Annotated in this window: 39 protein-coding genes; 14 read left to right on the plus strand and 25 right to left on the minus strand. The window is 70.9% G+C overall.

Translation table 11 applies throughout. The annotated features are described in order from the left end of the window. Window positions 1-96 precede the first annotated feature (96 nt). From ACE3Q3_RS02515 to ACE3Q3_RS02590, 16 genes are all read right to left on the minus strand, one after another. Window positions 97-1,704, minus strand: a complete 1,608-nt coding sequence (locus ACE3Q3_RS02515) for a gamma-glutamyltransferase family protein (RefSeq protein WP_374441323.1) — start codon at window positions 1,702-1,704, stop codon at window positions 97-99. Between the two features lie 121 nt (window positions 1,705-1,825). Then, entirely contained in the window at window positions 1,826-2,863 is a 1,038-nt protein-coding gene (locus tag ACE3Q3_RS02520) for a substrate-binding domain-containing protein (RefSeq protein WP_374441326.1), read from the minus strand. A gap of 133 nt (window positions 2,864-2,996) precedes the next feature. Beyond that, window positions 2,997-3,977: an ABC transporter ATP-binding protein gene (locus tag ACE3Q3_RS02525; protein WP_374441329.1), complete on the minus strand. Its 981-nt coding sequence runs from the start codon at window positions 3,975-3,977 to the stop codon at window positions 2,997-2,999. Then, complete coding sequence (locus ACE3Q3_RS02530) at window positions 3,964-4,983, minus strand: ABC transporter ATP-binding protein (RefSeq protein WP_374441332.1); 1,020 nt, start codon at window positions 4,981-4,983, stop codon at window positions 3,964-3,966. Before ACE3Q3_RS02530 ends, ACE3Q3_RS02525 begins: the two co-directional genes overlap by 14 nt. Before the next feature lie 4 nt (window positions 4,984-4,987). Next, a complete protein-coding gene (locus ACE3Q3_RS02535; RefSeq protein WP_374441335.1) occupies window positions 4,988-5,875 on the minus strand; it encodes an ABC transporter permease in 888 nt (295 codons plus the stop codon). 15 nt (window positions 5,876-5,890) lie between these two features. Further along, window positions 5,891-6,832, minus strand: coding sequence for an ABC transporter permease (locus ACE3Q3_RS02540; RefSeq protein WP_374441338.1), 942 nt, complete (start codon window positions 6,830-6,832; stop codon window positions 5,891-5,893). 109 nt (window positions 6,833-6,941) lie between these two features. Further along, on the minus strand, window positions 6,942-8,537 hold the full coding sequence (locus tag ACE3Q3_RS02545) for an ABC transporter substrate-binding protein (RefSeq protein WP_374441341.1): 1,596 nt from the start codon (window positions 8,535-8,537) through the stop codon (window positions 6,942-6,944). A gap of 38 nt (window positions 8,538-8,575) precedes the next feature. Continuing rightward, window positions 8,576-8,980, minus strand: coding sequence for a Zn-ribbon domain-containing OB-fold protein (locus ACE3Q3_RS02550; RefSeq protein WP_374441343.1), 405 nt, complete (start codon window positions 8,978-8,980; stop codon window positions 8,576-8,578). A gap of 14 nt (window positions 8,981-8,994) precedes the next feature. Beyond that, on the minus strand, window positions 8,995-10,125 hold the full coding sequence (locus tag ACE3Q3_RS02555; protein WP_374441346.1) for a thiolase family protein: 1,131 nt from the start codon (window positions 10,123-10,125) through the stop codon (window positions 8,995-8,997). Between the two features lie 56 nt (window positions 10,126-10,181). Beyond that, a complete protein-coding gene (locus ACE3Q3_RS02560) occupies window positions 10,182-12,785 on the minus strand; it encodes a CoA transferase (RefSeq protein WP_374441349.1) in 2,604 nt (867 codons plus the stop codon). Window positions 12,786-12,944: 159 nt separating this feature from the next. Then, the gene (msrA, locus tag ACE3Q3_RS02565; protein WP_374441352.1) at window positions 12,945-13,460 is read right to left on the minus strand and encodes a peptide-methionine (S)-S-oxide reductase MsrA; all 516 of its coding nucleotides are present in this window, start codon (window positions 13,458-13,460) and stop codon (window positions 12,945-12,947) included. An 87-nt stretch (window positions 13,461-13,547) separates the two neighbouring features. Next, entirely contained in the window at window positions 13,548-15,308 is a 1,761-nt protein-coding gene (locus ACE3Q3_RS02570) for a hydantoinase B/oxoprolinase family protein (protein ID WP_374441355.1), read from the minus strand. After that, window positions 15,305-17,404 carry a hydantoinase/oxoprolinase family protein gene (locus ACE3Q3_RS02575; RefSeq protein ID WP_374441358.1) on the minus strand — a complete coding sequence of 700 codons (2,100 nt, stop codon included), beginning with the start codon at window positions 17,402-17,404 and terminating at the stop codon, window positions 15,305-15,307. The genes ACE3Q3_RS02570 and ACE3Q3_RS02575 overlap by 4 nt, the downstream gene beginning before the upstream one ends. A 5-nt stretch (window positions 17,405-17,409) precedes the next feature. Beyond that, the gene (locus tag ACE3Q3_RS02580; protein WP_374441361.1) at window positions 17,410-18,078 is read right to left on the minus strand and encodes an amino acid ABC transporter permease; all 669 of its coding nucleotides are present in this window, start codon (window positions 18,076-18,078) and stop codon (window positions 17,410-17,412) included. A 5-nt stretch (window positions 18,079-18,083) separates the two neighbouring features. Further along, window positions 18,084-18,788, minus strand: a complete 705-nt coding sequence (locus ACE3Q3_RS02585; protein ID WP_374441363.1) for an amino acid ABC transporter permease — start codon at window positions 18,786-18,788, stop codon at window positions 18,084-18,086. After that, window positions 18,788-19,561 carry an ABC transporter ATP-binding protein gene (locus ACE3Q3_RS02590; protein ID WP_374441366.1) on the minus strand — a complete coding sequence of 258 codons (774 nt, stop codon included), beginning with the start codon at window positions 19,559-19,561 and terminating at the stop codon, window positions 18,788-18,790. The genes ACE3Q3_RS02585 and ACE3Q3_RS02590 overlap by 1 nt, the downstream gene beginning before the upstream one ends. A 139-nt stretch (window positions 19,562-19,700) precedes the next feature. Here ACE3Q3_RS02590 and ACE3Q3_RS02595 point away from each other — a divergent pair, with 139 nt between their 5' ends. The 12 genes from ACE3Q3_RS02595 to ACE3Q3_RS02650 all read left to right on the plus strand — a co-directional run bounded on the left by ACE3Q3_RS02595 (window position 19,701) and on the right by ACE3Q3_RS02650 (window position 31,524). Next, entirely contained in the window at window positions 19,701-20,795 is a 1,095-nt protein-coding gene (locus ACE3Q3_RS02595) for a DSD1 family PLP-dependent enzyme (protein WP_374441369.1), read from the plus strand. Window positions 20,796-20,844: 49 nt separating this feature from the next. After that, the gene (locus ACE3Q3_RS02600) at window positions 20,845-21,711 is read left to right on the plus strand and encodes a substrate-binding periplasmic protein (RefSeq protein ID WP_374441372.1); all 867 of its coding nucleotides are present in this window, start codon (window positions 20,845-20,847) and stop codon (window positions 21,709-21,711) included. Window positions 21,712-21,783: 72 nt separating this feature from the next. After that, the gene (locus tag ACE3Q3_RS02605; RefSeq protein ID WP_374441375.1) at window positions 21,784-22,872 is read left to right on the plus strand and encodes an amidohydrolase family protein; all 1,089 of its coding nucleotides are present in this window, start codon (window positions 21,784-21,786) and stop codon (window positions 22,870-22,872) included. 60 nt (window positions 22,873-22,932) lie between these two features. Then, entirely contained in the window at window positions 22,933-23,598 is a 666-nt protein-coding gene (locus ACE3Q3_RS02610) for an aspartate/glutamate racemase family protein (protein WP_374441378.1), read from the plus strand. Window positions 23,599-23,608: 10 nt separating this feature from the next. Continuing rightward, window positions 23,609-24,523 carry a DMT family transporter gene (locus ACE3Q3_RS02615; protein WP_374441380.1) on the plus strand — a complete coding sequence of 305 codons (915 nt, stop codon included), beginning with the start codon at window positions 23,609-23,611 and terminating at the stop codon, window positions 24,521-24,523. A gap of 102 nt (window positions 24,524-24,625) precedes the next feature. Continuing rightward, entirely contained in the window at window positions 24,626-25,501 is an 876-nt protein-coding gene (locus tag ACE3Q3_RS02620; RefSeq protein ID WP_374441383.1) for a phytanoyl-CoA dioxygenase family protein, read from the plus strand. Between the two features lie 40 nt (window positions 25,502-25,541). Continuing rightward, the gene (locus ACE3Q3_RS02625; protein WP_374441385.1) at window positions 25,542-26,393 is read left to right on the plus strand and encodes a phytanoyl-CoA dioxygenase family protein; all 852 of its coding nucleotides are present in this window, start codon (window positions 25,542-25,544) and stop codon (window positions 26,391-26,393) included. Window positions 26,394-26,442: 49 nt separating this feature from the next. Beyond that, window positions 26,443-27,474 (plus strand): TRAP transporter substrate-binding protein, encoded by a 1,032-nt coding sequence (locus tag ACE3Q3_RS02630; protein WP_374441388.1) that lies wholly within the window; start codon window positions 26,443-26,445, stop codon window positions 27,472-27,474. Window positions 27,475-27,547: 73 nt separating this feature from the next. After that, window positions 27,548-28,060, plus strand: a complete 513-nt coding sequence (locus ACE3Q3_RS02635; RefSeq protein ID WP_374441391.1) for a TRAP transporter small permease subunit — start codon at window positions 27,548-27,550, stop codon at window positions 28,058-28,060. Between the two features lie 4 nt (window positions 28,061-28,064). Beyond that, on the plus strand, window positions 28,065-29,375 hold the full coding sequence (locus ACE3Q3_RS02640; RefSeq protein ID WP_374441393.1) for a TRAP transporter large permease subunit: 1,311 nt from the start codon (window positions 28,065-28,067) through the stop codon (window positions 29,373-29,375). 8 nt (window positions 29,376-29,383) lie between these two features. After that, the gene (locus ACE3Q3_RS02645; RefSeq protein WP_374441396.1) at window positions 29,384-30,490 is read left to right on the plus strand and encodes a Zn-dependent alcohol dehydrogenase; all 1,107 of its coding nucleotides are present in this window, start codon (window positions 29,384-29,386) and stop codon (window positions 30,488-30,490) included. After that, on the plus strand, window positions 30,487-31,524 hold the full coding sequence (locus ACE3Q3_RS02650; RefSeq protein ID WP_374441399.1) for an alpha/beta fold hydrolase: 1,038 nt from the start codon (window positions 30,487-30,489) through the stop codon (window positions 31,522-31,524). Before ACE3Q3_RS02645 ends, ACE3Q3_RS02650 begins: the two co-directional genes overlap by 4 nt. Here the strand turns inward: ACE3Q3_RS02650 and ACE3Q3_RS02655 are convergent. From ACE3Q3_RS02655 to ACE3Q3_RS02675, 5 genes are all read right to left on the minus strand, one after another. After that, window positions 31,440-32,399, minus strand: coding sequence for a homoserine O-succinyltransferase (locus tag ACE3Q3_RS02655; protein WP_374441402.1), 960 nt, complete (start codon window positions 32,397-32,399; stop codon window positions 31,440-31,442). The genes ACE3Q3_RS02650 and ACE3Q3_RS02655 overlap by 85 nt on opposite strands. Before the next feature lie 61 nt (window positions 32,400-32,460). Then, the gene (locus ACE3Q3_RS02660; RefSeq protein WP_374441405.1) at window positions 32,461-33,774 is read right to left on the minus strand and encodes an O-acetylhomoserine aminocarboxypropyltransferase/cysteine synthase family protein; all 1,314 of its coding nucleotides are present in this window, start codon (window positions 33,772-33,774) and stop codon (window positions 32,461-32,463) included. 39 nt (window positions 33,775-33,813) lie between these two features. Continuing rightward, on the minus strand, window positions 33,814-34,674 hold the full coding sequence (locus ACE3Q3_RS02665) for an alpha/beta fold hydrolase (protein WP_374441407.1): 861 nt from the start codon (window positions 34,672-34,674) through the stop codon (window positions 33,814-33,816). A 100-nt stretch (window positions 34,675-34,774) separates the two neighbouring features. Beyond that, window positions 34,775-35,557, minus strand: a complete 783-nt coding sequence (locus ACE3Q3_RS02670; RefSeq protein ID WP_374441410.1) for a response regulator — start codon at window positions 35,555-35,557, stop codon at window positions 34,775-34,777. Beyond that, window positions 35,554-38,220 carry a PAS domain S-box protein gene (locus tag ACE3Q3_RS02675; RefSeq protein WP_374441412.1) on the minus strand — a complete coding sequence of 889 codons (2,667 nt, stop codon included), beginning with the start codon at window positions 38,218-38,220 and terminating at the stop codon, window positions 35,554-35,556. The genes ACE3Q3_RS02670 and ACE3Q3_RS02675 overlap by 4 nt, the downstream gene beginning before the upstream one ends. Window positions 38,221-38,322: 102 nt before the next feature. On the opposite strand from ACE3Q3_RS02675, the gene ACE3Q3_RS02680 reads away from it, so the two are divergent. Both ACE3Q3_RS02680 and ACE3Q3_RS02685 read left to right on the plus strand, forming a co-directional pair. After that, entirely contained in the window at window positions 38,323-39,531 is a 1,209-nt protein-coding gene (locus ACE3Q3_RS02680) for a CoA transferase (protein WP_374441414.1), read from the plus strand. Window positions 39,532-39,712: 181 nt separating this feature from the next. Beyond that, window positions 39,713-40,543 carry a response regulator gene (locus ACE3Q3_RS02685; RefSeq protein ID WP_374441417.1) on the plus strand — a complete coding sequence of 277 codons (831 nt, stop codon included), beginning with the start codon at window positions 39,713-39,715 and terminating at the stop codon, window positions 40,541-40,543. Between the two features lie 157 nt (window positions 40,544-40,700). On the opposite strand, the gene ACE3Q3_RS02690 is transcribed toward ACE3Q3_RS02685, so the two are convergent. The 4 genes from ACE3Q3_RS02690 to ACE3Q3_RS02705 all read right to left on the minus strand — a co-directional run. After that, window positions 40,701-43,151 carry an FAD-dependent oxidoreductase gene (locus tag ACE3Q3_RS02690; protein WP_374441420.1) on the minus strand — a complete coding sequence of 817 codons (2,451 nt, stop codon included), beginning with the start codon at window positions 43,149-43,151 and terminating at the stop codon, window positions 40,701-40,703. 8 nt (window positions 43,152-43,159) lie between these two features. Next, window positions 43,160-43,975: an ABC transporter permease gene (locus tag ACE3Q3_RS02695; RefSeq protein ID WP_374441424.1), complete on the minus strand. Its 816-nt coding sequence runs from the start codon at window positions 43,973-43,975 to the stop codon at window positions 43,160-43,162. Continuing rightward, a complete protein-coding gene (locus ACE3Q3_RS02700; protein ID WP_374441427.1) occupies window positions 43,975-44,850 on the minus strand; it encodes an ABC transporter permease in 876 nt (291 codons plus the stop codon). Before ACE3Q3_RS02700 ends, ACE3Q3_RS02695 begins: the two co-directional genes overlap by 1 nt. Then, window positions 44,847-45,492: ABC transporter ATP-binding protein (locus tag ACE3Q3_RS02705; RefSeq protein ID WP_374441430.1), on the minus strand; the 646-nt coding region annotated here is incomplete at its 5' end. The genes ACE3Q3_RS02700 and ACE3Q3_RS02705, both read right to left, overlap by 4 nt.

A 45,492-nucleotide genomic window follows, 5' to 3' on the forward strand; every position in this document is an offset into this window, starting at 1 on the left:
CGGCGGTGTCGGCGACCCGCGCCCCCCGGTGTTCCGCGACCGCCCCCACCGGGCCGCCGGGCGGGGCCCCGCCCCCCGCCCCCCCCCCGTCCGCGCCTACGGGAACACCGCGTAGCCGTCGCGACGGGGATCGGCGCCGCCGGTCAGGACGCCATGGTCGGGATCGATGGCGATGCCCTGCATCCCGCCGCAGGCGAGTGCGAAGCTGTCGAGCATGGTGATCTGGTGGCCGCGGCGTCGCAGGCCCGTCACCACCTCCTCGTCGATGCGCGCCTCGAGATGGACGGCGGCGCCGTCCTGGAGGCGGGCCCGGGGCGCGGCGATCGCCTCCTGGATCGGCAGGCCGAAATCGAGATGCTGGACCAGCGCCTGCGACTGCGTCTGGCAGATGCCGTAGCTGCCGGGGGTACCGAGCGCCAGCACCGGGCGCCCGTCGGTGCGCAGCCCGATCGAGGGCGCCGTCGGCAGCGCCAGCGGCCCGCCGGGTCGCATGAAGTTGCGGCCACGCGGATCGAGCTCGCCCCAGTAGAGGAAGTTGTTCATGCAGACGCCGTAGCCCGGGATGACCACGCCCGAGCCGAACTTGGCGCCGAGGCTCATGGTGACGCAGACCACGTTGCCGGCGGCGTCGGCGACCGAGAACGAGGTCGTATGGTCGCGATCGACCCCCTCGACCTCCGGCTGCGGCTCGACCCATTGCTCGGTCGGCCCGATCACCGGCCGACCGTCGGCGACGCGCTGGCGCAGCCGGTCGACATTGGCGTCGCCGAGGATCTCGGCCAGCGCCTCGGGCGACGGGTTGTTCTTGTAGATGCGCTCGCCCGCCGCGAGCCGGATCGCCCGGAACACCGTGTCGAGATGGCGCAGCCCGTTGCGCTCCATCGCCGCGAGGTCGAAGCCCTCGAGGATGCGGAGCGTCAGTAGATACTGGAAACCCTCGCAGGGCGGCGGCAGCGTGTGGATGGCGACGCCGCGATAGGGGACGGCGATGGGATCGAGCCAGACCGGCTTCACCGCCTCGAGGTCGGCCATCGAGAGGACGCCGCCCAGCGCCTGGAGATGGGCGACCATGTCGCGGCCGAGCGCCCCGCCATAGAGGTATCCGGGACCCTCGGCCGCGATCGCCTCGTAGGTGCGGGCGAGGTCGGGCTGCTTCAGGACCGCGCCGTAGGGCAGGACGCCGGTGCCGCCGGTGTAGTTCTTCGACCAGCCGGCGAAGATGTCGGGGAAGGCCTTCAGCTCGGCGATCGACTGGCCGATGTTCTCGGCATTGTTCTCCGACACCGGAATGCCGTCGCGCGCGAGTTCGATGGCCGGCGCCAGGATTTCCGACAGCGGGCGGGTGCCGTAGGCACGGACCAGTTCGCACCAGCCGGCGAGGTTGCCCGGCGCCCCGCTCGCCATCGGCCCGCGGGCGACGTCCTTGCGCGTCAGCTTGGTGGCGTCGAACCGGGACGGCACCGGGGTGATGAAGTCGAGCGTGCGGACGCGCTTTTCGGCCGCGACATAGCAGGTCGCCATGCCCATGCCGGCGAGGCCCGACATGTAGGGCTCGGCGACGTTGAGCGTCGCCGCCGTCGCCGCGATCGCGTCGAAGGCATTGCCGCCGGCGCGCAGGATCCGCGCCCCCGCCATGGCCGCGTGCGGATTGGCGGCGGCCACCATTCCCTTGACCGAGCTGATCGTCGGACGTCTTCCGAACATCGGCAGCGTCTCCCCTCGCCGTGTTGTGCGTGAGCCCCGGTCTCCGGGAGTCCGGGCGGGGCGATGGACGAAGGCCGATGTTAGCGCGATCTCCGCCGCAGGGCAGCGAATTCGACGCCCGTCAGACGGCGATCCTGCGGCGCCGGACAGGCGTGCGCGGCACCGGCGCCGGGCCGGTGCTGCCGCGGATCACCAGCCGGACCGGAAGCTCCGGCGGCAGCTCGATCTCGCGCCCGTCGAGACGCGCCAGCAGGTAGTCGGCGGCCCAGGTGCCGATCTCGACCTTGGGCGTGAGCACGGTGGTGAGCGGCGGCACGGTGTGGGAGGTGATGTCGAGATCGCCGTTGCCGATGATCGAGAGCTGTCCGGGAACGTCGATGCCCTGGGCCCGGGCCTCGAACAGCACGCCCGAAGCCAGGATGTCGTTGCCGCAGACGATGGCGGTCGGCAGCGGACCGGCGGCGGCCAGCTGGCGGAACGCGTCGCGTCCGGCGTCAATCGAATAGTGGCGGTGGATCATCCGCCCGGGCGGCAGCGACAGGCCGTGGCGCCGCATGGCATCGGCGACGCCGAGGAGCCGGCCGGCGACCCGGTCGTTGTGGCTGGTCGAGCCGGTCACCACGGCGAAGTCGCGGTGCCCGAGACCGACCAGATAGTCGAAGACCATGTTGGACAGGGCGCGGTTGTCGTAGCCGATCGACGGATGCTCCGACCCGCGATTGGCATACCAGGCGTTGATGAAGGGCTTGCCCGTCGTCTCCAGCAGATGGACGAGGCGCCGGTCGTGCTGGCCACCGACCAGCATCAGCCCGTCCACCCCGCGCTCGACCAGCGCACGGCCGCGCTCCCATTCGCGCTGCTCGTCATATTCCGAGGTCGTGAGCAGCAGGATGTAGCCGTGTTCCTCGGCACGGCGCTGGAAGGCGTCGATGCCGCGGGCGAAGATGGTGTTGGTGAGGGTCGGGACGATCGCGCCCAGCGTGCGCGACCGGCGCGAGGCGAGCGTCCGCGCGGCGCCGTGGGCGACGTATCCGAGGTCGTCGGCGGTCGCCAGGATCCGCGCCCGGACGTCGTCGCGGACCAGCGCCGGCAGGTTGAAGGCGCGCGACACCGTCGCCGACGACACGCCGGCGGCCGCCGCGACATCGGCCAGGCGCACCTGCCCCTGCCCACAGCCGCCCGCACCCGGTTTCGGCCTCGGCGCCCTCATGCCGCGACTCGTCGCTCCCCCACCATGGCCTCGTCATAGCAGCCGCGATGCCGCGGCGCAGCATCGGCAGGCCGACCGCCGATCACCGCAGATGGCAGGCGACCGAGTGCCCTTCTCCGACGGCGTGCAACAGGGGCTCCTCCTGCCGGCAGCGCTGGACCGCATAGGGGCAGCGGGTGTGGAAGCGGCAGCCCGGCGGCGGCGCGATCGGGCTCGGCACGTCGCCCTTCAGCGTCTGGCGCTCGCGCCGCCGGCCCGGCTTCGGCAGCGGCACCGAAGCGAGTAGCGCCTCGGTGTAGGGATGCTGCGGCTGGCCGAACAGTGCCCGGCGCGGCGCCACCTCGACGATCTTGCCGAGATACATGACCGCGACCCGATGGCTGATGTGCTCGACCACCGCCAGATCGTGGGCGATGAAGAGGTAGCTCAGGCCGAACTCGGCCTGCAGGTCCATCAGCAGGTTGATGACCTGCGCCTGGACCGAGACGTCCAGCGCCGACACCGGCTCGTCGCCGATGATGAGCTTCGGCCCCAGCGCGAGCGCACGGGCGATGCCGAGGCGCTGGCGCTGCCCGCCCGAGAACTCGTGCGGATAGCGCGCCATCTGTTCCGGCCGCAGCCCGACCCGGCGGAAGAGCGCGGCGACGCGGTCGCTGCGCTCGCCGGCATTGCCGATGCCGTAGTTGACGAAGGGCTCGCCGACGATCTCGCCTGCCGGCATGCGCGGGTTGAGCGAGGAGTACGGGTCCTGGAAGACGACCTGCATCTCCCGCCGCACCGCCAGCATCTCGCCGGGGCCGAGGGTGGTGATGTCGCGCCCCTCGAGGCGGATCGACCCCGAGGTCGGCTCGATCAGCCGCAGGATGACCTTGCCGGCGGTCGACTTGCCGCACCCGCTCTCGCCGACGAGGCCGAGCGTCTCGCCGGGCCGGATCGCGAGGCTGATGCCGTCGACCGCATGGACCTTGGCCGCCGCCCTGCCGAAGAGCCCCTTGCGGATGGGGAAGTGCTTGACGAGGTCGCGGACCTCGAGGAGCGGTACGGTCGCCTCAGGCGTGGGCATGGATGGCCTCCCCGGCCCGCTCCCAGTGCCAGCAGGCGCTCCAGTGGCCCGGCCGGTTTTCGGTCAGTGGCGGGGACTGGGCGTGACAGCGTTCGTCGGCGAGCGGGCAGCGCGGCGCGAAGCGGCAGCCGGCCGGCATCGCCCGCAGCGACGGCACGATCCCCGGGATCTCGGCCAGCCGATGCGGCCGACCGGACTCCCGCAGGGACGATCCCAGCTCCGGGATCGAGCCCATCAGGCCGACCGTGTAGGGGTGGCACGGGCGCGTGAAGAGGTCGTCGACCGCGGCCTCCTCGACCTTGCGGCCGGCATACATCACCACCACCCGATGGGCCATCTCGGCGACCACGCCGAGGTCGTGGGTGATGAGGACGATCGCCGTCCCCGTCTCCTCCTGCAGGTCGCGCATCAGTTCCAGGATCTGCGCCTGGATGGTGACGTCGAGGGCCGTCGTCGGCTCGTCGGCGAGCAGCACCCGGGGGCGGCAGGCGAGCGCCATGGCGATCATCACCCGCTGCCGCATCCCGCCCGAAAGCTGGTGCGGATACTCCCGGACCCGCCGCTCCGGCTCGGGGATGCGCACCAGGCGCAGCATCTCCGTCGCCCGCTCGTAGCCCTCGGCCCAGCTCTTGCCCTCGTGCTGCCGCACCGCCTCGGCGATCTGGTAGCCGACCGTGACCACCGGATTGAGCGAGGTCATCGGCTCCTGGAAGATCATCGAGATGGCGTTGCCGCGGATGCGCCGCATCTCCGGCTCGCTCAGCCCGCCGAGGTCCCGGCCCTCGAGCAGGATGTGGCCGGCGACCCGCGAGGTCGGCGGCAGCAGCCGCATGATCGAGAGTGCCGAGACGCTCTTGCCGCAGCCGGATTCGCCGACGATGCACAGCGTCTCGCCGCGGCCGACGTCGAAGGACAGGCCGTCGACCGCCTTCAGCGCGACGCCGTCGTCGACGAACCGCGTCTCCAGTCCGCGCACGGAAAGCAATGGCGGGTTGGTGTCCGTCATGCGCTCAGCTCCGGCGCGACATCTTGGGGTCGAGCATGTCGCGCAGCCCGTCGCCCATCACGTTGATCGACAGCACCATCAGGGCGAGCGCGATGCCGGGAAACAGCACCTGCCAGAAGGCGATCTGCACATAGAGCCGGCCCTCGGCGATGATGTTGCCCCAGCTCGGGATCTCGGGCGGGGTGCCGACGCCGAGGAAGCTGAGATAGGCCTCGACCAGCACCGCGTGGGCGAAGATGTAGGTCGCCTGGACGACGAGCGGGGCCACCGTGTTGGGCAGGATGTGCCGGCGCATCAGGCGCGGGAAGCGCGTGCCGATGGCGATCGCCGCCTGGACATAGGTCTGCTCGCGGATCGACAGGACGACCGCCCGCACCAGCCGCACCACCCGCGGCACCTCGGGGATGGTGATGGCAAGGATGACGACCTCGATGCTGGCCTTGGTCAGCGCCATCAGCGCGATCGCGAGCAGGATGCCCGGGATCGCCATCAGCCCGTCCATGATCCGCATCAGGATGGCGTCGGCCAGCCGGTAGTAGCCGGCGACGACGCCGATGAGGAGGCCGAGCACGGTCGACAGCGCGGCCACCGAGAGGCCGACGATCAGCGACACGCGGGCGCCGTAGAGCATCCGGCTCAGCATGTCGCGGCCGTAGGCGTCGGTGCCCAGCAGGTAGTCCTCGTCGGGCGGCCGGAGCCGGTCGACGACGTTGAGCTCGATCGGGTCGTAGGGCGCGAGCAGCGGCGCCATCGCCGCCACCACGGCCATGCCGACGAGGATGACCCCGCCGGCGACCATCATCGGATGACGGCGGGCGATCCGCCCGAGCCGCGAGCGCGTCGCCGGAACCGCGTCCGGCCGGCCGGCGTCCTGTGCCGCGATGTCGGTCATGGGTTCTCCCGCCGGTCAGTAGCGGATGCGCGGATCGAGGACCGTGTAGGCCAGGTCGATCGCGAGGTTGATGAGGACGTAGAAGCCGGAGACCGTGAGGATCACGCCCTGGATCACCGGGTAGTCGCGGTGCAGCACGGCGTCGATGGTGAGCCGCCCGATGCCGGGGATGGCGAAGACGCTCTCCGTCACGACGACGCCGCCGATGAGCAGCGCGATGCCGACGCCGATCGTGGTGACGATCGGCACCGCCGCGTTCTTCAGCGCGTGGATGATGAGCACGCGGCCGTTGGCCAGCCCCTTGGCGCGGGCCGTGCGGATATAGTCCTCGTTCAGGATCTCGAGCACGGTCGAGCGCGTCATGCGCGCCAGCAATGCCGTGTAGACGAGCCCGAGCGCGATCGTCGGCAGGACGAGATGGGCCAGGAAGGCGCCCGGGTCCTCGCCGATGCTGACGAAGCCCTGCACCGGCAGCAGTTCCATCTCCAGCGCCAGGCCCTGGACGAGGCCGTAGCCGATGAGGAAGACCGGGAAGGAGAAGGCGAGCACGGCCACCGCCATGATCGTCTGGTCGATCCACGTACCGGCCTTCCATGCCGCGACGACGCCGAGCGGCAGGGCCAGCACCACCGAGAAGACCGTCGTGCTGATGGCGAGCGCCAGCGTCGGCTCGACGCGTTCCAGGATGAGATGCAGGACCGGCCGGTCGAGGAAGATCGACGACCCGAGGTCGCCGCCGATCAGGCGGCCGACCCACTCGAAGAACTGGATGTAGACCGGCCGGTCGAGGCCGAGCTGGCGGCGGATGTTCTCGATGTCGGTCGCCGTGGCGTTGTCGCCGGCGATGATCGCCGCCGGGTCGTCGGGGTTGAGGTGAAGGATCAGGAACACGACGACCGCGACCGTCGCCATGACCGGCACGACGGCGAGGATGCGGCGGATCACGTAGGCCCACATCGGCATTTCTCCGGGAACGGACCGGGGCGGGCACCGGCGACCGTCGGTCGCGATGCCCGGCCGGTGCCACCGCTTCCGGGCGGCGCCGGCGGCGCCGCCCGGTCGGAGCTCACTTCTTCTCGATGTTCCAGTAGACGGGAACGTTCGCCACCAGCATGCCCGTGATGTTCGAGCGGACCGCGATCGGCTGCGAATACTGCCCGATCGGCACGTACGGCACCGTCTCGTAGGCGCGGGTCTGGATCTTGTCGAGGATCGCCTTGCGCTTCGCCCGGTCCTGTTCGCGCGACCAGTCCTCGACCAGCTTGTCGAGCTCCATGTCGCAGGCCCAGCCGGGATTCGCCCGGTCGCAGCGGCTGTTGAACCAGGTGTTGGAGACCGGGTTGGCGGTGCTCGGCCCGCCGTGCGTCGTATGGAACAGGTGGTAGCCGGTCTCGTAGGGATTGCCGCGGTTGGCGCGGCGGGACAGCAGCGTCCCCCAGTCCATCGCCTGCACCTCGACGTTGAGGCCCGCCTTGCGCAGCGTCTGGATGGTGACCATCGTCATCGCATTGTACTGCGCCCGGTCGGTCGGCTGCAGGACGACGATCTTCTCGCCGTTGTAGCCGGCCTCCTTCATCAGCTGCTTGGCCTTGGCGAAATCCTGCTTGGCCAGGGGCTCCGAGCCGACCGACGTCTCGTTGTCCGAGCCGCAGAGGAAGAAGGCGCCGCAGAACTTCTTGTAGAGCTTGGGGTTACCCACCACCGCTCGCATGTAGTCTTCCTGCTTCACCATGTAGAGCAGGGCCTGGCGCGCCTTGGGATGGTTGAACGGCGGATAGAGGAAGTTCGGACGCAGGATGCCCTGCAGGCCGAGCGGCTCGATGTCGACGACCTTGATCTTCGGGTTCTTCTCGAGGATCGGGATGAAGTCGAGCGGCGGCGCCTCGAAATAGTCGACCTCGCCGGCCTGCAATGCCGACAGGCTGGTGTTGTGGTCGGGGATGTAGAGCCACTCGACGCGGTCCACCTTGGCGATCTTGGCGCCGGCGAGCGCGTCCGTCTTGTCGCTGCGCGGGACGTAGTCGGGGTTCTTGCGATAGACGACCTTGGAGCCCGGCCGCCACTCGCTCTGCTCGAAGATGAACGGCCCGGAGCCGATATATTCCTTGATCTGCTGCTGCGGGTCGGTCTTGGCGATCCGCTCCGGCATGATGAAGAGACCGGTGGTCGACTTGCCGAGCGTGTCGAGCACCAGGCCGTACTTCTCCTTCAGCGTCAGGCGGAAGGTCTTGTCGTCGACCGCTTCCAGCGTCGAGGTGAAGCTGGCGAGGCGCTGGCCCATCGCGTCGCGCTTGGCCCAGCGGGTCCAGGACGCGACGACGTCGGCCGCGGTCACCGGCTGGCCGTCGTGGAACTTCAGGCCGGGGCGCAGGGTGAAGGTGTAGACCAGCCCGTCGTCGCTGATCGTGTGCTTGTCGACCATCTGCGGCTTCGGCTCCAGCTTGGAGTCGAGGCCGTAGAGCATGTCGTAGATCAGCAGGCCGTGGCGGTTGGTGATGAAGGCCGTCGTCCACACCGGATCGAGGATCTTGAGATCGGCGTGCACCACCACCTTGAGGGTCTTCTGGGCCAGGGCCGGGGCGGCCGGGGCCAGGGCCAGCACGCCCGCCGCGACCAGCGCGCTGCGGATCGCGACGCTCCAAGTTCTGCCGGATGCCGTCATGTTCGTTCCTCCCTTCTCGTCGTTGTCACGGATGGCCCTCACGATGCCGGCCGGAACTTCGGCAGCGTGATCTCGTCGGTGATCTCCTCGAACACGACCTCGACGCGGTCGCCGACGGCGACCTCGGCACCGCCGACGAGGTTGCTGACGAAGAGCGGCCCCTCGTCGAGTTCGACGAGGCAGACGTCGTAGGGCAGGTCCCGGGCGAAGCCGTTCCAGTAGGCGCGATGGAAGGTGACCCACGAGAACAGCGTGCCGCGGCCCGACACCACCTCCCAGCCCTGGTCCTTGGACAGGCAGCTCGGGCAGACCGGGCTGGCGGGGAAGTGGCGATGCCCGCATTCGTGGCAGACCTGCACCGCCAGCTTGTGGTCCTTCGCGAGGTCCCAGAAGGGGCGGGTCAGCGGGTCGATGCGGGGCAGCGGCTTGTCGTAGGCGGTCATGGCATCCCCTCCCCTCAGCCGCGGGTGTAGATGATCGAGCGCGAGCAGGGCGTGGCGGCGACGAACTGCACGACCTCGCAGTCGGGCACCTGCCGGGCGCCGCATTCGCCGCGGAGCTGGCGCACCGCCTCGACGTTGAGCGCCCAGCCCTGCATGTAGGAGTTGGAGAGGTGGCCGCCGTCGGTGTTGGTCGGCAGCCTGCCGCCGACCTGCAGCGTGCCGCCCTCGACGAACCGGCCGGACTCGCCCTTGGGGCAGAAGCCCAGCCCCTCCAGGCTGAAGAGCACGGTCGGCGCGAAATTGTCGTAGCACATGAAGGCGTCGACGTCGGACGGGCCGACCCCGGCCATGCCGTAGACCTCGCCCGCGATCTCCTGGAGCTGCGGATACCAGAAGTCGCGCTCGAAGTTGGAGAGCGAGCCCTCGGCATAGGCCTCGCGGGCGCCGATGCCGGAGATCAGCACCGGCGGCTTCTTCAGGTCCTTCGCGCGGTCCGCCGTGGTCAGGATCATGCAGACCGCGCCGTCGTTGATGAGGCAGTAGTCGAGGAGGCGCAGCGGCAGCACGATCGGCCGCGCGTTCTCGTGGTCCTCGATGGTGATCGGCTGCTTCATCACGGCATCGGGATTGAGGCAGGCATGGCGCCGGAAGGCGACCGACACCTCGGCCAGTTGCCGCGTCGTCGTGCCGTAGAGCGCCATGTGTCGGCGGAACATCATCGCGTGGGCGGCGCCGGGCGATGTGTACCCCCAGGGGTCCCAGATGTTCGGGCTCTCGTCGCCGCCATAGTTGACGCGGCGCGAGCGGCCGATGTTGGCGTAGATCAGGGCGACATACTTGCAGAGCCCGGCATTGAGCGCCGCCACCGCCTCGATGATGCCCATCGACGACATGCGGCCGTGCGGCGGCAGCGGGATCGTCCAGCGCGGCGAGATGCCGAGGATCTCGCCCATCCGCGCGTAGTACGGGATCCGGCAGACGAGCAGCCCGTCGATCTCGTTCTTGTCGATGCCGCAGTCGGCGACGGCATTGCGGAACGCGTCCGCCCCCAGCCCGTAATCGTCGGTCTCCGGGAAGTTGCCGTAGCGGGTGTTGCCGACCCCGACGACCGCGACCTTGTCCTTCAGCGCGCGGAAATCCGACATGCGGTTCCTCTCCTGGCGGGGCGACGCCGAGCGCCGCCCTTCTCGTTGGCGTTCGCTCAGATGATGCCGTCCTCGGCCAGCCGCCGGACCTCGTCCGCCGACATGCCGAGCATCTCCATCAGGATGCGTTCGTTGTCCTCGCCGTAGCCGGGCGCGCCGCGGTCGATCGGGCCGCCGGCATAGGGCGGCGTGCGGCTCATCTTGGTCGGCACCTCGATCACCGGCCAGCGCCCGATCTTGGTGCCGGTGACCTCGGTCAGCCAGTCGAGGGCGGCAAGCTGCGGGTCGCGGTCGTAGCGGTCGGCCGCGGTCTGGCTGACCCCCGCCGGCACGCCCGCCGCCTGGAGCGCGAACATCGCCGCATAGGCGTCCTGGGTCGCCGTCCAGCCGCCGACCGCCGCGTCCAGTTCGTCCTGGTGGGCGAGCCGTGCGTCCAAGGTCGCGAAGCGACCGTCCTCCAGCCATTCGGGGTGGCCGGCATGGCGGGCGAGCGCCCGCCACTCGGGCTCCTCGAAGCAGGCGATGGCAAGCCAGCGGTCCTCGCCCCGGCAGCGATAGGCACCGTGCGGCGCCGCCGGCTTGTAGGGCGAGCGGTTGCCGTAGCGGCTCCAGACGCGGCCGTTGGCCGACCAGTCGAGGATCGCCTTGCCGGCGAGATAGATGCCGGTCTCGGTCTGCGAGGCGTCGATCCACTGCCCCTCGCCGGTGTGCTCGCGGTGATGGAGCGCGCCCAGGATGGCGAGCGCGAAGCTGTAGGCGCCCATCCAGTCGAGGTAGGAGTAGCCCCAGCCGACCGGCATCGCCGGCTCCGGCAGCCCGGACATGTCGGAGGTCCCGGCGAAGGAGGCGGCCACCGGACCGACGGTGCGCAGGCGGCCGTAGGTGCCCTGGCTGCCCATGCCGGACTGCTGGATGTAGATGATGTCGGGCCGGATGCGGCGCAGCTCGTCCCAGCCGAGGCCGAGCCGCTGCAGCACGCCCGGCGAGAAGCCCTCGGCCACGATGTCCGACTGGCGGATCAGGTCCTTGGCGATCTGCAGGCCCTTCGGGTGGCGGATGTTGAGCGACAGGCCGCGCTTGCCGGCGTTCTTGTTGTTGAACTGGCCGCCCATGTCGGCGTCCTTGACCCCGGGCAGCGGTGCCGTCGCCTTCTCGCGGGCCTCGCGGCCCCCGACCGGGGCCATCGCGGCGAGCCGCGTGTCGGGATTGGCCTTCCACTCGACCTTGATCGATTCGGCGCCGAGCGCGGCGAGGTAGCGGGTGCCGCCGGCCGAGGCCAGGAACCAGGAGAAGTCGAAGATGCGGACGCCCTGCAGGGGAAACGGCTTGCCGCGCGCCGACAGCCGCGGTGCCTCGGCGACCGGGGCCTTGGGCTGGGCCGGGACGCGGGGCGGCTCGGCCAGCACCTCGGCCGTGTGCTCGCCGACCAGCGGCGCCCGCCTGCCGACCTGCCAGGCGGTCGCCGTGCTGAGCCACTTGCTGGCGACGTAGCGGAAGGAGCGGCCGACCTCGGGATGCGCGATGTCGGCGAAGGTGCCGCGCAGCAGCCAATGCTCGTCGCCGGCGTTCTCGTGCGGCTTGCGCAAGGGGGCCCACAGCAAGCCCGCCGCCTGGGCCTCCTGCCACGGCATCTCGTCGTAGCGGAAGGCGCGGATGAAGCGCTGCATGACCTCGAAGATGTGCGCCCGCCGCTCGTCGCCGGAGCCGGAGCCCGGAATGGCGCGGGCGTTCATGTCGGCACCTTCCGCCGGCTTCTGCAGGTCGGCCTGCATCCCGTACTTCTCGAGGAAACCGTAGAGCGCCGCCTCGTCCTTGGCGCCGCCGAGATAGGTCATGAACCAGCGACCGTCCTTGGTGTGACCGATGGTCGGCGTCCGGCTCGGCGTCTCGCCGGCGTGGCGGCAGGTCATGCGGAAGAGCGGCGCCCGCCGCATCACCCACGACATCAGGTCGAGCTCGGTGTTCTTCGCCACCGCCTCGTGGACGGCGACCGAGACCTCCTGCCCCTCGCCGGTGCGGATGCGGTAGAGCAGCGCCGCCGCCAGCCCGACGGCGAGCTGGTCGCCGGCGATGTGGTAGGCGTGCCAGACCTGCGGGGCGATCGGCGGCAGGTCGTAGCGGTCGCCCGGCGCCGGGTCGTAGCCGCAGTTGGACATGACCCCGCCGAGCGCGAGATGGACGAGGTCCGAGCCCTTGAAGTCCTGCCACGGGCCGGTGTCGCCGAAGGGCGTGACGCGGCCGACGATCAGCGCCGGGAAGCGCGCCAGCATCTGCCCGCGGTCGAGGCCGATCTGGCGGTTGAGCAGGCCGCAGGTCGTGTCCAGCAGCACGTCGGCGCCGGCGAGCAGCTTCAGCAGCTCCTCGCGCCCCTCGGCCGTGTCGAGGTCGAGTGCGACAGAGCGCTTGCCGCGGTTGTAGTTCCAGAAGAAGAGCGAGCGCTCGGGATGCGCCTCGTCGTCGAGGAAGGGTCCGAGCGCCCGGGTCGGGCTGCCGCCCGGCGGCTCGACCTTGATGACGTCGGCGCCGAGCCCGGCCAGGACTAGGCCGGTATATTCGCCCAGTTCGTCGGCGACCTCGATCACCCGGACCCCGGCCAGCATGCCGGGTTTCGCCGCCGCGTTCGGCCCGGGAAGGAGCCGCTCGTCGTTCAGGGACGCCATCCGTCGCTTCCGCCCTCTCCTGGTCGCGCCGCCGCCTGGAATGGCGATCTGCAAGCGCTTTCAAGCGACGTTACGAAGAATGCATTCTATACGACAACCCCCAATCGACGCTGCGCCGCAGCAATTCGCTGCGGCGGCGCCGATCCTGGATGCGGAATGTCAGGCTGCCTGGGACCGCCGCGGCAGCTTCCAGTCGGGACGCACCCAGTGGCAGGTGTAGCCGTGGGGATAGTGCTCCAGGTAGTCCTGGTGCTCCGGCTCCGCCTCCCAGAAGTCGCCGGCGGGCGCGAGCTCGGTGACGACCTTGCCGGGCCAGAGCCCGGAGGCGTCGACGTCGGCGATGGTGTCCTCGGCCACCCGCCGCTGCTCGTCGGAGGTGTAGAAGATCGCCGAGCGGTAGCTCGGGCCGCGGTCGTTGCCCTGCCGGTTCGGCGTCGTCGGGTCGTGGATCTGGAAGAAGAACTCCAGCAGCGTGCGGAAATCGGTCTTCGCCGGGTCGAAGAGGATCTCGATCGCCTCGGCATGGGTGCCGTGGTTGCGATAGGTCGCGTTCGGGACGTCACCGCCCGAATAGCCGACCCGGGTCGAGACGACGCCCGGATAGCGCCGGATGAGCTGCTGCATGCCCCAGAAGCAGCCCCCCGCCAGGATCGCGCGCTCCAGATTCTCGGTCATGTCCTCGCTCCTTCCGCTCGGGGATGGTCACGATATGGCGCCGAAAGCGCGACGTCGCCAGGGCGATGGCGGGAACGTGAAGCGGCCCTACCTGGCCGCGCGCCGCTCCGCCCGCAAGGCCGCCGTCGCCGCGACGTCGACCGCGGGCGGCGTGCCGGCGATCACCACGCCGTACTTCTCGCGCGCATGGGCCGCCGTCACCTTGCCCTCGCGGAGGTCGGCCAGGACGCGTTCCGGAGCGCGGGCGAGCGGGTCGCCATGGCCGCCGCCGCCGGCCAGCCGCACCCGCAGCAGGTCGCCCGAATCGACCTTGGTCAGGAACTTCTGCGGGAAGGTGTCGACCCGGCCGTCGGCGCGGCGGATGTCGACCCAGGCGGGGGCGCCGGTCTCACCGCCCTCCAGCCCGTAGGGCGGGTGGTCGCGGCGGTCGGAGCGGATCTGCAGGGTCGCGCCGTCGAGCTTGAAGCGCAGGTGGCGGTCGACCGAGAGGCCACCCCGCCACTCCCCCGCCCCGCCGGTGTCGGGGACGAGCGCGTAGCGCTCGATGGCGATCGGCAGTTCCGCCTCGATCATCTCGGCCGGGGTGTTGGAATAGTTGACCAGGGTCCCGGTGCAGGCATCCATGCCGTCGCGCCACGGGCCGCCGCCCCACGAGCCGACCAGGAACTCGAGGAAGACGTGCGAGCGGCCGTCGGGCCCGTAGCCGCCGAAGCTGACCCCCACGTCGGGCGCATTGGCGCCGCAGGCCGGAATGCGGTCCGGCACCGCTTGGGCGAGCGCGCCGAAGATCGTGTCGGCGATGCGGATGCCGGTGATGCCGCGGGCGGCGACCGCGGCCGGCGCGCGCGGATTGACGATCGTGCCCTCGGGCGCGATCACCCGGATCGGCCGGAAATAGCCGGCATTGTTCGGGATCGACAGGTCGACCATCGAGCGGACGCAGGCGAGCGCGGTCGAGAGCGTGAAGGGATAGACGCAGTTGATGGCCCCCTTCACCTGCGGCGCGGTGCCGGTGAAGTCGATGGTGATCTCCTCGCCCGCGATCGTCAGCGTCACCTCGAAGCGGATCGGGTCGGGGGAGATGCCGTCATTGTCGAGATGGTCGACGAAGTGCCAGGTGCCCTTCGGCAGCTTGGCGATCTCGGCCCGGGTGAAGCGCTCGGTATAGTCGAGCAGGTCGCGGCAATGGGCGGCGAACCGGTCGGCGCCGTAGCGCTCGACGAGGTCGAGGATGCCGCGCTCGCCCTGGTTGCAGGCGGCGATCAGCGAGCGGATGTCGCCCAGCACCTTGTCCGGCACGCGGACGTTGCGCTCGATGAGGCGGAAGAGATTCTCGTCCGCCACGCCGGCGCGATGGATGCGGCAGGGCGGGATGCGCAGCCCCTCCTGGTAGACCTCGGTCGAATCGCTGGCATTGCCGCCGGGGATGCGCCCGCCGATGTCGGTCATGTGGGCGAGCGCCGCCGCGAATCCGACGCGGGCGCCGCCGGCATGGATCGGCTTCACCAGCACGATGTCCGGCAGGTGGGTCGAGCCGTCGTAGGGGTCGTTGGTGATGAAGAGGTCGCCCGGCCCGATATCGTCGCCGAACTGGTTCATCACCGCCCGGACGGCGAAGGGCATGGCGCCGAGATGGAACGGCAGGCAGGTGCCCTGGGCGATGAGTTCGCCCTTGCCGTCGAAGAGCGCGGTCGAGAAGTCGAGCGCCTCCTTGACGACGAACGAGCGGGCGGTGCGCGCGACCGTCAGCGCCATCTCGTCGGCGATGGTGGCGAGCGCGTTCTTGACGAGGTCGCGGGCGAAGGGGTCTTCGGCCGCCGTGCGAGCGGTCACCGGAATGTCGTTCATCGGGCGCCTCCTGCGGCGCGCAGTTCGATCTCGAGGACGTCCCAGAGGATGCGGCGGACGCGGGCGCCGGGCGGGACGACGGTGGTGCTGTCGTATTCCTCGACCAGCAGCGGCCCCTCCTCCCAGTTCGGGCCGATGGCGCGCCGGCCGACCACCTGGGCCTCCAGCGTGCCGTGCTCCGGCCCGAAATGGACCATGCGGCGCCCCTCCGGCGCCCGCGCGCCGAGCGCCGGCTGGACGGCGAGGCTGTCCGGCACGCGGGGGCCCGAGGATAGGCCGCGCGCCACCAGCCGCAGGTTGACGATCTCGGCCACCTCGTCGGCGGAGTGGTAGCCGTAGGTCGCCTCGTGCGCCCGGTCGAAGTCGGCGCGCAGCACCTCCTCGGCCGGGCCGTCGTCGCGGAGCGACAAGGTCAGTTCCGAGTTCTCGCCGAGATAGCGCAGGTCGGCCAGCCGCTCGAAGCGCATCGCGTCGGGCGCATAGCCGTCCTCGGCCAGCGCCGCCCGGCCCTCGGCCTCGAGCGCCGCATAGGCCGCCTCGAGCAGCGCCGGGTCGATGCCGTCGAGCCGGTGCTTCCAGGTGCGGACATAGTGGTGCTCGGTGTCGGGGAAGAGCATACCGAGCGCGCTGAACAGGCCCGGCACCGGCGGGATCAGGATGCGGCCGACATCGAGCGAGGCGGCCAGTGCCGCGGCGTGGATCGGCCCGTTGCCGCCGAAGGCGAGCACCGAGAAGTCGCGCGGATCGCGGCCGCGCTCGGTCGAGACGGCGCGCAGCGCACGGGCCATCGCAGCATTGGCGACGCGGTGGACGCCCCAGGCCGCCGCCTCGAGGTCGAGGCCGAGCGGCCCCGCGACATGCTCGGCCATCGCCCGGCGCGAGCGTTCGGCGTCGATCGGGATGCTGCCGCCGGCGAGATAGGCGGGGTTGACGAACCCGAGCACGACGTTGGCGTCGGTCACGGTCGCGAGCGTGCCGCCCAGGCCGTAGCAGGCCGGGCCCGGCACGGCGCCCGCGCTCTCCGGCCCGACGCGCAGGCCGCCCCCGGCGTCGATGCGCACGAGGCTGCCGCCCCCCGCCCCGACTTCGGCGATGTCGATGGCGGGTGCGCGGACATGATAGCCGCCGCCGTTCAGCAGGCGTCCGGCGACGTTGATGCCGCCGCCCACCTCGAGCGAGCCGACGCGGTCGAAGCGCCCCTGCGCGACGAGGGCCGCCTTGGCAGTCGTCCCGCCCATGTCGAAGGCGATGAGCGGCCGGCCGCCGAGGCGCCGCGACAGTTCGGCCGCACCGACCACGCCCGCCGCCGGCCCCGATTCGATGAGGTGGATCGGCCGGGTCGAGGCCGCCTCGACGCCCATCGCGCCGCCGCTCGACTGCATGACGCGCAGCGGCGCCGCGATCCCGAGCCCGCCGAGCCCGGCCGTCAGAAGCCGCAGGTAGCGCGAGACGACGGGCATGACGTAGGCGTTCACCACCGTCGTGCTGGTGCGCTCGTACTCCTTGATCTCCGGCAGCAGCGCGCTCGACAGGCAGACCGGCAGGCCCGGCGCCCGCTCGGCCACCAGCGCCGCCAGCCGCTCCTCGTGGACGCCCGAAGCATAGGCGTTGAGGAGGCAGATCGCGATCGCGTCGACGCCCTGTGCGACCAGCGCATCGATGGCGGCGCGCGCCGCCGCCTCGTCGAGCGGCCGCTCGAGCCGGCCCTCGGCGTCGATCCGCTCCGGCACCTCCTGGCGCCGGGCGCGGTCGACGAGCGGCGCCGGTTTCTGCCAGTTGATGTCGTAGAGGACCGGCATCCGCAGCCTCCGGATCTCCAGCACGTCGCGGAAGCCCTCGGTCGTCAGCAGCCCGACGCGGGCACCCTTGCCTTCGAGGATGGCGTTGGTCGCGACCGTGGTGCCGTGCACGACCTGGTCGACGCCGGCGGCCGCGGCGCGGCCGGCCGCGAAGACCGAGGCCAGTCCCTCGGCGATGCCGCGGCTGTAGTCGTCGGGGGTGGACAGCACCTTGGTCGTCAGCACCTGCCCGTCGGGGGCGAGGAAGACGAGGTCGGTGAAGGTGCCGCCGATGTCGATGCCGAGGCGATATTCCATGATGCTCAGTTTCCGATGCCGTAGCGCAGCCGCAGCCGGTCGGCCAGCGCCTTGCCGATCGCGGACACGGTGAAGATGAAGAGGATGTAGAGGGCGGCCGTCGCCGTCAGGATCTCGATCGGCTCGTACCAGACATTGACCAGCCGCTGCGACTGGAACATCAGGTCCTGCACCGTGATGACGGAGACGAGCGTCGAGGACTTCACGATCACGGTGAACTGGGTGACGATCGCGGGCGCGATCGCCAGCAGCACCTGCGGCAGGACGATGCGGCGGAAGGCCAGCACCGGCGACATGCCGACCGCGGCGGCGGCCTCGCGCTGGCCGCGGCCGACATTCTCGATGCCGGCGCGGAACGTTTCGGCGAGATAGCCGCTCGACTGCAGGGCGAGCGCGACCCAGCCCGCCGTGTAGAAGCTGGTCGGCCAGCCGATGAGCTCCGGCCAGACATAGTTGACCCACATGAGCTGCACGAAGATCGGGGTCGCCCGGCAATACTCGATCCAGAAGCCGGCGATCCAGCGCAGCGGCCGGACGTAGAGGCGGACCAGCGCCAGCCCCAGCCCCATGACGATCGCCGCCGAGAAGGCGATGGCGCAGATCTCGATGGTGACGGCCAGCCCCTGGAGCAGGACGTCGCGCTGGTTCCAGACCAGGCGTTCCCAGTTGCCCATCCCGGTCAGGCCCAGATCTTGCGGCGCCAGCGCTCGCTGGCCAGCCGCGCCAGGCCGGCCACGGCCCAGATCAGCAGGAAGTAGGTGATGGCGGCGCCGGTGTAGAGCGGCAGCGGCCGCATCTCCTGCTGCGTCACCATCGAGACGTTGTACATCATGTCCGGAACGGTGATCAGCGAGACGATCGTCGTCGCCTTGAACAGCGACACGAAGTTGTTCATCGCCTCCGGCAGCATCATCCGCACCGCCTGGGGCAGGACGATGCGGCGCATGATGAGGGGACCGCCCATGCCGCAGGCGCGCGCCGCCTCGATATGGCCCTTCGGCACCGCCTGGATGCCGGCACGGAAGGTCTCCGCCAGGTAGCCGCTGTAGACGAGGCCGAGCGCGATCACCGCCGAGACGAAGGGCGCGAAGGTGATGCGCTGGCCCAGAACCTGGCTCAGCAGCAGCGGCAGCACGAAATGCACCCAGACCAGCATCACGTAGTCGGGCGCGTTGCGGAACGTCTCGACATGGATGGCGCCCAGCCAGCGCAGCGGCCGGAGCGGGTTGACCCGGCCGAGTGCCGCCAGGAAGCCGAGCGCGACCGACACCACGGCCGAGCAGGCGAAGACGTAGAAGTTGAAGGCGAGCCCGGCGAGCAGGATCTGCCGGTACTCCCAGAAAAGCGCGAGGTTGAAGGTCTCGCGGAGGTTCTCCGAGAACATCAGTGCAGCAGCTTGGCCAGGAACTGCCGGCAGCGCTCGGAGCGCGGGTCGCCGAAGACCTGGGCGGGCGCCCCCTCCTCCTCGACCAGCCCGGCGTGCAGGAAGATGGTCCGGTCCGAGACCTCGCGGGCGAAGGCCATCTCGTGGGTGACGACGATCATCGTCGTGCCGTCGGCGGCGAGCCCCCGCATCACCTCCAGCACCTCGCCGGTCAGTTCCGGATCGAGCGCCGAGGTCGCCTCGTCGAACAGCATCACCTTGGGCTGCATGGCGAGCGCGCGGGCGATCGCCACGCGCTGCTGCTGGCCGCCCGACAGGCGCGCCGGATACTCGTCCGCCTTCTCGGCCAGCTGCACCCGGTCGAGGCAGGCGCGGCCCAGTTCCATCGCCGCGCGCCGGGGCATCCCGCGCACCCGGATCGGCGCCTCGACGACGTTGCCCAGCACGGTCATGTGCGGCCACAGGTTGAACTGCTGGAAGACCGTGCCGAGCTCGCGCCGGAAGCGCGCGATCTCGCGCGCCGAGCGCCGCCGCATGCCGCCGTCCGGCCGCCGCTCGAAGCCGACCGCCTCGCCGCCGATTCGGACCTCGCCGGACGTCGGCTGCTCCAGGTAGTTGATGCAGCGCAGCAGGGTGCTCTTCCCCGAGCCGCTGGAGCCGATGATGCTGACCACCTGGCCACGCTCGACGCGGGCCGAGACGCCGCGCAGGACCTCGAGCGTCCCGAAGCGCTTGTGCAGGTCGACGACCTCGACGGCAGGGGCCTCGGTCATCGGAGGGCGGTCTCTCGGTCGGGGGGGACGAAGGGGCAAATAATCATCGCGGCTCGTTCGGTCTTGAAATACGCTACCGGTGATTTCACTCCCTTGCAAAGGTCACGCCTTGCCCTCGCGTCCCCCCGCCGACATCGGCATGCCGGTGAGCGAGATCGACACGCCCGCCCTCGTGGTCGACCTCGACGCCTTCGAGCGCAACATCGCCAAGCTGGCCGAGGTGTCCAGGCGCACCGGCGTCCGCCTGCGCCCGCACACCAAGACCCACAAGTCCCCGATCATCGCGCTGAAGCAGATCGAGGCCGGCGCCATCGGCCAGTGCTGCCAGAAGGTGGCCGAGGCCGAGGTCCTGGTGGCCGGCGGCGTGCGCAACGTCCTGGTGAGCAACCAGGTCGTCGGCGACCGCAAGCTGGCGCGCCTCGCCGCGCTCGCCAAGATGGCCAAGATCGCGCTCTGCGTCGACGCGCCGGAACACATCGAGGCGGCCGGCCGCGCGGCCCGCGACTATGGCGTCGAACTTGGCGCGCTGGTCGAGATCGACGTCGGCACGCAGCGCTGCGGCGTCGAGCCCGGCGCGCCGGCGGTGACGCTGGCGCAGCAGATCGCCGCCACGCCGGGCCTGCGCTTCGACGGGCTGCAGGCCTATCACGGCACCGCCCAGCACCTCATGACCTGGGACGAGCGCAAGGCCGCCATCGACCAGGCGATCGCCAAGACCAGGGCGACCGTGGACGCGCTGGCCGCCGTCGGCCTCTCGTGCCCCATCGTCGGCGGCGCCGGCACCGGCACCTTCGAGTTCGAGGCCGCGAGCGGCGTCTACAACGAGCTGCAGTGCGGCTCGTACCTCTTCATGGACACCGACTACGGCCGCATCGGCGGCAAGACCTCGAACCGCTACGACGCCTTCGAGCACAGCCTCTTCGTGCTGGCGACGGTGATGTCGGTGCCGACCGCGGACCGCGCGATCTGCGACGCCGGCCTCAAGGCCTACACGATGGAGAAGGGCGTGCCGTGGGTGCACGGCCGCGACGACCTCGAGGTCACCGGCGTCTCCGACGAGCACGGCAAGGTGCGCACCACCAATGCCAGGACGCCGCTCAAGCTCGGCGACAAGCTGTGGCTGATCCCCGGCCACTGCGATCCCACGATCAACCTGCACGACTGGTATGTCGGCGTCCGCAACGGGCGCGTCGAAGCCGTGTGGCCGATCGCCGGCCGCGGCGCCAGCCAGTGAGGAAATCCCGCGACGGGAAAGGCCTACCCACGGCGAACAGGAGGCAAGCATGAGCGATCAGATCGACAGCGGACGGCGCGGTCTACTGACCGGCGTCGCCATGGCCGGCGCGGCGGCGGGTGCCGCCGGGCTGCTGGCGGGCGCCGGCTCGATCCGCGAGGCGCACGCCCAGATGCTGGACACCGGCATCAGCGAGAACTCGGTGCTGGCGAAGATCCGCAAGGCGGGCGTGCTCAAGGCCGGCTACGCCCAGACCGGCCCCTGGTTCTACAAGGACGCCAAGACCGGCGAGCTCGGCGGCATCTACAAGGACTGCGTCGAGCGCCTCGCGGGCGAGATGCAGATCAAGGTCGAGTGGAGCGAGGTCACCTTCGCCAACGCCACCGTCGGCCTGCGCCGCGGCGACTTCGACCTGTTCGGGTCGTCGGCCGTCTACACCATGGCGCGCGCGATGACGGTCAACTATGTCGGGCCGCTCTACTCCAAGGGCACGCTCTGCCTCGCCCACAAGGACAATGCCGGGCGCTTCAAGACCGCGGCGGACTTCAACGACCCGTCGGTGACGATCTCGGTCACCACCGGCGCCAGCGAGGAAGGCCGCATCGCCGCCCTCTTCCCCAAGGCCAAGGTCATCACCACGACCGGCCAGGTGACGCTGGGCGCCGAGCCGGTGCGCGCCAAGCGGGCCGACCTCTGGATCTCCGGCGACAGCGACGTCATCCTGTTTGCCAAGCGGAACGCCAACTGGGCCTACGCCGTCGATCCGGAGAACCCCTTCGACAAGCGGCCGAACACCTGGATGATCCGCTACGGCGACCCCGAGTGGAAGGCGTTCCTCGACTTCTTCTCGACCTTCATGGTGGTCAACGGCGAGGTCGAGCGCCTTTTCCAGCACCACATGGCGAAGCTGACCTGACCCGGCCGGCGCGGGGCCCTCTCGCGGGGCCCCGCCCTTCCTCCACGTCCCTCCTCCCACCCCCTGGCGGCCATGATCGTCGATTGCCATGCCCATGTGTTCCAGCACTGGGACGGCCCGTGCGGGCACCCCTCGACCGAGATCCATCTGAAGTACCTGCAGAAGGTCGTGACCCGGCCCGCCGCCCGCGCCTTCCGCGCCCGCGACGGCCAGGAGATCAGGCCGACGATGCTGTTCCGGCCCGAGGACAACACCTGGGCGGGACTGACCGACGTCCGCTTCCGGGTCGGCCAGCACGGCCAGCTCGCCTTCACGTGGGAGGGGGAGGACTACTACGTCCAGTACATGCCGGTCGCCATGCAGGACATCGTCTGCCCGCCCGAGCAGATGATCGCCCAGATGCATGTGGCCGGGGTCGACCACATCGTGCTCCAGGCCGGCGGCGGCTATGGCGCGATGAACGACTACAACGCCTTCGCCCAGAGCCAGTACCCCTCGCGCTTCACCGGCCTCCTCAACATCGACGAGGCGACGGCGCACCGGCCGGAGACGCTGGCCGAGGTCGATCGCGCGGTGACGAAGCTCGGGCTCAAGGGCCTCTACTACGCCCACGAGATGTCGCGACACGGCTACGTGCGCAACGTCGACCATCCCGACTTCCGGCCGTTCTGGGACAAGATCGCGGGCTACGGCCTGCCGGTCTTCATCGAGCTGTCGAGCACGCCCGACTACGACCGCGCCAGCTTCATCGCCAACCTCGCCGCGCTCGACCGCGTCATCGCCGCCTATCCCGGCCTGCGCTGGCTGCTGGTCATGGGACCGCCGGTCGGCCATTTCGCCCGGAGCGGCGCCTGGGACTTCCCGGCCGAGGTCGAGCGCACCTACGCGCGTGACAATGTCCTGGTCGAGGTCATGTTCCCCATCAGCTGGGGCGGCGTCTGGGACTATCCCTATCCCGAGGCGCAGGCGCTGATCCGCGGCATGCGCGACCGCTGGGGCGCCGGCAAGCTGGTCTGGGGCTCGGACATGCCGAACGTCGAGCGCTTCTGCACCTACAGGCAGTCGCTCGACTATGTCCGCCGCTACTGCGAGTTCCTGACCCCGGCCGAGAAGGACCGCATCCTCGGCGACAACGTGGCGGAGATGATCGGGCTCGGATAGGCTCGCGCGGCCAGCCTCCCCACCCGCGGCCGTCCCCGCCAGCCCCGAGGTCCCATCGCCATGGCGAAGCAGCTCGCCTTCGTGCACACCGTGCCCGGCCTCGTGCCGACCTTCGCCGATCTCGCGCGCGAGCGCCTGCCGGGCTGGGAGACGTTCAACATCGTCGACGAGAGCCTGTTGCGGAACACGATCCGCAGCGGCCGCCTGACCGAGACGACGATGCGGCGGGTCGCCGGGCATGTCTGGTCGGCGGTCGACGCCGGGGCCGATGCGGTGCTCGTCACCTGCTCGTCGATCGGCCCCGCGGTCGACGCAACGCGACCGTTCTGCCCGGTGCCGCTCTTCCGCATCGACGAGGCGATGGCCGACCGCGCGGTCGCCACCGGCCAGCGCATCGGCGTGCTCGCCACGCTCTCCTCGACCCTGGAGCCGACCCGCGACCTCGTCGCGCGGCGCGCGGCGCTGGCCGGACGTGCGGTCGAAATCCGCGATGACGTCTGCCAGGGCGCCTTCGAGGCCCTGCAGCGCGGCGACCGCGACGGCCACGACGCGGCCATCGCAGCCGCGCTCCGGCGCATCCTGCCCGCGGTCGATGTCGTCGTGCTGGCCCAGGCCTCGATGGCGCGGGCCGTCGAGGCGCTGCCGGCCGGCAGCGTGACGGTGCCGGTGCTGACCAGCCCCGGTGCCGCGATGGAGCGGCTCGCCGCCGAACTGCCGCGCGCCTGAGCGCCGGCCGATGGCCGCGCCCGCCCCGATGCGGGGCCGCATCCCGCTCGTCGCCTACGCCCTGCTTTCCGTCGTCTGGCTGAGCTGGGGCCTCAGCTACCCGGTCATGCGCATCGCGCTCGACCATATCGACCCGTGGGGCAGCCGCTGCGTCGTGATGCTGCTGGCGGGCGTCTTCCTGCTCGGCCAGGCCCGGCTCTTCGGTCGCTCGCTGCGGGTTCCGCGCGACCATTGGCGGGACCTCGTCGTCACCGCCGTCGTCAACATGTCGGTGTTCCAGATCGGCATGACCTACGGCGTCCTGCTGCTCAGTCCCGGCCGCACGGCGCTGCTGATCTACACGATGCCGATCTGGACGGCGATCCTGGCCACCCTCTTCCTCAAGGAGCGGCCGGCGCCGCACCACATGGCCGCGCTGGGCCTGGGCGTCCTCGGAATCGCGATCCTGATGAGCCAGGACCTGTCGCAGCTCGCCAATGCACCGGCCGGCGCCGCCCTCACCCTGATGGCCGCCTTCGCCTTCGGCCTCGGCACCATCCTGCTCAAACGGCGGATCTGGCGCGTCGACGTCGGCGTGCTCGCCGGCTGGCAGCTCCTGGTCGGGGTCGTCCCGCTGGTGGTCATCTGGCTGCTGACCGACTATTCGACCGACTGGGGCGCGATCCCGGCGCGCGGCTGGTTCGCCGTCGCCTTCCTGGCCTTCATCTCCAATGCGGCCGCCTATCTCGCCTGGTTCCGGGTGGTCGCGGCCTTGCCCGCCACCGTCTCCGGGATCGGCACGCTCGCCGTCCCGGTCATCGGGCTGGGCAGCAGCGCCGCCGTGGTCGGCGAGGCCGTCGGCTGGCACGAACTGGCCGCGCTGGCCTGCATCGGCTCGGCGCTCGTCATCACCCTGATGCCGCGGCGACGCCTGCGCCGCGACTGATATATTCCTGGGACTTCCCACGAGCCGGTCGAGAGATTAGGCTTGCGTCCAAGAAGCAGCGGCGCTGCGATGACAGCGCTAACTTCCCGGAGCGAAGCGCGCATGTCCCTGATCGCCGAGCGGCCGACGCCGCACCCGAAATCGCTTACACCCGAGCAGGTGGCGGCCTATCGCCGCGACGGCTACCTGTTCCCGATCCCGGTGATGACGCCGGCCGAGGCCGCCGCCTGCCGCGGCCGCCTGGAGGCCTTCGAGGCCCGCGAGGGCGCCCCCCTGCGCGGCGCCCTGCGGCACAAGTCCCACCTGCTCTTCCCGTGGTTGTGGGAACTCGTGCATCACCCGCGCATCCTGGACGCGGTCGAGGACATCCTCGGACCCAACCTGCTGTGCTGGTCCTCCTCCTTCTTCATCAAGGAGGCGAACGATCCGCATTTCGTCTCCTGGCACCAGGATTCGACCTACTGGGGGCTGTCGGAGCCGGAGATCATCACCGCCTGGGTCGCGCTCAGCCCGAGCACCATCGCCTCCGGGGCGATGAAGGTGATCCCGGGCAGCCATGGCGAGCAGGTGGCGCACACCGACACCTACGACGAGAACAACCTGCTGACGCGCGGCCAGGAACTGGCGGTCGAGGTCGACGAGTCGCAGGCGGTCGACATGACGCTCGAGCCGGGCCAGATGTCGCTGCACCATGTCCGCATCTTCCACGGGTCCGAGCCGAACCGCTCCGACGACCGGCGGATCGGTTTCGCCATCCGCTACATCCCGACCCACGTCCGCCAGGTGATCGGCCCCAAGGACGGCGCCGTCCTGGTGCGCGGGGTCGACCATTTCCACAATTTCGTGCCAGAGCCGGCCCCCGACGCCGACCTTTCGCCGGCGGCGCTCGCCGCCCACAAGGCGGCGGCCGAGCGACAGGCGGCCATCCTCTACGCCGGCACCCAGACGACGAGCTTCGAGAACGTCGTCCGCGGCTGACCCCGCCCTTCATCCAGATCCCTGCCCCGGAGACCCGGCCATGCCGAAACGACTGACCGAGCAGGAGGTCGCGGCCTACCACCGCGACGGCATCCTGTTCCCGATCCGCGTCTTTTCCGAAACCGAGATGGCCGGCTACCGCGGCCGTCTCGAGGCGCTGGAACGGCGCGAGGGCGGCAAGCTCTCGCGCCAGACCAACATGAAGCCGCACCTGCTGGTGCCGTGGCTCAACGACCTGATCCGCCATCCGGCCGTCCTCGACCCGGTCGAGGACATCCTCGGCCCCGACCTCCTGTGCTGGGGTGCGGGCTTCTTCACCAAGCGCGGCGGCGATGGCACCTTCGTTTCCTGGCACCAGGACGCCACCTACTGGGGCCTGTCGGAATCGGACGTCATCACGGCGTGGATCGCCTTCTCGGAGTCGGTGCCGGAGAACGGCTGCATGCGGGTCGTCCCGGGCACCCAGAGCTCCGAACAGCTTCCCCACGCCGACACCTTCGCCAGCGACAATCTCCTGAGCCGCGGCCAGGAGATCGCGGTCGAGGTCGACCAGTCGAAGGCGGTCGACGTCGTGCTGCGTCCGGGCGAGATGTCGCTGCACCACGTCAAGATCGTGCATGGGTCGGAACCCAACACGAGCGCCGGTCCGCGCATCGGCTTTGCCGTGCGCTACATCCCGACGCGCATCCGCCAGCTGTCCGGCATTCGCGACAGCGCGACGCTGGTCCGCGGCACCGACCGCTACGGCAATTTCGACCTCGAGCCGACACCGGCCGGCGAGTTCCACCCCGACGCCGTCGCCTACCATGCGGCGATGATCGCCAAGCAGGTCGAGATCCTCTACGCGGGGGCCGAAAAGCGGCCGGCCTTCGCCAAAGCCGCCGGCATGTAAGCCGTCCGGCGCCATACGACGCCAAGCTCACTCCTGGGAGGGAACCACCATGCTTTCGAGACGCAAGTTCGGCGCCCTGGCCGGCGCCGCCGCCGTGACCACCGCCGCCGCCGCGACGCCCGCCCGGGCGCAGGCGGCGACGAAATGGAAGATGCAGTCCATGTGGCAGGCGGGCACGATCAACCAGAAGGTCTTCGAAGACTTCTGCGCCCGCGTGAAGACGATGTCGAACAACCGGCTCGACATCGAGGCGCTCGCCGTCGGCACCATTGTGGCCTACACCGAGACGCTGGATGCGATGCAGAACGGCATCCTCGACGCCCACCAGTCGGGCGGGCCCTACTTCTCGGGCAAGGAGCCGGCGCTGGCGCTGATCGGCGACCTCAACGGCGGCTATGACAACCCCTACCAGATGCAGATGTGGTTCGAGTACGGCGGCGGACTCGAACTGGCGCGCGAGATCTACAAGAAGTTCGACATCCACTATGTCGGCCCGGTCTGGTGGGGCGTGGAGTCGGTCCCGGCGAAGAAGCCGCTCAGGACGCTGGCCGACTTCAAGGGCATCAAGATGCGGGTGCCGGAAGGGCTCGGCGCCGAGGTCTGGCGGCGCGCCGGCGCCGGCGTCGTCACCCTCCCCGGCAGCGAGGTCTACACCGCCCTGGAGCGCGGCGTCATCGAGGCGACCGACTGGGGCACGCTCGGCATGAACCAGGATCTGGGCTACCACAAGATCGCCTCGTATCCGCTCTATCCGGGCTTCCACTCGATGCCGTCGGCCGAGATCGCGGTCGCGATGCCGAAGTGGAACGCGCTCTCCAAGGACCTCCAGCTGATGCTCGAGGTCGCGACCCGCGACTTCGCCCGCGACATGATCCAGCGGGTCGCGGTCGAGGACTACAAGGTGGCCGAGGCCGCCAAGGCGCAGGGCATCGAGCTCGTCAACTGGTCGGCCGAGGAGCGGCGCAAGTTCCGCAAGCTCGCCGAGGCCGCGTGGTCGGACTGGTCGAAGAAGAGCCCGATGGCCAAGAAGGTCTACGACAGCCAGGTCGCCTTCCTGAAGCGCCTGCAGCTCCTCGACTGACCGCCCATCCGGGCGGATGCATCCGGGGCGGACGGCGGCAGGCCGTCCGCCCCCAATTTTCGCCGAGGCGAGCATGAGCGATCATCATCCGGCCGGCCGACGCGGCGACCCGATCGGGCGCGCGACGACCGTCTTCAATCTCAAGCTGAGCTGGGTCTACGGCGTCGCGGTCATCTTCACCGCCTACGAGGTGGTGATGCGCTACGGCCTGTCGAGCCCGACGATCTGGGTCCACGACATGACGATCGCGCTCTGCGCCACCGCGTTCGTGTTCGCCGGCGCCTACGCGATGGTGAACGACCAGCACATCCGGATCACCAGCCTCTACGACAACATGTCGCCGCGGACACGGGCCCTGCTGGACGTGCTCCATGCCCTGCTGACGCTCGCCTTCCTGGTCGCCCTCACCTACGCCGCCTTCTTCCAGGCGCAGCGCTCGGTCGCGCTCATGGAAACCAGCGGCCGCGCCTGGGACGTGCCGATCCCGGCCTTCCTCAAGTCGGTGCTCGCCGCCGGCTCGCTGCTCATGGCGGTACTGGCGCTCGACCGGCTGGTGCGCGCCGTCCGCCGCCTCGGACGGAGCTGAGCCGATGAGCATCGAGCTCGTCACGGTGGCGATGTTCGGGGGGATGATCGTCCTCCTGCTCCTCGGCCTCCCGCTCGCCTTCGTCACCGGCATCATCGCCGTCGCCTTCGGCCTCGGGCTCTTCGGCCTGCCCAGCCTGCTCCTGGTATCGAGCCGCATCTACTCGTTCATGAACGAGTACGTGCTCGTATCGGTACCGATGTTCATATTGATGGCGTCGCTGATGGAGCGGTCGGGCGTCGCCCGCGACCTCTTCAAGGCCATGCATGTCTGGGCGGGCGGCCTCAAGGGCGGGCTCGCCGTCCAGACGACGATCGCCGCCACCATCATGGCGGCGATGACCGGCATCATCGGCGGCGAGGTCGTCCTGCTCGGCCTCGTCGCCCTGCCGCAGATGCTGCGGCTCGGCTACGACCGCAAGCTCGCCATCGGCACCATCTGCGCCGGCGGCTCGCTCGGCAGCATGATCCCGCCTTCGGTCGTGCTGGTGATCTACGGGCTCACCGTCAACGTCTCGATCGGCGACCTCTTTTCCGCCGCCGTGCTGCCGGGCCTGATGATGGCCGGGATGTACATCGCCTACATCCTGATCCGCTGCCACATCAACCCGAAGCTCGGACCGCCGGCGCCGCCGGAGGAGCGGAACATTCCGCTCTCCGAGAAGCTGGCGATGCTGAAGAGCATCGCCCTGCCGATGCTGATCGCCGCCAGCGTGCTGGGGACGATCTACACCGGCATCGCCTCGGTGACCGAGGCGGCCGGGATGGGCGTGGTCGGCACCGCCATCGCCGCCGCCCTGCGGCGCGAACTCTCGTGGCCGATGATCCAGGACGTGCTGATCCAGACCATGACCGCCTGCGGCATCCTGCTCTGGGTGTCGTTCGGCGCCACGGCCATGATCGGGGTCTACAACCTCGCCGGCGGACCGGCCTTCATCCGCAAGCTGATGATCGGCCTGCCGGTGGCCCCCATCGTCATCATCTTCATCATGATGGCGATCCTCTTCGTCCTCGGCTGCCTGATGGACTGGATCGGCATCTGCCTGCTGACGATGCCGATCTTCGTCCCGATCGTGAAGGCGCTGGGCTACGACCCGGTGTGGTTCGGCGTGCTCTTCTGCATGAACATGCAGGTCTCCTACCTGTCGCCGCCGTTCGGCCCTGCCGCCTTCTACCTCAAGGGCGTGGCGCCGCCCGACATATCGCTCAACGAGATCTTCTCGGCGCTGTGGCCGTTCATCATCCTCCAGGTGATCGCCATCGCCGTCATCATCGTCTTCCCCGGGCTCGCCCTCTGGCTGCCCGGCCTGAACTGAGGGCCGCCATGCAGTTCCGCGCCGCCGTCCTGCACCGCGTCAACGCGCCGCTGTCCATCGAGACGGTCGAGATCACCGGGCTCAAGCCGACCGACGTGCTGGTCCGGATGCGGGCATCCGGCCTCTGCCACACCGACCTCGAGGTCATCCAGGGGCAGCTCGCCTATCCGCTGCCCATCGTCCTCGGGCACGAGGGCGCGGGCGTGGTCGAGGCAGTCGGGTCCGAGGTCACGCTGGTCCGGCCGGGCGACCACGTCGTCTGTTCCTGGAACCCGAGCTGCGGCCATTGCTACTATTGCGACCGCGGCCAGCCGATCCTGTGCGAGCCCTTCTCGCGCCACCAGCCGCAGGGCCACCTCCTCGACGGCACGTCGCGGATGACGGTGGGCGGGCAGAAGCTGCACCACTTCTCGGTCGTCTCCTCCCACGCCGAATACTGCGTGGTGCCGGAGACCGGGGCGGTGCCGGTGCCGAAGGAGATCCCCTTCGACCGCGCCTGCCTGATCGGCTGCGGCGTGATGACCGGCGTCGGCGGCGCCGCCCGCATCGCCCGCATCCCGGCCGGCTCGACGGTGGCGGTGTTGGGATGCGGGGCGGTCGGCCTCAACGCCATCCAGGGCGCCCGTCTCCAGGAGGCCGAGCGCATCATCGCCATCGACCGCGACCCGGAGCGGCTGGCGATGGCGACCGAGTTCGGCGCCACCCACCTCGTCCGCGCCGGCGAGGAGGACGTCGTCGCCCGCGTCAAGGAACTGACCCAGGGCCGCGGCGCCGACTGCGTGCTGGAGAGCGCCGGCCATGTCGACGCCTACCGCCTGTCGTCGGAGATCACCCGGTCGGGCGGCGACCTCGTCTGGCTCGGCAAGGTCAATGTCGACCGCGACGTCGCCTTCCGCTGGGGCTCGCTGATGGGCGAGAAGCGGATCACCCGGTCGAGCTACGGCGGCGCCCGGCCGCGCCGCGATTTCCCCTGGCTCGCCCGCCTCTACCTCGCCGGCAAGCTCAAGCTCGACGAGCTCATCACCATGCGGATCGGCCTGGACGAGATCAATGTCGGCTTCGCCGCCATGATCCGCGGCGAGGCGGTGCGGACGGTGATCGAGTTCCCGCAATGACCGAGTTCCGCCACCCGCCGCTGCAGCCGGGCTGGATCGACCGGCCGCACGAGTCGCTCGAGCTCGGCGACCTGCCTCTCGAGAGCGGCGAGGTCATCCGCGACTTCCGCCTCTCCTACGTCACCCACGGGCAGCCCGACGCCGACCGCTCGAACGTCGTGCTCGCCCTCTCGGCGATCGGCAGCACCCACCATCGGCTCGATGCGTGGATCGGCCCCGGTCGGGCGCTCGATCCGGCACGCCACTGCATCGTCGCGGTCGATGCCATCGGCAACGGCCTCACCACCTCGCCCAGCACCAGCCGCAGCCAGCGTGGCCTCGCCTTCCCGCGCTTCACGATCCGCGACATGGTCGAGAGCCAGCGGCGCCTCGTCGACCATCTCGGCATCGAACGGCTCCAGGCCGTCGTCGGCGCCTCGATGGGCGGGATGCAGGCGCTGCAATGGGGCGTGAGCCACCCGCAGCGGATGGCCCGGATCGTCGCCATGGTGCCGATGGCGCGGACCACCGCCTGGTCGGTGGCGGTCAATGCCGCCTCACGTGCGGCGCTGATGGCCGACCCCGGCTGGCCCGACGGCACGGTCACCCGCGGCTGGGACGGCTGGGTCGCGGTCATGCAGGTCCTGGCCGGCCGCACCCCCGCCGCGCTCGAAGCCGACGGCACCGATCCCGCCGCGGTGCCCGGCATGCTGGCGGAGCGCGCCGAGGCGATGCGCAGCAGCGGCGTCCAGGCGGTCGACTGGATCTACCAGACCTACGCCTACGACGCCCACGACGTCGCCGCCACCCCCGGCTGCGACGGCACCTTCGCCGGCGCCCTCGGACGGATCGCGGCGCCGACCCTGATCCTCGCCGCCGACAACGACCTCTACAACCCGATCGCGGCCGCCCGCGCCGCCGCGGCCGCGATCCCCCGGGCCCGCTATGTCGAGATCCCCTCCCCCGAGGGTCACATGGCGGCTTCCTTCCGGCGCGCGGAGGATGTCGCCTTCGTCGACCGGACGATGCAGGAGTTCTTCGCCGGCCGGCCGTAGCGCCGATCGGCCACCTGTTCGAGCCAGTTCTGGAAGAGCCGCACCGCCTGCGGCCGCCAGTAGGCGACGGGGTCGGCGGCGGGATTGCCGTTGGGAAAATAGTTCTCGGGCGCCCGGACGGGCCGGCCCGACGCGAGGTCGCGCAGATACTCCCGCCGCAGCGTGTCCGCGTCGTACTCTGGATGATTGAGCATGTAGACGGCCCCGGCGCCGGGTTCGTCGGCCAGACAGAGGCCGGTATCGTCGCGCGCCGCCAGCACCCGCAGCGCCGGCCGGCCGGCGAGGTCGGCGGCGTCGGTCCGGGTGTGACGCGAGACCGGGGCCACCAGTTCGCGCCCGAGCCCCGCCAGGAGGCCCGCTCCGGGCCGTTCGATCGGGTGGACGTGGACCCCGAAGGCCTTGTCGGCGAGCGGCCGCTTCGGAATTCCATGGTGATGCCAGAGCGCGGCCTGGGCCGCCCAGCAGACGAACCAGCACGGCAGCGCGCGGGCCCGCACCCAGTCGAGGATGCGCACGAGGTCCGGCCAGTAGCGGACGTCGCCGAAGGGCAGGCGCTCGACGGGCGCGCCGGTGACGATGACGGCGTCGATGCCGTCCGAGGCGACCTCGGACCAGGGTCGGTAGTGGCGGCGGACATGGTCGCGGTCGCTGTCGCGCGCCGGCATCCCGTCGGGCAAGGCGAGGCGCATCGCGACGCGGTGCCGCGATGCGGCGAGCAGCCGCGCGAACTGGGTCTCGGTGGTCTGGCGATCGGGCATCAGGTTGACGAGGACGACGCGGAGCGCACGGCCGCCGTCGAGCGCATGATCGACGGCGGCACCTTCCGCGCGCAGCGCCGCCGCAGCGGGAAGCCCCTCGGACAGGACGATGGCCATGGCTCGAACTCCCGGATGAAGGAGGGGGCGGTCCCCTCGGACCGCCCCCCGCGCGGCCGGATCAGGCGGCCAGGGCCGGCTGGCCGGCGGCGGCCATGGCCCGGTCGAGGTCGCCCAGGATGTCGGCGATGTGCTCGATCCCGACCGACAGGCGGACATAGCCGTCCGTGACGCCCGTCGCCCGCTGCTCCTCCGGGGTGAGCTGGGAGTGCGTGGTGGAGGCCGGATGGATCGCCAGCGAGCGCACGTCACCGATGTTGGCGACGTGGTGGAACAGCTCCAGCGCATCGATGAAGCGCCGCCCCGCCTCCCGGCCACCGGCCAGCTCGAAGCCGACGAGACCGCCCAGGCCACCCGTCATGTAGGTCTCGGCCCGGCGCTTCTGCTCGCCCGTGAAGCGGCTCGGGTGGATCACCCGCACCACCTCGGGACGGCCGGCCAGCCACTCCGCCACCCGGTCGGCGTTGCGGCAGTGCTCGCGCATCCGGAGCGCCAGCGTCTCCAGCCCCTGGATGAACTGGAAGGCGTTGAAGGGGCTCATCGGGCAGCCGAGGTCGCGCTGGAGGGTCGTGCGCGCCTTGATGATGTAGGCGACCGGACCCAGCGGCTTCACCGCCTCGGTCCACACCGCGCCGTGATAGCTCGGGTCGGGCCGCGTCAGCATCGGGAAGCGCTCGCCGTGCTTCTCCCAGTCGAAGCGGCCGCCGTCGATGATGATGCCGCCGATCGAGGTGCCGTGCCCGCCGAGATACTTGGTCGCCGAATAGACGACGACGTGGGCGCCGTGGTCGAACGGCCGGCAGATCAGCGGCGCCGCCGTGTTGTCGACGATCAGCGGCACGCCCACGGCCTCGCCGATGCGCGCCACCTCGCCGATCGGGAACACCTGCAGCTTCGGGTTGGGCAGGGTCTCGGCGTAGTAGGCGCGGGTCCGCGCGTCGGTCGCCCGGCGGAAATTCTCCGGGTCGGCCGGATCGACGAAGCGGACCTCGATCCCCATGCTCCGGAAGGTGTTGGAGAGCAGGTTCCAGGAACCGCCGTAGAGGTCGGTCGAGCTGACGATGTTGTCGCCGGCATGGGCGATGTTCTGCAGCGCCATCGCGGTCGCCGCCTGGCCGGAGCTGACCGCCATCGCGGCGGCTCCGCCCTCCAGCGCCGCCATCCGCTCCTCCAGAACCTGCGAGGTCGGGTTGGCGATGCGCGTGTAGATGTTCCCGAACTCCTTGAGCGCGAAGAGGTTCGAGGCGCGGTCGGTGCTTTCGAGGTCGAAGGCGACCGACTGGTAGATCGGCACGGCGACGGCGTTGGTCGCCGGATCCTTGCGGAAGCCGGCATGGATCGCGAGCGTGGCGGCGTGCTTCGAGGTCGTGGTCATGGGGGTCTCCATCGGTGCGTTGGGGGGACGGCCCGGGCTTCAGGCGACGGCGGGGAGGCGGGCCTCCTCCGCGCCGGCGATGACACGCTCCAGGTGGGCGCCCAGCGCCCGCAGGAACGGATCGGGATGGGTTCGCGGCAGCATGTGTCCGGCACCCGCGACGATGCGGGCGTGGCAGCCGGGAATGGCGCCCGCGAGGCGGCTGGCGATGGCGGCGGCAGGCGCCCTGGTCCGGTCGCCGGCGAGCACCAGGGTCGGCACGTCGAGCCGGGCGCAGTCGGCGAGCCGGGTGGCGTCGCCCATCGCGGCCCCGAAATGAAGGGCGACGGCCGGCGCCATGCCCGCCACCGCGGGCCGCCGGTCCTCGCGGATGGCGGCCCACGTCCCGGCGCCGCTCCAGTAGTCGACGAACGTCGCCATGGCGGCCGCGTGGTCGCCGGACCGGACGCCGTCCGCGACGGCCCCGGCGATCGTCGCGACCTCGGCGACGAGCGACGCCGTCGCCGCGGTGCCGTCGCGCAGGAGGTGGAACGCGACCGGCTCGACCAGGGTCAGGGAGGCGAGCGGGACGCCCGACAGGGCGAGGTTGAGGGCGACGGCGCCGCCGTAGGAATGGCCGACGACATGCGCCGGTCCGTCGAGCCGGGCCAGCACCGCCGCGACGGCAGCCGCCTCGTCGGCGAGACGCAGCCCGCGGCGGCCGTGCCAGGGATGGCTGTCGCCATGGCCATGGAGGTCGATCGCGACCGTGGTCCACCGCGCTTCGTAGGCCCGCCGCAGTTCGGACCATTGCCCGCGCGACGCGGCGGTGCAGTGCAGGAAGACGATGGCGGGGCCCCGGCCGCTGACGTCGTAGCCGATCCGCGCACCGTCGCTGGTCGTGATGTGCATCGTATCCATCCCGTCTCTCCGGTGGCGCCGGCGACAGGCCGGCGTTCGACGGCTGGGAGGAATAGCGACGCCCGGTTTCCGGCCGATCACGCGGCGCGGGATTCGTGTTTCAGTCGGGTAACAGTCCCGTATCGGCTGCGCCCGGGCAGGCGAAGATGTAGCCGGCGCCGCGCGCGGTGCGGATCACCGCCGGCCGGGCCGGGTCGACCTCGATCTTGCGGCGGATGCGGGCGATGCGCATGTCGATGCTGCGATCGAAGGAGTCCGCCTCGTCACCGTGGACGAGCCCGAGCAGTTCGTCGCGCGAGAGCACCCGGTTGGGATTGCGGGCGAACGCGCCGAGGAGGTCGCATTCCGAGCGCGTGAGCCGGATCGCCCGTCCCTCCGGGCAGCGCAATTCGCTGGCCGCAGGGTCGAACTCGTGCCGGCCGAAGCGCACGGTCGGCAATGTGCCCGCACGGGGGGCCGACCCGAGCCCACCCGAATCGGGCGGGGCCGGATCGATCCGGCCGGCGCCGCACCGGCCGCGCCGCCGCAGCACGGCCCGGACGCGCGCCAGGAGTTCGCGGAGGTCGAGCGGCTTGGCGACGTAGTCGTCGGCACCCACTTCGAGCCCGACCACGCGGTCGACGATGTCGCCGACCGCGGTCGCCATGACGATGCCGACATCCCTGGTCGAGCGCAGTTCCCGCGCCAGCGACAGGCCGTCCTCGCCCGGCATGCGGACATCCAGGACCACGAGGTCGACCGGCGCCGCCGCCAGCATCCGCCGCATCGCCGCGCCGCCGTCGGCCGCGCGCGTCTCCAGGCCGTGCAGGCGGAGATAGTCCGCGACCGTCTCCCGCAGGTCCGCCTCGTCGTCGACGACGAGGATGCTGGCGGCGGCGGTCATGGACCGGCGGCGCCGCCGCCGATCGCAGCGACGAGACGTGACAGGTCGGCCGGGGTGATCGGCTTCTCCAGGTAGGGCCGCCCGCTCCTGGCGAGGAAGCGCTGGGCCCGGCTGCCCATGGCGTCGCCGGTGATGAAGCCGAGGCGGCGCACCGTCTCCGGCTGCTCCTCGGCGAGGATGCGGTAGAGCGTCTCGCCGTCGAGTCCCGGCATCCGGAGGTCGCTGAGGACGAGGTCGAAGGTGCCCCGCCGCAGGTGCAGGAGCGCGTCGCCGCCGGACATGGCGGTCTCGACCCGGTCGCCCTGCCGCCGCAGCATCGCCGCGAGCACGTCCGCCACGTCGACCTCGTCGTCGATCACCAGCACCCGCCGACCGGCCGGTTCCGGCTCCACCGCCGGGGTCTCCGGCGTCGCCGGCGCGGCATCGCCGACCGGCAACCGGACGGTGAACACCGCGCCGCCGGTACGGCCGCCGTCGAGGGTGATGCGGCCGCCGTGGCCCTCGACGACCCGGTGGCAGAAGGCGAGCCCGATGCCGGTGCCGCTGCCGATGCCGCGGGTCGTGAAGAACGGCTCGAAGGCCCGCGCCCGGAGCTCGGGCGGAACGCCGGGACCGGTGTCGCGAACCGTCAGGACGACCGCGCGTCCACCCTCCGCGACCGCCGTCGTCAGCGTCAGCAGGCGGTCGCCCGCCACCTCGCGCATCGCGATCTCGGCATTGAAGATCAGGTTGGTCAGGACCTGGGCCAGCTGATCGGGATCGCCCAGGATCGCCGGCAGGTCGCGGGCGAGCCGCATCCGCACGCCCACTCCCGAGGAGCGCAGCGCGTGGCCGGCGACCTCCACGGCCTCGCGGATCGATTGGTTGAGGCACAGGCTCTCGGACCGCCGTGGCCGGCGGCGCGCCATCGCGAGGAAGGTCTTGACGATCCGGACGCAGCGGTCGGCGGCCCGCTCCAGCCGGCCGAGACGCTGGACGAGCGCGGGATCGCCGCAGGTCTCCTTGAGCAGGAGCGCCTGGCCGACCACCACGGAGAGGGGATTGTTGAGCTCATGGGCGACCCCGGCGAGCAGCTCGCCCAGCGCGGCCAGCTTCTCGCTCTGGTGCAGGGCCTCGCGCTGGCGCGCCAGCTCCGCCTCGACCGCGTGCCGCTCGCTGAGATCGAAGGTGCAGCCGACGACCATGCGCTCGCCATGCATCTCGATCGTCCGCGCCGAGATGGCGGCCGGAAAGCGCACGCCGTCGCCGCGCCGCAGCTCGGCCTCGAACCCGTCGACGAGACCGTCGCGCAGCAGCCGCGCCTTGAGCCGATCGCTGTCGGCGGGATCGACGAACGCGTCGCGGGCATAGGCCGGAGCGCCATCCGGCCGGCCGCCGTAGAGGCTGCGCGAGGCCGGGCTCTGGTAGATGATCTGGCCATCGGACAGGCGCGTCATCTTGATCGCGACCGGGCTGGCCTCCAGGACCTTGCGCAGCAGTTCGGCGCTGTCGCGCACCGCCCGCTCGGCCTGGCGGATCGCGGTCACGTCGGTGCGCACGCACACCAGACTGCCGTCCGAGAGGCGAGAGGTCCCGACGATCATCGTCGCCCCGCTCTTCAGTTGCAGCTCGATCGAGTCGCCATCCAACGAACACAGGCGCTGCATCAGGCGCGCCGCCTCCCCGGGGGCGCCGTCGAACGCACAGCCGTCCACGGCCGAGAGCATCGGGATGGACTTGGCGATCAGCTCGCGCCGCTTCTTGCCGATCATCTCCTCGACCGGGCGCCCCATGGCCTGGGCGGCGGCCTCGTTGCACAGCACGATGCGGTCGTCGGGGCCGGTGATGGTGAAGCCCGCGGGCAGCCGGTCGATCGCCTCGCAAAGCCGCTGCACCGAACGCTCGCGCTCGCGCTCGGCCGCGACCCGCCCGCTGATGTCGCGGAACTCGGCGACGAAGAGGGTGCCGCCGTCGAGGCGCACCGCGAGGATCGTCAGTTCGGCCTGGAACTCGCCGCCGCCGCCGCGGCGCGCCGTCACCTGCAGGCGGCGGGCGGTGCCGGCCGAGGGGATGCCCTGCAGCCACCGGGAGACGGCGGCATCGTCGAGCGGCCCGCCGGCATCGGCGGCCACCAGGTCCGAGAACCGCGTTCCCACGGCCTCGGCGTGCGCCCGGCCGAACATGCGCTCGGCCACGGGATTGAACTCGACGACGCGGCCATCCTCCCCGACGGTGACGACGGCGTCGAGCGCCGAGCGCAGCATCGCCGACATCAGCACCGTCGCATCGGCAGCCCGCGCCTCGGCCTGCCGCTCGCGGGTGATGTCGACGACGGTCGAGGCGAACCCGTCGTCGGCCGCGATCAGGCGGTCGCGCACCCAGATGGACCCGTCGCTGCCGAGAAGACGGTACTCGACCTCGGTCGTTCCGGCCTCGGCGACCCGGCGCAGGGCCTGCGCATAGCGCCGCCGGTCCTCCGGATGGACGAAGCCGGACCAGCCGCGGCCGCGCCGGGGCAGGGAGCCGAGCCAGAGGACCGCGTTCGCCGAGACGAACAGCAGCGGCGCGCCCGCCGCCAGCCGGGCGGCATAGCGGACGACCGGCCCCTCGCCGACCAGGGCCGACTGCAGTCCCGGCGGCAGCGACGCGAATGCGGGATTGGAAGACTCCGCGGGAAATGCCATCCATCCCTCCCGAGCGACGATCACCGATCGGTCGTCGCAGCGGCCGGATCGGTTCTGTCCGATCCCGAAGAATCTTGGGCGGATACGCGAGGGAGTGGCGGAATGGCGGGGATTCTGTCGGGGTTGCGGATCGTGGAGGGCTCCGCCTTCGTCGCGGCGCCGCTCGGCGGCATGACGCTGGCGCAGCTCGGCGCCGACGTCATCCGCTTCGATCCGATCGGCGGCGGCATCGACCATCGCCGGTGGCCGGTGACGGAGTCGGGCGAGAGCCTCTACTGGGCCGGCCTCAACAAGGGCAAGCGCTCGATCGCCATCGACCTGCGCTCGCCCGAGGGCCGAGAACTGGCGACGGCGCTCATCACCGCGGACGGTCCCGGTTCCGGCCTGTTCCTCACCAACTTCCCGGGCACCGGCTGGCTCGACTACGCGCGGCTGAAGGCACGTCGTGCCGATCTCATCATGCTGAACGTGGTCGGCGCCCATGACGGCTCTTCGGCCGTCGACTACACGGTCAACTGCGCCGTCGGATTTCCCGCCATCACCGGGACCGAGGGCGCCGCCAAGCCGGTCAACAACGTCATGCCGGGCTGGGACGTCGCCGCCGGCCTCACCGCCTGCGTCGGGCTGCTCGCGGCCGAACGGCACCGCCAGGCGACCGGCCAGGGGCAGCTCATCCGGCTGCCGCTCTTCGACGTCGGCCTGGCGGTCGTCGGCGCGCTCGGCATGATCGGCGAGGCCGAGATCAACGGCACCGCGCGCCGCGCCTGCGGCAACGACATCTACGGCGCCTTCGGCCGCGACTTCCCCACCGCCGACGGCCGCCGGGTGATGGTGGCGGCGATCAGCGAACGCCAGTGGTCGGCTCTGGTCGCGACGACCGGGCTCGCCGCCAAGTTCGCGCTCGTCGAGCAGCTCTACGAGGTCGACCTCCGGAAGGAAGGCGATCGCTTCCTCGCCCGCGACGGCATCGCCGCCGTGCTCGGTCCGTGGATCGCGCGGCGGACGCTGGAGGAGGTCCGTCAGGCCTTCACCGCCGGGGACGTGCTCTGGGGTCCCTATCAGGACATCGGGCAACTGCTCGCCGAGGATCCGCGCGCCAGCACCGACAACCCCCTCATCGGCATCGTCGACCAGCCCCGCATCGGGAGCTACCGGGTGCCGCGCGCGACGCTCGACTTCGCCGCCGTCGAACGGCTGCCGGCACTGGCGGCACCGGCGCTGGGCCAGCACACCGACGAGATCCTGGCGGGCATCCTCCGCCTGCCGGACCATGCCATCGGCGACCTGCGCCAGCGAAAAGTCGTCGCCTGACGGGAACCCTGCGCCGCGGGCCGCGTTCCCGCAACGGGATGCGACGGGTTCACGCCATCGGGGGATCGGCTGCGCGGCGGGGCGCGGCGGCCGGCCTGCCGTCCGGCCTGGAGCCGCAAGCGCCCCTTCCCCTCGGACGCCCGACCCGCGAACCGCCCACTCAGCGCAGGGACCATCGACCATGACCGACCCAGGACGAGCCTCCGTCGCCGCCCACCTGCCCTACCTGCGCCGCTATGCGCGCGCCCTCACCGGCTCGCAGGCGGCGGGCGATGCCTGCGTGCGCGGCTGCCTGGAGGCGCTCCTCGCCGATCCCGACCGCGACCGGGCGCAGATGATGAGCCGGGCGGACCTGTTCGTGCTCTTCCACAAGGTGCACGAGCGTCTGGTGCTGCCGCCCGACGACTTCGCCGACGACGACGATCTGCTGGAGGACCCGCTCGACCGCGGCGTCGCGCAGCGTGTGCGCGGCCTCTCGGAGCGGAACCGGCAGGTGCTTCTCCTGACGCATACCGAAGGTTTCCCGATCCCGGAGGTCGCCCGCATCATCGGCGAATCCCAGGAAATGACGGTCGACATGCTCAACCGCGCCTGGGACCAACTGCGGGCGCAGCCGAGCGCCCAGGTGCTGGTGATCGAGGACGAGCCGATCATCGCCCTCGACATCGCCGGCATCCTCAAGGACATGGGCCATGACGTGATCGGCGTCGCCGCGACCTCGGACCAGGCGATCGCCCTCGCCAAGGCGCGCAAGCCGTCGCTGGTGCTGGCCGACGTCCAGCTCGAGGACGGCAGCACCGGCATCGACGCGGCCGCGCGCATCCTGGAGATGCTGTCGGTCCCGGTCGTCTTCGTCACCGCCTATCCGGAGCGCCTCCTGACCGGCGAGCGCATCGAGCCGGCCTTCCTCGTCGCCAAGCCGTTCGAGCCGCAGACCCTCGAGGTCGCCGTCTCCCAGGCCCTGCTGTGCGGCGCCGAGGCGAACATCCTCCGGCAGCCGAAGGTGGCGTGAGGCGGCTTCTCATGCCAGGTCCGGCGACGCCCCGCTCGGGTCGAGGAACGCGGACCGGATCGGCCGCTCCAGCGTCCCTCGGCTGCGCGTTCCGCTTCGCTGCGCTGCGTGCACGCGGGGGACGCAACGGCGGTCGGGGGCAAGGCCGGGCTTGGCATCAGCCGCGGATGCGCACCCCCTTCGGGTCGTAGAAGGGGGCCAGCTGGGCCGTGGCGGCGTGCCGCTCCCACGCCACCTCGACCTCGAAGCGGCCCGCGGCCAGCCACTCCGCGGTGACGCCGTCCGGGTTCGCCACGTAGCCCATGCCGAGCGAGGCGCCGATGCGGTGCCCGTACATGCCCGACGTGGTGCTGCCGACGATGGCGCCGTCGCGCCATACCGGCTCCTCGTGATGCAGCGAGGGCCGGTCGTCGGCGAGGCGGAACTGCACCAGCCGGCGCTTCGGCGTGCCGGCCTCGCGGATGCGCAGCAGCGCGTCGCGGCCGACGAAGCCGCCCGGCTTGTCCCAGGCCACCGCGAAGCCGAGCCCGGCCGCGACCGGATCGTCCTCGCCGCCGATGTCGTGGCCCCAGTGGCGATAGCCCTTCTCCATCCGGCAGGCGTTCATGGCGTGATAGCCGGCATGGCCGAGCCCGAACTCCGCACCTTCGGCGACGATCCGGTCGAAGACGTGAGCCGCGTACTCGGCCGGGACGTAGAGTTCCCACCCGAGTTCGCCGACATAGGTGATCCGGCTCGCCCGCACCGTCGCATAGCCGATCCCGACCTCGCGCGAGGTCGCGAAGGGAAAGGCGTCGTTGGACATGTCCTCGCCGGTCAGCCGGGCCATCAGGTCGCGCGAGCGCGGCCCCATCAGCCCCAGCATCGGCAGTCCCGAGGTGACGTCGAGGACGAAGACGCGTGCTTGGGCGGGCACCTGCGCCTCCAGCCACGCGCGGTCGCGCGTCTGCGCCGCCCCGCTCGTGACCACCAGGAACCGGGTCTCGGCGAGCCGCGTCACCGTCAGGTCGGCCTCGATGCCGCCGCGGGCGTTGAGCCACTGGGTGTAGACGACGCGCCCGACGGGGCGGTCGATGTCGGCGGCGGAGACGCGGTTCAGCAGCGCCAGTGCGTCCGGCCCCTCGACCAGGAACTTGGCGAAGGAGGACTGGTCGAAGAGCGCCACCCGGTCGCGCACCGCGAGACACTCGGCCGCCGTCGCCGCGAACCAGTTCTGCCGGCCCCAGCTGTATTCGTACTCGGGGCGCGACCCCGGCTCGCCGAACCAGTTGGGACGCTCCCACCCCGCCATCTCGCCCATGCAGGCGCCGGCGGCGACCAGCCGGTCGTGGAAGGGCGAACGACGGGTGCCGCGGGCGCTCTCGACCTGCCGGTAGGGCCAGTGCATGGCGTAGAGCAGGCCCAGCGTCTCGACCGTGCGGTCGCGGAGATAGCGCGGGTTCGACTGGAAGGGCTGCATCCGGCGCACGTCGACGTCGGCCAGGTCCATCGGCGGATGGCGGTCGCGAATCCATTCCGACAGCACCTTGCCGACGCCGCCCGAGCTCTGGATGCCGATCGAATTGAAGCCGCAGGCGACGAAGAGGTCGCGCACCTCCGCCGTCTCGCCGAGGAGGTAGCGGTCGTCGGGCGTGAAGCTCTCCGGCCCGTTGAACCAGGTCTGGATGCCGGCCTCGGCCAGGATCGGCAGGCGGCCGATCGCGCGCTCCAGGATCGGCTCGAAATGGTCCATGTCGGGGGGCAGGCTGTCGAAGGCGAAATCGTCCGGGATCCCGTCCATGCCCCAGGGCTTGGCGACCAGCTCGAAGGCGCCGACCAGCATCTTGCCGGCGTCCTCCTTGTAGTAGGCGCTCTCGTCGGGCACCCGCAGCACCGGCAGGTCGCGCGGCACGCCGGCCAGCGCCTCGGTGACGATGTAGAAATGCTCGGCCGCGTGCAGCGGCAGCGACACGCCGACGGCCGCCCCGAGCGCCCGCGACCACATGCCGCCCGCCAGCACCACCGTCCCGGCGCGCAGTTCCCCCTGCGCCGTGCGCACGCCGACGGCGCGCCCGCCCTCGACCAGGATGCGCTCGACGGCGACGCCCTCGACGATGCGGGCGCCGCCCATGCGGGCTCCCTTGGCATAGGCCTGGGTCACGTCGACCGGGTTCGCCTGTCCGTCCTTCGGCAGGAAGACGCCGCCGACCACGCCATCGAGGTCGAGCAGCGGGTACTTCGCCTTGATTTCGGCCGGCCCGATGACGTCGACGGCGAGGCCGAACATCTTGGCCATCGAGGCGCCGCGCTTCATCTCGTGGAAGCGCTCGGCGTTGAGCGCGACCGAGACAGAGCCGTTCTGCTTGAAGCCCGTCGACTGCCCGGTCTCGCGCTCCAGCTCGTAGAGCAGGTCGGAGGTGTATTTCGCGAGCTCGGTCATGTTGCGCGAGGCGCGGAGCTGGCCGATCAGGCCGGCCGCGTGCCAGGTGGTGCCGCAGGTGAGCTGGCGGCGCTCCAGCAGCACCACGTCGCGGATGCCGAGCTTGGTCAGGTGGTAGGCGATCGAGCAGCCGATGATGCCGCCGCCGACGATGACGACGTCGGCGCGGGCGGGAAGCGAGGCGGTCATGGTGGGTCCTATCGCGCGCCGGTGCGGCGGTCTCCGAAGACGAGGCCGAGCGCCAGCAGGGTGAGCGTGAGGGCGACGAGCAGGGAGGAGATGGCAGCCACCGTCGGATCGATCTCGTCGCGGAGCGCGGTGAACATGCGGCGGGTCAGCGTCGCGTTCTCGCCGCCGCTGATGAAGAGCGCCACGACCACCTCGTCGAGCGAGGTGATGAAGGCGAGGAGTGCGCCCGAGAAGACCGAGAACCGCACCTGCGGCAGGGTGACGGTGAGGAAGGCGACGAGGCGGGACGCGCCGAGGCTGCGCGCCACCCGCTCCTGGTTCATGTCGTAGCCCTTGAGGCCGGCCAGCACCGTCACGAAGACGAAGGGCATGGCAAGGCAGACATGGGCCAGCACCAGCCCGGTCAGCGTGTTGTTGAGGCCGATGCGGGCATAGAGGAAGAAGACCCCGATCGAGACCAGGATCAGCGGCAGGATCAGGGGCGCGATCAAGGCCGTCTCGACCAGCCGCGACAGCTTCGAGCGCGAGGCGTGCAGGCCGTAGGCCGCCATGACGCCGAGCGGGGTTGCCACCAGCATCGTCAGCACGGCCGCCTTGAGGGAGACCAAGGTCGCGTCGCGCCATTCGACCGAGCCGAAATAGGCCTGGTACCAGCGCCAGGAAAGCTGCTCGGGCGGAAAGCGCAGGAAGCGCGTGCCGCTGAAGCTCATCGGGATGACGATGATCGTCGGCAGCACCAGGAAGAGCAGGATCAGGAACCCCAGCGCATAGAGCCAGAGGCGGCGGCCGCGGCCGATCGGCACGCCCGAGACCGGGTCGGCCATCACCGGCCGCCGATCGCCTGTCCGACCCCGAAGAGCCGGTTCATGATCCAGAGGATGCCGAGCGTCACCACCAGCAGCACGACGCCGAGGGCGCTCGCCGCGCCCCAGTCGGAATAGACCGCGACCGACCGCTCGATCGACATCGACCACATCAGCACCCGTCCGCCGCCCAGCACCGCCGGGGTGACGTAGAAGCCGAGGCAGAGGACGAAGACCAGCACGATGCCCGCGAGCAGGCCGGGCAGGGTCAGCGGGAAGAACACCTGCCAGAAGGATCTGATCGGTGAGGCGCCGAGGCTTGAGGCCGCCTTGACGTAGTCGCGGTCGACCGCCGTCATCGCGGCATAGAGCGGCAGCACCATGAAGGGCAGCATGATCTGGGTCATGCCGATCGCGGTGCCGGTGAAGTTGTGGACGAGGCGCAGCGGCTGGTCGACGAGCCCGAGGTCCTGCAGCCAGCTGTTGACGACGCCGCGGCGCTGCAGGAGCACCAGCCACGCGTAGGTCCGCACGAGCAGCGAAGTCCAGAACGGGAAGAGCACGCAGACGAAGATGATCGCCCGCCAGGCCTTCGGAACTTGGCTCATCAGGTAGGCCAGCGGATAGCCCAGCAGGCAGCAGATGCCGGTGACGAGGAAGCTCAGCTCCAGCGTCGTCTGGAAGCTGCGGGTGTAGGCCGGATGCAGCATCCGGGCATAGTGGTCGAGCGTGAAGGCGCCCTGCTCGTTCTGGAACGAGAGCGCGAAGAGCCAGCCGATCGGCAGGAAGATCACGAGGCCGATCAGCAGCACCGCCGGCGAGCAGAGGAGGAAGAGACCCCGTGCCTCCCGCCGCTCGGCGCGGGCGAGCGCGGCCTCGTTGGCACCCGCACTCATCGCACCGCCTCGGCGGCGACCAGGATCGTGTCGTCGGGATGGAGGCCGAGCGCCACCGGTTCGCCCGGCTGCGGCAGCCGGCGCAGCGCCGCCCGCCGGGTCGGCTGGCGCATGGCGATGTGGGCGCCGTCCGCGGTCCGCACCTGGAGCAGGAAGCTCTCCCCCTGGTAGACCGAGCCCTCGACGGTCCCGTCGATGCGGTTCAGCCCGTCGCCCGCGTCGTCCAGGATATCGAGCTTCTCCGGCCGCACGACCAGCAGTGCCGGACCGGCGGGCAGCGGGACGCCGTCGGCGAGCCGCAGCGTCCGGCCGCCGAGCCGGACCGACCCGCCCGCGACCGTGACCGGCAGGAAGTGCGACTCACCGACGAAATCGGCGACGAAGCGGTTGGCCGGGCGCTCGTAGAGACGGTCCGGCACGTCGATCTGGGCGAAGCGGCCCTGGTCGATGACGGCGACCCGGTCCGACATGGTCAGCGCCTCGCGCTGGTCGTGCGTGACGTAGACGGTGGTGATGCCAAGCCGCTCGTGGAGCTGGCGGATCTCGATCTGCATCTGCTCGCGCAGCTTCTTGTCGAGCGCCGACAAGGGCTCGTCCATCAGCAGGATGCGCGGCTCGAAGACGACGGCGCGGGCGAGCGCC

It is taken from the genome of Allostella sp. (assembly GCF_041913585.1).
Classification (GTDB): domain Bacteria; phylum Pseudomonadota; class Alphaproteobacteria; order ATCC43930; family Allostellaceae; genus Allostella.

Bases quoted from the DNA above. Each gene is read 5' to 3' on its own strand.
- ACE3Q3_RS02515 (WP_374441323.1), bottom strand. From the start codon at position 1,704: ATGTTCGGAAGACGTCCGACGATCAGCTCGGTCAAGGGAATGGTGGCC.
- ACE3Q3_RS02525 (WP_374441329.1), bottom strand. From the start codon at position 3,977: ATGCCCACGCCTGAGGCGACCGTACCGCTCCTCGAGGTCCGCGACCTC.
- ACE3Q3_RS02530 (WP_374441332.1), bottom strand. From the start codon at position 4,983: ATGACGGACACCAACCCGCCATTGCTTTCCGTGCGCGGACTGGAGACG.
- ACE3Q3_RS02535 (WP_374441335.1), bottom strand. From the start codon at position 5,875: ATGACCGACATCGCGGCACAGGACGCCGGCCGGCCGGACGCGGTTCCG.
- ACE3Q3_RS02540 (WP_374441338.1), bottom strand. From the start codon at position 6,832: ATGTGGGCCTACGTGATCCGCCGCATCCTCGCCGTCGTGCCGGTCATG.
- ACE3Q3_RS02545 (WP_374441341.1), bottom strand. From the start codon at position 8,537: ATGACGGCATCCGGCAGAACTTGGAGCGTCGCGATCCGCAGCGCGCTG.
- ACE3Q3_RS02550 (WP_374441343.1), bottom strand. From the start codon at position 8,980: ATGACCGCCTACGACAAGCCGCTGCCCCGCATCGACCCGCTGACCCGC.
- ACE3Q3_RS02555 (WP_374441346.1), bottom strand. From the start codon at position 10,125: ATGTCGGATTTCCGCGCGCTGAAGGACAAGGTCGCGGTCGTCGGGGTC.
- ACE3Q3_RS02560 (WP_374441349.1), bottom strand. From the start codon at position 12,785: ATGGCGTCCCTGAACGACGAGCGGCTCCTTCCCGGGCCGAACGCGGCG.
- msrA (WP_374441352.1), bottom strand. From the start codon at position 13,460: ATGACCGAGAATCTGGAGCGCGCGATCCTGGCGGGGGGCTGCTTCTGG.
- ACE3Q3_RS02570 (WP_374441355.1), bottom strand. From the start codon at position 15,308: ATGAACGACATTCCGGTGACCGCTCGCACGGCGGCCGAAGACCCCTTC.
- ACE3Q3_RS02575 (WP_374441358.1), bottom strand. From the start codon at position 17,404: ATGGAATATCGCCTCGGCATCGACATCGGCGGCACCTTCACCGACCTC.
- ACE3Q3_RS02580 (WP_374441361.1), bottom strand. From the start codon at position 18,078: ATGGGCAACTGGGAACGCCTGGTCTGGAACCAGCGCGACGTCCTGCTC.
- ACE3Q3_RS02585 (WP_374441363.1), bottom strand. From the start codon at position 18,788: ATGTTCTCGGAGAACCTCCGCGAGACCTTCAACCTCGCGCTTTTCTGG.
- ACE3Q3_RS02590 (WP_374441366.1), bottom strand. From the start codon at position 19,561: ATGACCGAGGCCCCTGCCGTCGAGGTCGTCGACCTGCACAAGCGCTTC.
- ACE3Q3_RS02595 (WP_374441369.1), top strand. From the start codon at position 19,701: ATGCCGGTGAGCGAGATCGACACGCCCGCCCTCGTGGTCGACCTCGAC.
- ACE3Q3_RS02600 (WP_374441372.1), top strand. From the start codon at position 20,845: ATGAGCGATCAGATCGACAGCGGACGGCGCGGTCTACTGACCGGCGTC.
- ACE3Q3_RS02605 (WP_374441375.1), top strand. From the start codon at position 21,784: ATGATCGTCGATTGCCATGCCCATGTGTTCCAGCACTGGGACGGCCCG.
- ACE3Q3_RS02610 (WP_374441378.1), top strand. From the start codon at position 22,933: ATGGCGAAGCAGCTCGCCTTCGTGCACACCGTGCCCGGCCTCGTGCCG.
- ACE3Q3_RS02615 (WP_374441380.1), top strand. From the start codon at position 23,609: ATGGCCGCGCCCGCCCCGATGCGGGGCCGCATCCCGCTCGTCGCCTAC.
- ACE3Q3_RS02620 (WP_374441383.1), top strand. From the start codon at position 24,626: ATGTCCCTGATCGCCGAGCGGCCGACGCCGCACCCGAAATCGCTTACA.
- ACE3Q3_RS02625 (WP_374441385.1), top strand. From the start codon at position 25,542: ATGCCGAAACGACTGACCGAGCAGGAGGTCGCGGCCTACCACCGCGAC.
- ACE3Q3_RS02630 (WP_374441388.1), top strand. From the start codon at position 26,443: ATGCTTTCGAGACGCAAGTTCGGCGCCCTGGCCGGCGCCGCCGCCGTG.
- ACE3Q3_RS02635 (WP_374441391.1), top strand. From the start codon at position 27,548: ATGAGCGATCATCATCCGGCCGGCCGACGCGGCGACCCGATCGGGCGC.
- ACE3Q3_RS02640 (WP_374441393.1), top strand. From the start codon at position 28,065: ATGAGCATCGAGCTCGTCACGGTGGCGATGTTCGGGGGGATGATCGTC.
- ACE3Q3_RS02645 (WP_374441396.1), top strand. From the start codon at position 29,384: ATGCAGTTCCGCGCCGCCGTCCTGCACCGCGTCAACGCGCCGCTGTCC.
- ACE3Q3_RS02650 (WP_374441399.1), top strand. From the start codon at position 30,487: ATGACCGAGTTCCGCCACCCGCCGCTGCAGCCGGGCTGGATCGACCGG.
- ACE3Q3_RS02655 (WP_374441402.1), bottom strand. From the start codon at position 32,399: ATGGCCATCGTCCTGTCCGAGGGGCTTCCCGCTGCGGCGGCGCTGCGC.
- ACE3Q3_RS02660 (WP_374441405.1), bottom strand. From the start codon at position 33,774: ATGACCACGACCTCGAAGCACGCCGCCACGCTCGCGATCCATGCCGGC.
- ACE3Q3_RS02665 (WP_374441407.1), bottom strand. From the start codon at position 34,674: ATGGATACGATGCACATCACGACCAGCGACGGTGCGCGGATCGGCTAC.
- ACE3Q3_RS02670 (WP_374441410.1), bottom strand. From the start codon at position 35,557: ATGACCGCCGCCGCCAGCATCCTCGTCGTCGACGACGAGGCGGACCTG.
- ACE3Q3_RS02675 (WP_374441412.1), bottom strand. From the start codon at position 38,220: ATGGCATTTCCCGCGGAGTCTTCCAATCCCGCATTCGCGTCGCTGCCG.
- ACE3Q3_RS02680 (WP_374441414.1), top strand. From the start codon at position 38,323: ATGGCGGGGATTCTGTCGGGGTTGCGGATCGTGGAGGGCTCCGCCTTC.
- ACE3Q3_RS02685 (WP_374441417.1), top strand. From the start codon at position 39,713: ATGACCGACCCAGGACGAGCCTCCGTCGCCGCCCACCTGCCCTACCTG.
- ACE3Q3_RS02690 (WP_374441420.1), bottom strand. From the start codon at position 43,151: ATGACCGCCTCGCTTCCCGCCCGCGCCGACGTCGTCATCGTCGGCGGC.
- ACE3Q3_RS02695 (WP_374441424.1), bottom strand. From the start codon at position 43,975: ATGGCCGACCCGGTCTCGGGCGTGCCGATCGGCCGCGGCCGCCGCCTC.
- ACE3Q3_RS02700 (WP_374441427.1), bottom strand. From the start codon at position 44,850: ATGAGTGCGGGTGCCAACGAGGCCGCGCTCGCCCGCGCCGAGCGGCGG.